The organism is Haloferax namakaokahaiae, assembly GCF_042663225.1.
Lineage (GTDB): Archaea > Halobacteriota > Halobacteria > Halobacteriales > Haloferacaceae > Haloferax > Haloferax namakaokahaiae.
Genome location: NZ_JBHTAA010000015.1, coordinates 55563 through 113082, shown reverse-complemented (window position 1 = coordinate 113082; position 57520 = coordinate 55563). Strand labels below are relative to the sequence as shown.

Genomic DNA, 57520 nt, shown 5'->3' with positions numbered 1-57520 from the left:
ATAGACAGAGTACTAGAAGCGACAGAATCGTGAGACAGACATTAAACCGCACCTCGTGGGACGTGAGCGGACTCTAACTACCGTTCTCGAAATTCACGTTCCGGCTCGAAAACAGGGGTAACCAAACGGGATACAGCGCGTTAGAACGTCACCATGCCCTTGATGACGTTCGGCTCTCTCGCCCGTTGGAACGCATCGTCGATGTCTTCGAGCGACGATTCGAACTCGACGATACCCGCGACATCGACGACGCCGTCGGCCAGAAGGTCGATAGCCACCGGATAGGTGTTCTTGTATCGGAACGACCCACGAACGTCGAGTTCGTTGTCGATGATGTCGAGCACGTCGAACGGCACCGTCGCCTCGCTGGCGAGTCCGACGAGAACGACCGTCCCGCCGCGGCGAACCACGTCGAGAGTCGATTCGATAGACGGTGTCGCACCAGATGCTTCGACGACCACGTCGGCACCGACGCCGTCGGTGAAGTCCTCGACGGCCGATTCGAGGTCCCCGTCTGCGACGTTGACCGCGAGGTCAGCGCCGCGCTCGCGCGCGAACGAAAGCTTCTCGTCCACGACATCGGTGACGATGATGTCGCCGGCACCGGCCGCGCGAGCGGCCTCCATAATCATCAACCCAATCGGACCAGCACCGGTCACGAGGACGGTATCGCCAGTTCCGACGTCGCCACGGCGACAGGCGTGGATGCCGACCGAGAGCGGTTCGCACAGTGCTCCTTCGGTGGTCGAGACAGTGTCGGGAAGTTTGTAGGCGAAGTCCGCCGGCCACGAGACGTACTCCGTGAACGCGCCGTCGTGCGGCGGTGTCGCCATGAATTCGACTTCCTCGCAGAGGTGGTAGTTCCCGTGCTTGCAGTGCGAGCAGCGGCGACACGGAACACCAGGTTCGAGCGCCACGCGGTCGCCGACCCCGAGCGAGGTGACGTTCTCGCCGACTTCGACGACTTCGCCCGCGCTCTCGTGGCCGAGGACGAGCGGGTTTTCGACGACGTAGTCGCCGATTCGCCCGTGCTCGTAGTAGTGAACGTCTGAGCCACAGATACCGACGTCTCTCACCGCGACGAGCACGTCGTTCGGACCCGCCGAAGGCCGGGGACGGTCTTGGAGTTCGAACGTCTCGGGTTCGAGGAGGACGGCGGTTTTCATAGGCGGTGATACACGTCGGAGCCACGTATAAGCGAGGACGGAGAGACGAAATCCGCTGGAGAATCCGTCACTCGAACAGCTGGCGTGCGTAGCGGTAGAGCGGCACGCCAAGCCAATCTCGACCTTCGGCCATCGTCTCGAAGGCGGTCTTGGCTTCCGCTTCGGTGAGCACGTCGCGTTTGACCAGCGCCCGAAGAACGATAGGCGAGAGCGCGACTTCGGCATCGACCAACTGGCGAAGTTCGGGGAGTGCGCGGAAGTCGTCGGTGACGAGAAAGACGGCGTCTGTCTCCCGAACCGCGGCGACACAACTCGCCTCACCAGCGTCGATACGGCTCGTCACGAACGAGTCGCTATCGACTTCGACGACATCGAATCGGCCCACAGAATCGAGGACTGCCGAGGCTCCCCGCCCGTGTCTGTCGTCGTACTCGGCGGTCTGTTCGAGTTCGTCGAGGACGATTTCGGTCGTGACGACGCTAAACTCGCTGAGCACCGGGTCGAGAACATCACCGACTGCGAGCGAGACGAAGGCACTCGTGTCGATAACGAGCATCTAGAGGTCGGCGAGTTTGTCAGCGAGTTCTTCGCCGCGGTCGAGCACCTGCTTCGAGGCGCGAACCGCCTCCGCGTCCTGCCGGCCGATAACCTCGGAAAGCTTGTCGAAGTCGATTTCGTCGTCGAGATACAGTTCGACCACCGCCTCTCGAAAGCTCTCTTCGGCTTCTATCTCTTCGAGATACCGCCGAAGCGCCTCGATGAGCAGTTCGGTGCGGTTCTTGTGGGTGACCGCCGCCGCGATATCGGCGTGGTCCACCAGTTCCTCGGGAAGCCGAAAGTTGACCCGCTTCGTACTCATTGTACATACGTTGTGTGTACAGTATCAAAGAGGTATCGCCAGTGTTCCCCCCGTAGGAATCCGAACGAACACCGAAAAATCGCGGGACCTATCCCCGACCACCCCCTCGAATCGGACAACGAATGCGAGAGGACGAGTTGGCGACTCGCGTCGTCGAGCACTTCCGGGCAGCCTTCGAAGACGTGACCGTCCACCTCGAAGAACCGTACGACCACTACGGTAATCGCGGGGTCGCCGACGTGTACGTCAGGGTTCGGACCCCGGAACCGGTCGATTACCTCATCGAGCTCAAGTCCGACGCGGCGATTCGTCACGCGACGGGGGCGAACGAGATTCTGCGCCAGTATCGTCGGATGGAGCGCTACTTCTACAAGGACGACGAGCATCGAATCGACCGCAAATTGGGTCGAGACGGGCCAGGTGTCCACGTGCTGTTACTGTTCGCGCCGACGGCGGCCTGTGTCCGACACGTCCGCGCGCATCAGGCGCTATACGAGTCAGTCGAGACGGATGCCACCGTCGAAGCCGTTCCCGCGTCCCGAAAAGTGGCGTTTCTCACGAAGTTGGACCGCGCTTCTGATGGTGAACTCGGCTTTCTCTCGGTGAACGGTGAGGTGTCGTTCGACTCCGAAGCGTTCCTTTCGGCGGTGCCTGACGGCAGTCGTTTGGCCGATGCGCTCGCAGACGTGTCGAACACGGAGTAGGGACCGGCGATAGTGTACTGGTACACTCTTGGCAATTGATATCGAGAATCGACGGTCACCGAAGCGAACACTATCATACACCCCCCGCTCGTAGGGGGTGGCATGGGAACGATTCGAAAGTCGGTTCGACTTCCGATTAGCGACCTCCGCCAGCAGGTCGCGGACGCCGTGGGCGTGGCACCGTCCCTGCTGGAGATTCAGGATATTCGAATCGAAGACGGGTCGCTCGAGGTGGACGTGAGCCACCCCGACGGGAGCGACGTGCCCGCTATCGAACTCTTCGTGACCGACCCCTCCGGAAAGACCGAATCCTACGTGACGGAACTCGACGGCGCGAAGACCCTGCTCATCGCCGGCGAGGACGTTCGCGTCGAACTCGTCGATTACAACCGCGACCGAAACGAGGTGTTCGTCTCGGCGAAGCACCGCCAGGGCCAAGAGTGGGTGACGGTCCTCGGGTGCGGCGAGCAGTGGGTCATCGAAGTCGAACGCGGCGGCGAGACAGCACACGTCCAGTGTCGAATCGAGAGCGCGATAGAGACCCCGCAAGAAGGGTAAGCGAACGAGAAATCGGGAACGCAGCGCGAAGCGAGGGTCGGTCAGTTCTTCGGTGAGATACGCGCGAGGCGCATCGCATTGCCCGTCACGCCGAGTGTCATCCCCGCGTCGCCCGCGAGCACCGCGAGCGCGACGCCGACGTAGCCGAGCGGAACGCCGACGGCGAGGACGGCCTTGACCGCCAACGACGCCCAGATGTTCTGTTTGATGACGTTCGTCGCCGAGTGCGAGAGGTCGTACAGGTAGGGGAGCTTCGACAGGTCGTCGCTCATGAGCGCGATATCGGCCGTTTCGAGCGCGGTGTCGGTCCCCGCGGCACCCATGGCGATTCCGACGGTTGCGGTGGCGAGCGCGGGCGCGTCGTTGATGCCGTCGCCGACCATGGCGACCGACCCGTACTCCGCTTGCAAGCCTTCGACGGCCGAGACCTTGTCCTCGGGGAGCAACCCGGCGCGGTAGTCGTCCACGCCGACGCCTTCAGCGATGGCAGCGGCCGTCCGTTCGTTGTCACCGGTGAGCATGACGACCGAGAGACCGAAGTCGCGGAGTCGCTGGACCGTCTCGCGGGCGTCGGGCCGGAGTTCGTCGGCGACCGCGACGAGACCCTCGATTTCGTCTTCCCTACCGACGAGGACGACGGTCTTCCCCTCGGACTGGAGGCGGGGAATCGTATCCGAGACGAGGTTGAGACAGCCCTGTCGGTCACAGAGCGAGCGGATGTCGCCTTCGAGTTCGTCGTCTGCTTCGACGACGTGGGCGTGTTCGAGGTCGAACCCGAGTTCTTCGAAGAACGTCGGGTTGCCCGCGTAGTGCGGGACGCCGTCGAGGTCGGCGCGAACGCCCTTGCCGGTGATGCTCTGGAAACTGGAGACCGAACGAGCGGACGCGCCGTTCGCGTCGGCGTGCGTGACGATGGCCTCGCCGATGGGGTGTTCGCTCCGCATTTCGAGGCCGCGAGCGCAACGAAGCACGTCCTCTTCGGAGTTGCCGTTGAGCGGCACCACGTCGGTGACGGTGAGTTCGCCCTTGGTGAGCGTCCCCGTCTTGTCGATAGCGAGTGATTCGACCGACCCCATCGCTTCGAGGTGCGACCCGCCCTTGATGAGCACGCCGTTCCGAGCGGCGGACGTAATGCCAGAGACGACCGACACGGGCGTCGAGATGACGAACGCGCAGGGGCACGCGAGGACGAGCATCGTGATGCCGTGGACGAACCACGTCACCCAGTCGGCACCGAAGGCGAGCGGTGGAATCAGGGCGACGCCGATGGCGACGAGGACCATGAACGGCGTGTAGTACGACGAGAATCGCTCGACGAACTGCTCGCGCTCGGTCTTGTTCGCCTGTGCGTCTTCGACCATCGAGACGATGCGCGAGAGCGTGTCGTCGCCGGCGGCGGACTCGACGCGGATATCCAGCGCCCCCGCTTTGTTGATGGTTCCGGCGTAGACTTCGTCGCCCTCGGTCTTATCGACGGGGACGGACTCGCCCGTGATGGGCGCTTGGTTCACCGCGCTCTCGCCGGTGACGACGGTTCCGTCCGCGGGAATCTTCTCACCCGGCGTGACGACGACAACGTCGCCGACGACGAGTTCCTCGACGGGGACGACGACTTCGTTCCCATCACGTTTGACCGTCGCCTCGTCGGGCGAGAGGTCCATGAGTTCCCGAAGCGAGTTTCGCGTCTGGTCCATCGAGTAGCGTTCGAGGAGTTCGGAGACGCTAAAGAGGAACGCGAGCGTCGCCGCCTCGAAGTAGAGACTCGTCGAGGCCGAGATGAGACTCGCGGTGACGGCGCTGACGATTGCCGCCGACATGAGGAAGTCGATGTCGAGACTGCGGTTCCGAGCGGAGTAGTAGCCGTTTCGCAGAATCGCCTGCCCGCCGATACCCGCGCCGACGAGGTAGAGCAGTTCGGGGAGCGTAATCGAGACGCCGAGAAGGGACGCGACGACGAGTTCGAGACCGAGTGCGTACTCGGTGAGGAGTCCCGCCGCGAGGAATCCACCGCTGACCCACGTCTTCTTCGCGCGCAGGCTTCGCCAGATGCTCTCGCGTTCGTCGCCAGTTCCAGCGTCGTGGCCGTGGCCCGCATCGTCGTCGTCGTCGCCATCGCCGTCGGTGCCGACGACTTCGTATCCAGCCCCTTCGACCGCATCGACGACCGAATCGACCGACGTGTCGGGGGAGAGTGAGACGACGACGGTACCAGTCATCGGGCGCGTCTCGTACTCGACGATACCGGGAACGGTCGTGAGGGCATTCTCGACCTTGCCAGCGCACGAAGCACAGTCCATGTCGGGGACAGAGAGGGTGAGTCGCCGGGAGTCGTCGGGCGACGATTCGACGGCGTAGCCCGCGCGCTCGATTCGGTCCGCGATGTCTGCGGGAGTCGTCGTCTGCGGGTCGTACGAGACGCGAAGTTCACCGCTCGTCACGCGCGGGTCGATGTCTTCGATGCCGTCGAGTGTGCGAACGCTCGATTCGACCTTGCCGGCACACGACGGACAGTCCATCTCGGGGACGCCAAAAGAGGCGTCAGCAAAGTCAGAAGAAGCGGCAGAAACGTCGCCAGCGTGTGCTCCGTCGGACGGCACACCATCCTGGGTGTCCACGGAACAGGTGTCATCGCACCCACAATCGTCCGTTTGCTGGCGTTCGGCCGTCTCAGAAGAAGACGAGATGCGGCCGTCATTTTCGCTCATACTCGGTACTAGTGAACCACGAGTTAATAACCCACCTGTTATAAAACCGGCTCTGAATACAATATGGTCATAATTTAGACCCCGTTGGTTAATAACTCAGAGATACGGCGGCGACGTCGTCGGCAGCGAGATGAGCCAGAGGCTCAGCATGGTGTAGAGAATCATCACCGCGACGAAGGGGAACTGGCTTCGAACCGCCTGCAACCGACTCGGGAAGGTCCGATACGCCTGCGAGTGTGCCACCCACACTGCGAGGAGGTGGCCCACCAGGACGAACGCGACGTTGAGACCGCCGAACCACGCCGGGAGCGTGAGGACGACGGGATTCGACGGCGGCGACAGCGGCGACGAGAGCGCGCCGACGAGCATCGGCGACAGGGAGACGAAGAAGCCGAAGTAGTGGGCGAGGTGGTAGCCGGCGGCGATAGCGACGAGCGACGGTGCGAAGGTAATCGCCAGCGAGCGCGGCGTCTCGAACGTCTCGATTCGGTCGGCCGTCACGCGTGCGGCGAGCAAGAAGAGTCCGAGGAACGCCGCGTAGCCACCGAGATAAAAGAACGCGTAGACGAGAAGCGGCGGCACACCGGTCTCGACGATGGTCGTGATGACGGCCGCCCCTTGCTGCGTCGTGACGAACCCGCTGAACGTGAGTTCCCAGACGAGGACGACGGCGACCGCCACGTCCGAGACGTCGGCCACGTAGTCGTCGGTGACGAGTCGCATCCCCGGAAGTCGGACCGAGAGACCGTCGTCCGTCCATCTGAGCGGTGCGACTCGGCCGTAGAAGTGCAGAAACACAGACACCGGGTCGATGCGGTCGAACCACGTCTCGACACCGAGGAGAATGGCCCCGGCGACGGTGACCACGGAATACCCGGCGAGCGCGAGCGCGAGCAGTTCCGGTTGGCGCGTGACGCCCGCAGCGGTTTCGACCCAGACGAGCGCGAGAATGCCGGCGACGGCGGGCCATCGGCCGAATCTCTCGGGATACTCGACGAAGCCGTTCGGAACCGCAGAAGCGAGGGTTCGCCACGGGTTGAGCGCGCGCCACGTGTCGCCGACGAGGTAGGTGAACATCGTGTAGCCCGCGCGAAAGCCCGCGAAGACGACGATGACCGCGAAGTTGACGGTCGGTACTTGCGGACCGGTGTAGCCGAGATAGACGAGGAGGACGAGCAGCACGAGTCCAATCGCGTGGCCGACCAAGACGAGTCCGCGGCGAATCGCGCCATCGACGGCGACCGACTCGCGCCACAGGTGAATCCGGTCGATGAATCGCCGGTCGGTGACGAAACTGGCGAGCAGGGCGGACGCGCCGACCGTCGCGCCGCCGGTTGCGAGATAGAGCCATCGCGGGACAGCGAGGTTCTCCTGCGATGCGCCGGCGAGTCCGACGGCGGCGTTACTCGCCGCGACAGGGTCAGACAAGAGTGCGAGGAGACTGGTGACGAGCATTCCGACACCGAACCGACGGAGCAGTTTCGACCGAGTCATGATGCGAAGAGGATAAACAGGATGAGAAAGCCGAAGTACAGGACGACGAGGGCACCGAGGGCGCGAATTCTGAACGATTTCAGCTCGCGCTCTTCCTCGTAGTACGCCTCGCGGTACGCTTCGATTTCGCTCGCGTCGAGGATGTCCGGGTGCCGTGCCCCGCGGTGGAGGACCAGCAACGTCTCCGTTGGGTACGCATCACCGCAGGTCGAACAGACGTGGCGAACGGAGTTCGTGTCGGTTGTCATCCCACTTGCCTCACTCTACGGCCGCACCGGGTGCTGAACGTTTCTGTCTCACGTCACACCTCGAAGGACATCGGTTCGAACTCGAAGAAGGCGGTTTCGTAGCCGTCGTGGCGGGCGATTTGCGGCGGCACGTCCACGGAGAGTTCGATGGCGTCTCCCGATTCGAGGGGTTCGACCGGTAATCCGTAGTGATAGCTGAGTTCAGGGTCGAGCGTCCGTCGGAGTTGTGCGGTATCGACCAGTGTCTCGCCGTCGCGTTCGACCGAGGCTCGAACGCCCATCATCGGGAGGACGAACTCGTTGTGCGGCGTCCGCGCGGAGACGTAAAGGTACGATTGCTCCGCGTCGAACCGGTCGCCGTCGGCGACGACGAAACAGTCGAAGAGGGCGTCGGCGCTCGTCCGTCGGCCGAGGTGGGTTCCCGGGAGGTCAGAAATCGACGGTGCGACGCCCGTCGGCACGTCCATCATCTCCATCGGTGGGACGGCACCGCGTTGGCCCGCGTTGTCACCCAACCTCGTGAGTTCGACGTCGTACAGTTCGTCGGTGTCGAACTCGAACGTGAACGAAGCCGTCTCTGCCGTCTCGAATCGGCCCGCAAAGGACCCAGTTCGGTGGAGCGTCGTTCCGCCGACGTGGACGCGGGCTTCGTACTCGCCTTCACCGTCGAGGACGTAGTTGGAGCCGTAGTGGACCCCCATCTGTTGTGAGAGCATGGGGTAGGCGACTTCCTCGCTCACGAGCGAGCCGTCTCGGAGAATTTCGATAGAGACACCCGAGTCGAGGGGGAGAATCGTTCCCGTTTCGGCGTCCCACACCGACGCCATGAGGTGCAGCGTATCGTCCGCCTCGACGACGGTCTTCTGGAGTTCTCCACCGGCGACGGACCAGAATCGATGCGGGTAGGAGTACGTGAGTGCGACGCCGTAGGGACCGGCAGTCGTCATGCCGTACATCTTCATTCCCTCGGTAATCGCCGGAAGATAGACCGCATCGGGTCGGTTTTCGACAAGCGGCGGGTCTCGCCACGCGGACTGGCGTTCGAATCCGCCCAGACAACCAGCAGTCGTCGCCAGCGCGCCGAGACCGAGCGTCTTGAGGACGTCTCGTCGTTTCATTGTGTGGAGTGGGCCCGAAGTCACATCGGGGCTATTGCTGGATTTTACGAGCGAATGCGTATGGCGGTTGCGCTTCGGGTGTGGCATTCGAGGGAAAGACGCACGCCAGACCGTGCATCCTATACCTACCGAGCGATGGCTTTCGAGTACGATGAACGCGATGCGAACGGCGCGAGGAGGTAGCCAATGAGCGAGACACTCGTCGAGTCGCTTCCACCGCGAGCAGTTCCCGAACAGTTCGTCACGGAGTTGGAGGCAACCGACGCGATTCAACAGGCAATCGCCGTGCGCGGGTACAACGTCGAACGCGATGGCGAGACGATCGCGCTCGCCACGCAACTGCTCGTGAACGTCCGCGGAAAGTACATCCTCGGGCTACACCTCTCGAACGGGGAGTGGCGCGTCGTCTTCGACACCCGAGATAACCTCGAATTGGCCCAAGAGGGAGCGCGAGCGGCCTACAAAGCCGCCCACGATGCACTGTACGAACGGGCACCCTCCGACGCCGAAATCGACTGGGAGACGACGCCTCGGTTCTGGAACCCACCACAGTAACTCGAATTCGAGCCTCCTGTTCCCGACACCGGTGTGTCCGCAGTAATCTGGGAACGAATGGCGGTGACTGTACAGTTCTAGCGGCTTCAGTCAGCTAAGTTGGTCGCATTTTATCACACGTCTGTCGTACGTAGCTACGCACCCCATGAGTATCGCCGACGCGGCGACGCGAACGAAATGGCGCACGACGACTGCGTGGTGCGTGACGACTGCGTGGCGCGTGACGACTGCGTGGCGCGTGACGACTGCGCGGGTATCGAACTGTTCACGCGAAAAACCGAGTGCGGCAGTAACTACATGGTACCTACGGAGCACTCAGTGAGAGTGTAAAATCATCCATTTAACAATCCTCTGCTGGCCAAAACACGTGTATTCGATGTCGCTCGACCGAAACTGCGTTAGAGTCACGTGAAATCACGAATTCAGAGGTTAGAAGCCATATAACGGCGTGCTTGGACAAGTAAGGCATTGCGAAATTAAGTATATCCAGAACATACGGATTGTCAACAGGAACCGGACATACAGCCTCTCAGATGCCTCAGTTAGGTGGGCAGGGTGTGGGGGTGGCCGTTCCTGGGGTAAAACAATGCATCTCAAGAAATTCCTTACAGAATCACGCGCAGTATCGCCCGTTATCGGTGTCATCCTGATGGTGGCCATCACGGTCATCCTCGCGGCCGTCATCGGGACGTTCGTCCTCGGTCTCGGCGACCAGGTGGGCGACACCGCACCACAGGCGAGCTTCAGCTTCGAGTACAACGAAACGAGCGAAATGATGACGATCACTCACGAGAGCGGTGAAGCAATCGCCACCGAAAATCTGAACGTGTCGGTCTCGTCGAATCCCGGCGTGACTCCCACTATCAACGATGGCGGTGACGGCCAACTGTCGGCCGGTGAGACCATCGTCGTAGACACCGACGGACTCGCCGACGGCGACACCGTTCGCGTCATCTGGACCTCCGAATCCGGAGCGAACTCTGCGACCCTCCAGAAGTACACGCGATAACCAATACCGCATAGATTGGATCGAATAGGCGGCATGGGTTGACCGCGAAGGGTAGAAACGACGCTGTTCCAACAATCGACCCGCCTTCCAACGCGCCAATTTTTTCGAACCAGTACCCGAGTAGTCGCACGGTCGTGCGACAAACGTTCTTATCAGATGAGGAATAACCCGTGTCCATGCATCCCACGGCACGGCAGTTTGCCGACGAGTTCCGCGAAACACACGGATTCGAAATCGCAGTCAGTGAGTTTCCAGAAGGGACGAAGACCGCACAGGACGCCGCAGACGCGGTCGGTTGTGACCTCGCACAAATCGTCAAGAGCATCGTGATGCGCGTCGGCGACGAAACCGCCGTCGTCCTCACGAGCGGTGACCACCGAGTCGATGAAGCGGCACTCGCCGACGAGTTCGAACTCGAAGTGAGCGACGTTCGAAGCGCGAACCCCTCAGAAGTCAAAGACGCAACCGGATGGAGCATCGGTGGTGTCCCGCCGACATGCTACGACACACCGATTCCCGTGCTTGCAGACCCGGTTTTCGAGACGTTCGAGGAAGTGTGGGCCGCCGCCGGAACGCCGAAGGCGGTGTTTCGAATCACTCCATCCGAACTTCACTCGGTTGCGGACCCGCGCGTTGTCGATGTCTTCGAGTGAACGAACTCGAAGCGAGACAACCGAGACCAGCCCCCCGAGACCAACTAAACACCACTTTGTCCGCTGTTCAGTTGAGAGCGACGTGGGGGCGATGTGTTCGTTCCGACCAGCACTCGGAACGAGGTTCGCAAGCGGTCGAGCTTCGTCGTCCGTCGAGGCGCGCAGCAGGTTTTGCCAGTGATTGTCGAGACGCCTCGTCTCAACACCAGCGTGTCCGCTGTTTTTATCTGAGTCGTGAATTGAGACAATTTTCTCGTCACAATCTCGACAGACGTCTCCACGTTCGCAATCCAGCCCCAACCGAACGACTGACCACCGAGAACAGTGTTTCCTCCACCGAAGTTCGACTAATTCGGCGTCAGGAGACGTGAGAATGTCGAAAACAGCGGACATTCCGGTGTTGGTATCTGTTTCGTATAGGTCGGTAATCTACCACGAATGACGTTTTCGAACACGTAGGATTCGGAATCTGTGCAACGCCGTACAACCCTGCGCTGGCCGGCGTTTCACGACGAGCGTTCTTACACCAGTTTGTCCGCTGTAACCCCCCGTTTCGAAGGCGTTATTCATTACTTACAGACAATCAGAGTTTTTGACACTGTTCAAGAACGGACTCCTCCCCGAGAACAGAGAGCCGAGGTCAGAAATCCGATTCGAGAGGCGTACGTCCGGTAGACGACAGTTCAGGCGAAGTCGTCGAGAGTCCGCTTCGACTCGGTGTTGACGTGCGAGTCAATCGTCTCGTGGACACCAACCAAGTCGATCGTATCGCGCATCGCCGAGATGATGAGTTCGACGTCCATATCGAGGGCGTACTCACGATAGGTACCACCACGCCGGCCTTCGTTTCGCTCGGTCACCGAGACGATACCGAGCATCGCAAGTTCGCTGAGGTGGTCACGCATTCGTCGAGGGACGAGCGGGTCGCGGTTGGCAAGTTCGGCAAACCGCGTGTATCGAGGGCGAACGTCGCGCGAACGAATCGGTGTTTCACCTTCGAGGTCGAGTGTCAACAACGAGTAGAGAACGAGGTGACCGTGCTCGGTGAGTCCGTTGATTCCCTCTTTAATCCGACCGCGTTCGAGGGCGCGACGGCCTCGTTTTACGTGTTCTTCGGTGACGCGGTCGGTCTCTTCGTCGCGGGCTAAGTCACCTGCTTTCATCAACAAGTCGATAGACTGGCGGGCGTCACCCGCGTCCTTCGCGCCGTACGCCGCACAGAGGGGGATGACCTCGTCGGCGAGCACTTCTTCACGGAACGCAACCTCCGCACGCTGTTCGAGAATCGCCTGGAGATTTTTCGCGTTGTACGCGGGGAAGTGAATCTCCTGTTCACACAGCGAACTCTTGACTTTGGGAGAGAGGTCGTCTCGAAACGAGAAATCGTTCGAAATGCCGATAAGACCAACCTTTGCGTTGTCTAGATTTCCATTCGCGCGTGCGCGCGGGAGTTGGTAGAGGATGCTGTCGTCGTTGACGTGGTCGATTTCGTCGAGGACGACGGTTATCGTCCCGCCGCACTCGTCCAGTCCCTCCCAGAGCATCCCGTACACCGAACCAAGCGGGTAGCCCGTCGTGCTAATCTGGTTCGACTCGCTGCGAAGTTCGTTGACGAGACGGGTAGCGATCTGATACGAACTCGTCAATCCGTCGCAGTTGAGAAAGATGACGGTGAGGTCGATATCGTCGTACCGTCGCGCATCTTCACGGAGGTGAGAGAGGAGATATCGACTCGCTGCAGTCTTTCCGACACCGGTTTTTCCGTAGAGAAAGATATTGTTCGGTTGCTCGCCGTTAATCACGGGTTGGAGCGCTGCCTGAAACGTTCGTAGTTCTTCGTCGCGTCCCACGAGTTCCTCGGGCTGGTAGTCCTCGCGGAGAGCATCCCGATCACGGTAGATCTCGGTGTCTCGCTCGAAGAGGGGCATGTGAACACGATTTGTTCACGTCATTTATAAAACCACCGCGTCCGCAGTGTCCGCTGTTCTGGTCATTTATAAACAACACGGTGAACACACCCCCTCCACTTTGTCCGCTGTTGTTGGTCTCGAAGGTGTGGGGGGTGGGTCGTTTGTTGGTTTAGTAATAAGAAAAGATTTAATACATTCACTGTTCAACCAAATCCGTAATAGAATTAATACAAGAGAATGAAAGGTGGTTTTGGTTGATGACTATCTTTGCTCTCCGTCGGTCGCGGCAATCGTTTCCGGCACACTGACACCCCCTACACTCTCACCGTGAGAACAGCGGACAAAGTGGTGTGAGTGTCCCCCCCATCTTCACCTCCCGAGCACTCGAGAGCGGTAGCAATTCTCCTCAGTTCGAACAGTCGCCAGCTATTCTCACACCGACGACCCTCTTTCGTGACGAGAACAGCGGACAATGTGGTGTCTGTGTCTCTCTCGTTCGAGTTGCGCAACACGACTCGTCGTAGCAGTTGACTCCGAGACAGATGGTCTCAGAATCATCCGAGCCTGTTGCGTACCTTCGAGAACGCTGTCTGCTCTTTCTCTTCACCGCTTCCTTTCACCGCTTTCTCTCCACAACTTTTCTTCCACCACTTTCTCTCCACCGCTTTCTTTCTACAACTTTTCTTCCACTGCTCTCTCGAGACAGCGACCACCGCTGTAGCCTAACACCATCCTGTCCGCTGTTCTACGCCGATTCGATTTCATTTTCTCCGGACATCGTGGTGTGTCTCGGTCCATTTGTACCTGGTGTGACGACCACAGCCGGCACTCCGACTACCATCTCTCAACTATACCGGCCACCAAAGTTGACAATAGAACTACGGACGCGGTGGTGTTCTCGATAGGTTCGTCCGTGCCGTGCGCCCCGAGCTACTCGTTTCTGGTTTCGAGGATTGCGCCAACTATCTCGTCGGGGTATTCGGTCGCAACTCGAACGAGTGCATCGTGGAACTCGCGTCCGGTCAGGTTTCGGATGTCGTGTTCTCTCCGGAGGAGCGACTCCACTTCGAACTCTGCATCGTCCAGTTGGTCGAGCGTCGCGCGGCGGACGTAGATACTCTTTGCAGTCGTCGCTTCGAACTCGAACGCTGGTCCTGGGACTTCGGATTCGTTCTCGTCCTTCGTTGTTCCGTCTGTCGTGGTTCCTTCGGGCGCTTGCTCTGTCCTGTCTGGGCCGCTCCCCGAGTCTTCGAGCTCTTTGTCGCTTTCGTCCGAACGGTCGGCTTCTTCATCGGCGACGCTTTCGGACTCTGACCTTGGTGCCTCGGGCTGATCTGCTTCGCCGTCGTCGATTGCATCACCGAGACCGGCAAACCGATTCTCCTTAGGCATCCTCGACACCTCCGCGTTCGACGATTGCCGCGAGTTCGTCGAGCCGTTCGAGCATATCGTTCTCGGGGTCGAACTCACGAAGCGTCTTCCCGTCGCGCCAGGCTCGACTGAAGGCGATTCGGTGTCGAATACCTGGACCTTTCGAGTTCGAATCGTCGAAGAGTTCCGACCGCGCGAACCTCGGAAGGAACGGTTCGAACGGTGAATCTTCGAGATTCTGGATGATTCGTCGCTCTTCGTTGTTGCCGGTGAGGTCGTTGGGGACGATAGCGAGGATGTCGAGGTCAACCTCGCGGCGGATTGGGTCGATCTGTTGTTCGTACATTCGCTCGAACCCGCTGACACTCGGTTCGCTCATGAGCAGCGGGACGACGACGTTGCCGGTCCCGATGAGCGCAGCATCTGAGAGTGGCCCGAGGCTCGGTGGCGAGTCGATGACGACGTAGTCGTACTCGTCGCCGAGTAGCGGTTCGATGATTCGCCGGCGGACCCACAGCACTCCGAACGTCGAGTTTCGGACCCGGTCTTCGATGTCGTCCAAATCGACGTGGGCGGGCAACACGTCGAAATCATCGCGCGTGTGAATGACCTCACGAACGTCAAGTGGGTCGTCGTCCGTGAGCACGTCGCCGATATGCTGGTCGGCCGATTCGTAGGCCGACTTGAGCCCGACACCTTCGGTCGCGTTCCCCTGTTGGTCGAGGTCGATGAGCAATACGTCGTTTTCGCGGGCTGCGAGCGCATCTGCGAGATTGATGGCGATAGTCGTCTTTCCGACGCCGCCCTTCTGGAGTGAAACGCTGACTGCTCGTGACACTTATCGACCCCCCTGTGTGGGGAACAGTGTGGAGTTTTTAAAAATTGTACAATTTTCACAGTGCTTGGACCATTCGGGATGTTCTCGATGGGTGGACTGTGTAGGCATGGGGGTCTAAACTGGCGTACTGCACCATACTACATAATATTGTTCACGACTTTTAGGCAGTTGAGACGTTGTGAAATTTGCCAACTTTCCAGAATTTGTGGAAATTTCGGAATTTGCAAACGGTCTCTGTGGTTGCGGTCCCAAACTACCGACAATCGCCCTCTTCTCGCTCTCTTTTCGCCCTCTTCTCGCTCACTCCCGCTTTTCTCCGAGGATTGGCGTCGTCCAAAACGCGCTATTTCTACAATTTTTACAATTTTCACACTTCTCGAACTGTGTTCGAATTTTCAATAGTGTGGACTGTGTTCGATTTCTTCGCTGTGTCTACCACGTCCGATGTTTTCACAGCGTGAGCTGTTTTCAATTCTTCCCGTCGAGCGACGTTTCGTTCGATTCACCGTTTCGAACTCGTACTGGACTCCGTACGCCGTCTCGAAAGCCCAGGTAGTGATTGTCCTCGTGTTCGCACAGCTGCCACAGTCCACAAATTCTACACTGTGTGAACACTGGTCGTGTAGAACGACACTGCTTGTATAGAAATTGTAGAATGTGTGGAATCTGTGGATGTCTAAAAAACGGCTCGAAGTTCGGTTCTCTCGCGCTTTTACTCCGGACAGAGTGGTGTTGGTTCGGTCACCACCCCTGCCACCTACTGGTTAGTTCGACGGCGAGGGTTTCGTCTTGTCGGCGAACTTCTCGCGCACTTTCTTTATTTTCGGTGTCACGTTGATGACGCAGTAGGGTTGGTTCGGGTTCTTCTCGAAGTAGTCTTGGTGGTAGTCTTCCGCCTCGTAGAAGGTTTCGAGCGGTTCGATTTCGGTGACGATAGGGCTGTCGAACGCACCCGCGGTCTCCAACGCTTCGACGAACGAGTCGGCTACCGCTTGCTGTTCGTCGTCGTGCGTGTAGACCGCCGACCGGTACTGACTCCCCACGTCTGGACCCTGACGGTCTACGGTGGTCGGGTCGTGGACGGTAAAGAACACTTCGAGCAGGTCTTCGTACTCGAGGACCGACGTGTCGAACTCGACTTGGACGACCTCCGCGTGGCCGGTCGTCCCGTTGCAGACTTCCTTGTAACTTGGATTCGGTACGTCGCCGCCCGCGTACCCCGAGGTGACCGCTGAGACACCGTCGAGTTCTTTGAACGCCGCCTCGATACACCAGAAACACCCACCGCCGAACGTCGCAGTTTCCGTACTCATACGTCACGTTACGTCGCCGAAGAGTAAAGCACCGCGGCGGGGGCAGTCCCGGCCGGTACGACGGACACGATACCCGGCCGGTACGACGGATACAGTTTGCCGGACCAGTTCCCCCGAAGAACAGACGCCCGCGACGACATCTCTCGCCGGAGTCGAGCGCGTTATTCGACGAACTCGGAGAGGCTATCGACGATTCCCGCGAGCGTCTGCGACTCGGCGTGGCCGTGGTGGACCGACAGCGGCGAGACGCTCACTTCGCCATCGACCATCGCCCTCCGGTCCGTCCCGACAGGATAGCGCTCGCGGTGCTCGTCGCGGGGCGGGAACGGGTTCTCGTAGCCGACCGTTTCGGGCCACGACACGTCACGAAGTCGCACGAGCGTCTCGTCGTCGTCCAGTTGCCGGTCGGTATCGCCGTCCGGGAGGAGTGTCGTGCTCTCGTGGTGGTCAACGTGCTGGTCGTAGTCGGCGAGCGGTTCGGTCACGCGCATTCGAGGTTGCGGAACGTCGATTGGTGCGTTGACGTTCAACAGACCGACGTCGCCGAAGACGCTGGTCCCGGCCACTCGTTCGAGGAGCGCACATGCGATTCGCGCGGGCCGCGAAAAGTCGTACTCTTCGGGCGGGTGGCAGAAGAAATCACGCGCGTGGTAACTGGAGACGGCAATCGCTGGCGTTCCGAGGAAGGCGGCTTCGATACCCGCGCCGACCGTTCCCGACCGACCGACGACGTAGTTTCCCGCGTTCGGGCCGTCGTTGATGCCGGAGACGACGATATCGAAGTCGGTGTCGAGTCCGCGAAGCCCGTAGGCGGTACAGTCCGCCGGCGTCCCGTCGAGTGCGTAGCCCCAGGGGTGTTCTCGGCGAACGGCGAACTCGTTTCGAGCGCGGCCGACGCCGCTCTGGTTTTCGGCGGGTGCGATGACGGTCACCTCGCCGACGGCGGTCAACTCTTCGCGCATCGCTGCGAGACCCGGAGCGTCGATGCCGTCGTCGTTCGTGAGGAGTATCTGGAGGGGCATGTCGCTCATCTCGTGGATGGTCCACTGCGGGGGTGGTAGTCGTTCCGGAACGAACGACATTCCGTTTCTTCGTTCACGACTAATTCGACATTGATTCATCATGATCGTCTACGGAAAATCGATAGTGTGATAGTTCCTCACACATATGTGCGTGGTATGGACGTGAATCGACCACAGGACCTCAGTCCAGAGTGGTGCCCTGATTGCGGCGAGGAATTACTGTTCAGCGGGATGCAACCCGCCGGAATCGCACAGTTCTTCTGCGAACACTGCCGGTATCGCCGCGATACATTCATCGGGGACGAGTAAACTTCTCACTCTTCGTTCGGTCTCCGACGGGATACTTGAGGGACGACGTTCGGTCTGAACGACCCGAGAGACGAGTCTCGACGCTCACGAAGCCACGTCGTTCACGAAGTCACGTCATTCACGATACTGTGATTTTCAGTAATCTCTGAACATATTTACAACGATGACTTTATGTAATTAACTTCGTACTAATGAATTGAATGAGCTACGGACGGATGTGGCCGAAGACCGGAATTCCTGTCATTTGGCCGGTTAATCTGCCGTTAAACCGATACCTATGGAACTCTTCGACACCCCCATGGGTTCGTACCCGGTTCGGTATCGCATCTGCCCCATTGGCTCGCTACCCTGCAGTTCGCGGGTTACGTCGAGCGCCGCATACCGGATTGCCGTTGCCCGCGCATCCGACCGATTGCGCAGTACATCCACTATCATGAATTTCGAACAGTCGTATAATGCACGTGGAGACACACCGTCAGTAGCGTTCGGACTGCCGACTGCACAGCCACCGACCGTACGCGAGGTGTCCCCCGTATGAGCACTAGCTATGGAATGACCGACGACGTCCCGTGGGACGAGGTCGGCTACATCATCAGTTCACAGTACCGCGTGACCGTCCTCGACCGATTGGTCCGCGGACCCGCGACACCGTCGCAAATCGCGGCCGATTCGAACAGCACCATCGCGCACGTCTCGCGCGCACTCCAGGAGCTTCGAAACCGCTCGCTCGTCACGCTCCTCGTCTCCGAGCAGCGGAAGAAAGGTCGCGTCTACGGCATCACCGGCGACGCCGAGAGCGTCTGGAAGATAATCGAAACGCAGGAGATGGCCTGACGTCCGCACTCGGCGTTTCCGCACTCGTTCGAACGTCTGAAACTCACGTACCTGCGGTCCCACCTACTCGCGGCCTCACGTACCCGCGGTCCCACCTACTCGCGGTCTGACGCACCAGCGGCTATCGCCGCCACCGACCCGCCACCCGCGACACTACTTTGGGAGCGGAATTTTCGAGCTGTTGAGCAGTTGGTAGGTGCGCTTGGCAATCGTCATGCTCGTCCCGGCCGACTCGGCCACGTAGTAGGGAACGAGGTCGCCGCCGAACTTCGACTTGTAGTCGCACAGACGCTCGGTGTTCGCGCCGACGAGGTCGTACTTCGTGACCGACTCGAGGTCCTCGTCGGTGGCGATGTCTTCGAGAATCGTCCAGTGGAGGAGGTTGTTGATACTCACGTTCTCGTAGACCGCTCGCGCGCCGCCGAGCCAGTAGTAAGCCGCCTCGTTCGAGAACGGCACGATGATGCCGCTCAGATAGTTGCCGTCGGGGTCGCGGGCGACGTACGTTCGGCACCTATCACCGAGGTTTTCGACCACCGTCTCGACGAACTCCCAGGGCATCGTGAAGGGTTCGTCCTGTTCGTCGTAGCGCGAGACGACGTCGTTGTACACGTCGTGTGCGCCCTCGATGCCTTCGACAGAGACGGTCACATCGAGGTCTCTCGCCTGCTTGATTTCGCGCCGCAAACTGCGGCTGAACCCGCTGTTCACGTCGTCGAGCGACGTGACGTTGATGCGGTACGTAAACGAGGGCTTGAGCGTCAACCCGGACCATTCGAGGGGGCGCGGGTCCGCGTAGTCGGGCGAACAGAGGAGTCGCACGAACGTTCTCGTATTCCGAACGTCGAGTTCGTCGATAATCTTCTCGGTGAAGTCCTTGTTTATCGATTCGTAGGCGCTCTGTTTCGGACTGTTCGGCATCACGATCGGGCCGATGAACGGAATCGACATCGAGGGGGGCGGCGAGACCACCATTCGACCGAGCGGCGTCTTTCGAACGAACGCCGGCATCAGTGCGACCGGGTGGTCGCCTTTGAACCCGCCGTAGAGGTGCATCTCTCCGTCGAAGTGCTGGTCGATTGCGTCGAGAAACGCCGCGGTGTGAAACACCTCGAAGCCGGTCTTCGGCAGTGCTGCGTCCCATTCGTCGAGGCTCATCCGTTCGATTCGTAAGTTTGTCATGTGTTGTGTGTCGGTAGTGTTCGTTCGGTGTGGGCTGTTCGGTGTGGGGAAGCGTCAGTGAAACCGCTTGTAGAGAGTCTCCATCGCCGCTATCGGCGGCGGTCGGTGTGTCGCTCCGTTGGGCGTGACGAGCGGCGTGAGCGTGCGCTTGTACACGTGGGCGGCGGCTTTGGCCAACATCGACCCGTGTTCGACTTGGTAGTGCATTGCGAGCGTCGGGTTGAACTTGCTCTTGTAGCCGTTGAGTCGCGGATTGTTGGCCCCCACGAGGTCGTACCACGACTTGCCGTTGGCTTTCGCGTCCACCATCACGCGCCAGTCGAGGTTGTCGTTTATCTGGCCGTCAACGTCGTTTTCCGTCTTGACGCCGCCTTGCCAGCGGTAGACTCTGTCGCCGTAGTCGAGGGCGATGATACCGCCGACGAACTCGTCGCCGTCCCGGAAGACGTAGGGCTTGATTTGCCCCTCCGGGAGACCCTCGTACAGGTCCACGACGAAGTTCGTGGGGATGCCGAAGTACTCGTCCTGTTCTTCGTATCGCCCCCGGACCTGCTCGACGATCGCGCGGAGCGCTTCGACGCCGCCGATACTGATGTTCTGTGCGAACTTGCGGCCGTCGCGGATGTTTCGGCGCGCGTTTCGGCTGAACGACATCAGCAGGTCGTCTTCGTCGGGGCGCAAATCGACGAGGTAGGTGTACTTCGGTTCGGCGTCACAGCCGCCCCAGATGAACGGCCGCATATCGTCGTAGGACCCGTTCGTCCGGATGTGTGTGTACTGCGGACTGAACGCCTGTTGGACCCACTCGTCGCAGCCTTCGATGAACTCCGTTCGGAGCTGTTCTACCTTGCGAGCTTTCATGTTCCCCATGTCCAGCATGGCCGGACCGAGGTACGTTACCCGGATGTCCGGAGGCGGCGAGAAGGCCGCTTTGAACGGTCCTTTTTCGACCTCGAAGATAGGAAACAGGCCAACCGGCTCGTTGCCGTTGAACCCAACGAGTGGGTGCAACACCGCGTTCGAGTACGTGGCCTGCACCGTGAGTGCGTGATACTGATGGAAGAGTCCAGCATCGGGAGAGCGTGCGACGTAGCTGTCCCACTCTTCGTGCTGGCTTGCATCTAGTTCTCTAATTTCTAATGTCATGGTTTCGAAGCGGAATCTCTCACTCCGTCGTCTCTCAGCCCGCGATTCATACGCGAAATCCTGAGAGTCATGTTCGAGTTATGAAATGCGACCGGGTGGATTTGTTATGCGGCGTCTATCCCCCGACAGGGTGTTCCTACATCCGACCATTCGAATGCTGGTTCTGGCTGTACGATGCCGAAATGACCGCTGATTCGGGAGCTTCGTCCAAAAGGAACTGCTCGTAGTAGTCTCCGACCGGACCGACCCAGGCGCCGTTGGCCAGCGCCCACTCGATGAGTTCACAGTAAAGCCGGCGGTAGCCGGGGAACTCGACTTCGTTAAAGTACCGCGGGTGCCAGAGCACCGTCATCACCGCGTCGTTCTCCTTGGCTTCGACGAGCAGCTCTTCGCACACCGCCCACGCGTCGTCGTAGTGCTCACCTGGGTCGGGGAGCGCCATCTCCATCAGCGTGAGGGGGAAGACCGTAAAGGAGTCGTCGAACGGGCGAATCGGTTGGTAGCCGTGTTCGAAGCCGTAGGTCCGACTCGACCCGAGACTGGCGTCGTAGCGCAGTCCGATGTCGCGGTGGTACTCCCACGTCCGCGGGCCGAGTTTCATGTGGTGTTGTCGGCCGCCGAGGATGTCGTGGCCGAGGACGTCTTCGAGGGCCGCCTTCTCGGCTTTGAGCTTCCGGTAGTCGTCGCTCGACCGGAACGACCCGTGCATCCCGACTTCCCAGCCGTCGTCGTCGAGGTCGCGGATGACGTCCACGAGTTGCTCGTCGGTGATATCGTATCGGCCGAAGTGTTCGAGCCAGTTTTTCGGCTTCGTCCACGCTTCGAGGCCGCCGGTTCGGAGCAGACTCGGTTCGTTCAGGAAGTAGAACGACGAGCGAACGCCGAGTTCGCGTTCGAGTTGCACGATTTCTTCGAACTGCCAGTAGGGGTTCTGCCGGAGCAAGAACGTCTTGAGGTGGTACGGCGACCGCTCTTTCAGGCCGTAGTAGAGACCCTGATACGTCTTGTACGGGCGGTCCACGTCGTGCGTGAGGAGGACGGCGAAATCACTCATCTTCGAACTCCGCGATTGCTTGGACGATTCGTGTTGCTGCGGTTCCGTCGCCGTAGAGTGAGGGTTTCTCCGGGAGCGAGTCGGTCGATTGGAGCGCGCGCTCCATCGCCAGCGGGTCGGCACCGACGAGGGTGTTCCACCCCGCATCGACGGTTTCGACCCATTCGGTCTCGTCGCGGAGGGTCACACATCGCTTGTCGAGGTAGAACGCCTCCTTTTGGACGCCGCCGGAGTCGGTTGCGACTCGCTCTGCGCCGTCGAGGAGGCGCACGAAGTCGAGGTAGCCGACGGGTTCGACGACCAACAGGTGTTCGTCTTCGACCACGCGCGTCCAGAGGTCGGCGTCTTTGAGCGCCTTCTCGGTCCGCGGGTGGATCGGGAAGACGACCGGCTTGCCGGCCGACGAGAGTCCCGAGACGATGTTTTCGAGTCGTTCTCGGTCGTCGGTGTTGTTTGCGCGGTGGACCGTCGCAAGGACGTACTCGCCGTCTCGCAGGCCGAGGTCTTCGAGGACCGTCGAGTGCTCGCGTGCCGTCGCGCGACTCTTGAGAATCGCGTCGTACTGCACGTCGCCGGTCACGTAGACGCCGTCGGTGACGCCTTCGGATTCGAGGGTGAGCGCGGCCGATTCCGACGGCGCGAACAGCATGTCCGAGCAGTGGTCGGTGAGGACGCGATTCACCTCTTCGGGCATCTCCCAGTTGTAACTACGGAGACCAGCCTCGACGTGGGCGACGAGCGGTCGCCGCTTCGACGCCACGAGTGCACCGGCGAGCGTGGAGTTCGTATCGCCGTAGACGAGCACGATATCCGGGTCTTCGTCTTCCATGACCGCGTCGAGTTTCTGCATCATCTCGGCGGTCTGGAGCGCGTGCGGGCCGGACCCCACCCCGAGGTTGTAGTCGGGTTTCGGGATGTCGAGTTCGTCGAAGAAGACGCCCGACATGGACTCGTCGTAGTGCTGGCCGGTGTGGACGAGCACTTCCTCGTGCTGCTCGCGGAGCGCCGCGGAGACGGGAAAGGCCTTGATGAACTGCGGGCGCGCGCCGACGACCGAGAGAATCTTGCTCATCGGTCACCCCCGTCGGGCGCGACCGTTTGGTGACTCACCGTCTCGGTCGGGCCGCTGCCAATCGTGTAGACGCGGTGACCGATATCGCCGAGCGTGCCGCGCCCATCGACGACGACGAGGTCGTCGAACGCCGCCCAGTCGATGTCGTCGAACTCCTCGTGCGGCGTGACGAGCACCATCCCGTCTACGTCGTACGTCGCCAGTTCGTCGAGCGCGACGGGCGTCGCACCGAAGGAGGCGACTACGTCGTCGTCGAGCAGTGGGTCCACCGCGAGGACGTTCGCGCCGAGTTCCGAGAGCGTCTCGATGACGCCCGCGGCGGGCGTTGCGCGGATTTCTGCGACGCCGGGGCGGTAGGTGACGCCGAGGACGGCGACGGTCGCGCCCTCGATATCTCGACCCGCTCGGCCGAGTTCGTCGCCGAGTTTCTGGGCCGTAAACGTGGGCATGCCGTCGTTGACCTCACGTGCGGTGAGAATCAGCGGCGTCTCCGTCTCGACGCGACTCGTGACGAAGTACGGGTACCACGGGATGCAGTGGCCGCCGACGCCGGGTCCGGGTTCGTGGATGTTGCAGAACGGTTGGGTGTTCGCGGCGTCGATTGCCTCGCGCACGTCGATGCCGAGGTCGTCGCGGATGCGCCCGAGTTCGTTCGCCAGCGCGATGTTCACGTCGCGGTAGAGTCCTTCGAACAGTTTCACCGACTCCGCGGTGGTCGAATCGCTCATCTCGATAATCTCGTTCGAGGTTATCTCGCCGTAGATGAGCGCGGCCACGCGGGTGGATTCGTCGTCCACGCCACCGACGATTTTCGGGTACGCACCAGTGATGTCTTCGAGCGCTCGCCCCGAGGCGGTTCGCTCCGGACAGAAGGCGACGCCGAACTCTTCGTGGGAGAGTCCGCTCGCGGCCTCGATGTACGGGGCCACGAGGTCGCGGCTGGTTCCCGGCGGGACCGTACACTCGACGATGACCATATCGCCCGGCGCGATGCCGGTGGCGATGGTGTCGAGGACGGACTGGAAGATGGCGAGGTCGGGTTCCTTGTCGTCCGACAGCGGCGTGGGCACGATGATGACGTGGACGGCGGCGCTGTCGGCGGCTTCGCTCCCGTCTGCCGTCGCGCGGAGTGCGCCGCGTTCGACCTGTTCGGCGACGAGTTCCGGGAGTCCCGGTTCCTTGCCGACGTGGCACTCGCCGGCGTTCAGTTGCCGGACGACGTCCTCGTCGATGTCCATCCCGGTGACGTTGCCGGTGGCTTTGGCGTAGACCGCCGCGAGGGGGAGACCCATCTTTCCGAGACCGTAGACCGCCACCGGGACGTCCCCGCGGCGAAGGGCCTGTTGCTGTTCTGTAGACGAGAGTGTGGTATTGTAGAGTCCTATCATTGTGTCACCGGGTCGGGGGACCCTCCTTCGGCTTGTGTTTCGATGCGTCTGGCCATCTCGATGGCGCGGAGACCATCTTCGGCCGAGACCAGCGGCGGTTCGCCCGTCATCGCACTCTCGATGAACGACTCGAGTTCGAGTTTCAGGGGTTCGCCGGTCTCCAGCATCGGCTGCTCCATGACTACTTCGTGACGATAGCGGATGTTTCCGTTGTCACGCAGGTAATCAGGTCTCGATTGACGGAATATCTGCACCGATTGGTTGAGATAATCGACGCGGATGAGTCGGTCGCGCGTCGTGATATCGAGCGTTCGGGTCTTCTGTTGGGTCATGCGACTCGCGGTCAGCGAGCCGATCATGCCGTTCTCGAAGGTCAACTGGGCCGTCGCGTACTGTTCGTCGGCGGCGCTCGCGGCGGCGACCGACCGGACCTCGGAATCCACGAGCGAGAGGAGGATGTCGATATCGTGAATCATGAGGTCCATCACGACGCCGTCGCCCATCTGCCGGTCGAGCGGCGGGCCGAGACGGTTCGCCGTAAAGGCGATTGGCTCGACCTCGTCGAGCAACTTTGCGAGCGAGCGCACGGCCGGATTGAACCGTTCGATGTGGCCGACTTGGAGCGTCACTTCGCGCTCTCTGGCGAAGTCGGCCAGCGCGCGGCCCTCTTCGAGGTCGGCGACGAACGGCTTTTCGACGAGGACGTGAACGCCCTTCTCGATGCACGTTCGCGCCACGTCGGCGTGATACGGCGTCGGAACGGCGACGCTCACCACGTCAACGTGGTCGAGCAAGTCGTCGATGGTGTACGCGTCGGTGCCGAAGTCCTCGGCGACCGATTTCGCGCGGTTCAAGTCGGCATCCGCGACGCCGACGAGTTCGACGTCGCGGAGTTCGGAGTAGACGCGGGCGTGGTTCGTTCCCATCGACCCGACGCCGATGACGCCGGCCTTGACGATTCGGTTGGCGTCTCTGCTCACGTCACCACCTCCGCGTAGCGGGCGACGGCACGGCCGATGCGCTTTACGTCGTCACCGTCGAGTCCGGGGTGAACCGGCAGCGAGAGCACCCGACCAGCGACTTCCTCCGCGACCGGTGCGGAGACGTCGAGGTGTCGGTACGGTTCCTGGTGGTGGACCGGAACGGGGTAGTAGACGCCCGTATCGATGCCCTGCGAGTCGAGGTACGATTTGAGCGCGTCGCGCTCGACGCGGTCACACTGGACCGTGTACTGGTGGAAGACGTGCTCGCTTCCCTCGGGGACGTACGGCGTGGTGACCGGCGCGTCTTCGAGGAGTTCGTCGAGCATCCTCGCGTTGGCTTGTCGGACCGTCGTGAACACCGGGAGGCGTTTGAGTTGCGCGCGCCCGATCGCCGCGGCGATGCTCGTCATCCGGAAGTTGTGACCGACTTCCGAGTGTTCGTAGCCGGTGACGCGGCCGTGGTCGATGAACCGCGCGGCGCGCTCGGCCACGTCGGCGTCGTTGGTGGTAATCATCCCACCTTCGCCCGTGGTCATGTTCTTCGTCGGGTAGAACGAGAAACACGCGGCGTCGCCGAACGACCCGACGCGTTTGCCGTCGATGGCCGCTCCGTGGGCCTGTGCGGCGTCTTCGATGAGCGCGAAGTCGTACTCTTCTGCGAGTTCGACGAATCGCTCCATGTCTGCCGGAAGCCCGTAGAGGTGGACGACGATGACGGCGTCCACCTGCTCGCCGGCTTCGAGACGCGCTTCGAGCGCGTCGGGGTCGAGGTTGTACGTCTGCGGGTCGATATCGACGAAATCGACCTCGGCACCCGCGAGCGCGACCGCGTTGGCCGTGGCGATGAACGTAAAGGGCGTCGTCAGGACGCGGTCGCCCGGCCCGATTCCGAGCGCGTGGAGCGCGGCGTGAAGGGCCGTGGTTCCGTTCGAGGTTGCGACGCCGTGAGCGGCATCGCAGTAGTCTGCAAATTCGCGTTCGAAGCCCCGGACTTCGGGACCGTCTGCGATCATTCCGCTTTCCATGACCGCCTTCACGCGCTCGAATTCGTCCGCATCGAGCTGCGGTGAGGCGATTGATATTCGCTTGTCAGTCATCATCGGTGAATCGTGTTGTCTCCTTGGAGGGGTGCAGGCAGTTCGCGGTACGTCGCGGGCGCGCCCACCGCGAGCACGCGTGGCGGCACGTCTTCGACGACGACTGCGCCCGCGGCGACGAACGCGCCCTCGCCGATGGTGACACCGGGGAGGATTGTCGCGTTCGCGCCGACCGAGGCGTTGTCTTCGATAGTCGGCCCGGTGAGTTCGTACTCCGACCGGACCGGGTACATGTCGTTGGTCATCACGACGCCGGGTCCGACGAACACGTCGTTCCCGATGTGGGTGTTCGTCGGGATGTAGACGTTCGTCTGAATGCTGACGTGTGACCCAATCGTGGTGTTGCCATCGACGACCGAGTTGGTCCCGATGAGGACCTTGTCGCCGATGGTCGTGTGCTCGCGGACCAGCACGTTGTGGCCGGTGATGAAGTCGTCACCAATCTCGACGTCGTGATAGATAATCGAGCCGGCGCGAATCCGCGCGCGCTCGCCGATAGTGGGTTCGGAGCCGTCTCCGTACCCGACCGTGACTCCCTCGTCGATGAGCGAGCCAGCTTCGGATTCGGCGCTCATCGGGTCTCTCCGTCGTGTTCGCGGCGATTCGATAGCCGAGCACTCTCGGCGCGTCGCCGAGTCGAGGGTAAAATCATTGGTTTCATTTTCATTTCGGCGAGGGCGTGCCTGCCTCAGCGAAATTCAGTCTCGGTAACGGCTTTGTTATGGAGTGATTGCTACCCTCGCAACAGTGTTACAGGTCGATTTTTTGAGAGAAGGACGCCGTTTACGACTGACCGCCCGACGGCGCGACGTTGCTACCGGGAGGCGCTTCGACGGATTTCGGTCAAGGAACGCTTGAGGAGTTCGATTCCGGGCTTCCCGTCCGTTAGCCAGAGCAGGAACGCACTCCCCATCAGCACGAGTTCGAACAGGAGGTAGGCGATTGCTTCCGGGCGTTGCACGTAGTAGAGGAACCGGCTCAGATAGTACCACACCTGCCCGAAGAAGCCGTTCGTCGCGGTCTCGCCGCTGTGAGAGAGCGGCCAGAGGAACGAGTCGAGTGCGCCGTAGTTTCCGAAGAAGAACCCGCTGTAGAACAGGTCGGCGGGGATGTGTGAGAGGTAACCGAGTGCGAACGCGACACCGACGGTAGCGACGCCGTATCGTCTGGAGACGAGGACGACGAGGAGCGCGACGGGAATCGAGACGAACAGCGAGTGAGCGACCGAAATCCCGCTCGGGAAGACGTTGAACGACCACGCCAGCGGTTTGTCGATGAGGTCCGGGAACTGCGTTCCGAAGGCGACGGCGATGACGGCGAAGCCGTCGAGGGGCCGATTCGTCGCCCGCGCCCACATCGAGACGGCGATATAGCCGACTGCGAGGTGTTCCCACGGCCACATCAGCGGTGCTCCGGGGTGTTCGCGTGGGTGCTATGCGGTTCGGCCGCCGCGTTCGAAAGTGGACACATCGTTGGTCGGAGAGAGGACGCCGAGTATCGTGCCACTTTCGCCGATTGGGTCGGCCGACTGGGGCACGAATCTCGGGCCGCTTTCGCTGGGCACCTGTGGGGCGTTTGTCGTTTTGTTATGCTGGGTGTAATCCGGTATTGACGGGTGATTCAATCGGGTGGGAACTCCGCTCTCGGCCGGGTAGACGCTGAATAACTACTCCTACTGGCGCCTTCTTCTCGGATAGAACTTATGCGATACGTGTTCTTCACAAACACTCCCGCCCACGTCCACCTCTACAAGTACGCGGTGCGAGAACTGCAACGGCAGGGCCACGACGTCCTCGTTCTCGGCCGAGACTACGGCTGTACCAAGGACCTGCTCGAATACTACGACCTCCCGCACGTCATCTACGGCAAGTGCGAGACGACGAAGAACTCCCTGTTCAAGGAACTTCCCTTCCACTACTGGAACATCTTCCGCGAGGTTCGGAAGTTCGACCCGGACCTCATCTTCGGCATGGGCGGCTACTCGGCTCACGCCGGCGCTCTCTCACGCACGCCGACCGTGCTCGTCCTCGACTCCGAACCGACCTCTCTCGACCACATCGTCTCGAAACCGTTCGCCAAGGCCATCCTCACGCCACACACCTTCGGGAAGGAACTGGCGAAGAACCACTACCAGTTCCGCGGGTTCAAAGAGACGGCGTATCTCCACCCCGACGTGTTCGAGCCATCGGTCGATATCCGCGAGGAACTCGGACTCGACCCGGACGAGAAGTTCGTCGTCGTCCGTTTCAACGCCTTCGGCTCGCACCACGACGTCGGGCACAAGGGCTTCACCCCCGAACGCCGCCGCAAACTCATCGAGACACTGAGCGAGTACGCGACGGTGTTCGTCCTCGACGAGAGCGAAGAACGCCACGACGGCGACATAGACACCCGCCCCTTCGACTTCCACCCCGCGCTCATCCACGACGTGCTCTCGGAAGCGAGTCTGCTCGTCGCCGATACGCAGACGATGGTGACGGAAGCCGCGCTGCTCGGTACGCCCGCCATTCGCTCCAACTCCTTCGTCGGCGAGGACGACATGGGGAACTTCAAAGCGCTCGAACGCGAGGGCCTCATCTACAACGTGCGGGAGTTCGACGAGGTCATCAAGCTCTCCGAAGAGATTCTCGCCGACGACGAGTCGAAGGCGAAGTGGGCGGAGAAACGCGAGGCCTTCCTCGCCGACAAGGTGAACCTCACCGACGTTATCGTCCAGGTCGCGCTGAACTACGGGACCGTCGAACGGGTGCCGTCGCTCTCGAAGCACTCCGTGACGACGTAGTCCGAGCGAACTCCGGTGGGTCTCTTTTGTGCGAAAATGAGGTCGTTCAGGACGTGTTGACGGCGCTTTCTACGGTCGCAACTCGTTCTTCGGCCGACTTTGGTTGGCGGTCGATGTAGCGTTGGACCCAGAGTTCGACCGTGACGATACCGGAGAGCGCGTTCATGTTCGATTCGTCCCTCGTCAGGTGATTCCACTGTAACCGCCGAATCGCCTCGGCGTCGAAGTACGGGCGCTCGCACGCCGAATCCAGCACCGAATCGACGAACGCCGCGAAGTCGTCGTCCTCGTGGTACCACTCGGCGAGAATCGACTGCCCATCGAAGGACTGCGCGTTGCCGGTGAGGCGCTCACGGAGCGTCTCGATGGAACTGCCGATGGCCGTTCCGACGACTTGCTGCCACAGCGGGCGCGACGGTGCAACCTTGGTTCGTTCGTCGGGAATCGCCGCCAGTCGCTCGTCGAGACGCCGCATCAGTTCGAGTTTGGGAACCGACGTCCCCGCGGGGACGGTCCCGTTCGTGAACGGGAGCGTTCGCACTCGGTGTTCGAGCGGCATCGCCGCGAGGGCCGTCAGGAATTCGCCGGTACTGAACGGGATTCGCGTCCCGGCTTGACTCTCCAAGAGCGGCGTGCTCCCGAAGTCACACCGAGAGAGGTGGTTTCGGTAGTAACAGTCCAACGTCGAACCGTAGAAATCAGAGTGGCTGCTCTCTTGGACCGCCTCGCGGTAGGAGGTCATCGGGTCGAACGACGTGTTCAGGAGGTGGCGAACGACGCCGACATCGACCCGCCGGTCGGCGCGATAAAGCGCCTCTTCGGGCGAATTACTCCGCGTGAGGACGCGCCGACTCAGTTCGGTCGCCAACGCGCTTCCCTGTCGCCCTCCCTCGACGAACTGCCCCGGTGTCTCCGAGACGTCGAACACGGACGCAGGGCTGATGAGCGACCCCAGTTCGACCATCCCACTCGTGAGTTGGACTGCTGCGTCGATGGACTCGACGAACCGGTCGGGTGCGGTTAGAACGGACTTCGTGTCGATACCGAGTTCCTCGGTGACCGCTGACGCGAGGTCGTTCGACGACGCCGTACTGGCGGTCTCTGGGGAGAACGCAGTCACACGCCGGTGACGGCCGAGCGCTGCGGCCAGCAACCGGTCGTCTAAGCCCCCCGAGAGCCACGTGCCGACGGTCTCGTCTGTCGTCGCCGCGGCGTCTTCGACGGCGGTTCGATAGGCGTCGGCGAGGGTAGACAGATACGAATCGCCCCGCTGGTGTCGAAACTCCGGTTCCCAGTAGCGGCGACGTTCGTAGCCCGAGGTGCGGTCGTATTCGAGGACCGTCCCCGGTTGGAGATAGTTCACGCCCTCGACCAGCGTTTTGTCGCCCCAGACGTGGCCGCTCATGACCACGTCACTGACCGCTCGCTCGTTCACCTGCGAGTCGTCGAGGAGGGCGGTGAGCGCGCCGACTTCCGTCGCAAAAGCGAACGGGTCGTCGTCGATGTAGAATAGCTGTCGCGTCCCGAGTTTGTCGCTTGCGAGGACGACGCGCTCGGCTTCGCTGTCGATGGCGGCGACGAGGAACGAGCCATCTAACTCGGCGAGGAGCGCGTCCGGGTCGTCCAGCAGTCGGGTGAACAACGCCTCCGTGCTCATCTCGTCGCGGTTCGTAATCACGCCGTAGAGCACGCCCATCCGCCATCTGTCTCGCCACGTCGTGCATCCGCGGGGGTCTTTCGACCCGTGGTGAGACACCGTCAGACCGAACCCCGCGAGGTGGTAGCCGTCGGTTTCGTACCACGGTTCACGATAGAGTTCGGCCGTGCTCTGTTCGAGCGACGTATCCGTGAGGTGGCCGCCGACGAATCCCGTCATCAGAGCCTCTCGCCGCGAATCGATTGTCGGTCAGCACACGAATGAGTATCGTTGAATGTCATTTTCGATTGACATTCTTCCACGAATTGGTTTTGTTATCATGTGCCTATCGAAGTTTCAAGTACGTGAGAAACAGGGGCTACAGTGGATGAATCCGCCATACTGACCGGCGGTAGTGCGTTTTCGTTACGACGTAGATACCAGACTAGTTCGACGATTGGTTCGACGATTCGGTCGGCGAGAAGTCGGCGGGAGTTCACGAAGCCGATACTTTGGGGGCACTTTCGATGCCCGGTCCGTGCGTGGTTCCGTCTGCGATGGTCTCGACGGCGTCCAGCGGGAACTCTGACGGTGCTCGGACCGTCATGAGGAACCCACGGCAGAACCCGTACCACGAGATTCCGTTTCGAATCCAGCGTTCTGCGGCGAACGATGGCCCTTCCCAGAGCGAGTCGGCGAGGAACAGACTGGTCGCCATGAGGACCCACCCGACGAAGAGGATTCTGCTCACGACGAACGTTGCGACTCCGACCGAGAACAACAGCAAGAATAGCACGAACATGAGGTTTCGAATCAGCAGGAGCTTCAAAATCTTCGGAGAGGTCAGCGACTTACGGACGACCTGCCCGAGTCCGTACATGTAGCCGTTGTTCCAGCGCCGCTTCAACTGCGAAATCTCGTAGGGTCTGGCGTGAGTCGCCGAGACGATAGGGAGGCGAAGCAAGTCGTAGCCCGCCGCTCGCAACTGAAACCCGAGGATGATGTCCTCGTACCCCTGCAAAAACGGGTCGAACGTTTCGACTTCGTCGAGGACCGCGGCGTCGTACAACATCACGCCGTTAATCGCGTTGACCGATTCACGTTCCGCGGACGTCGCTCTGTCGAGATAGCCATCCACGCCGGAGACGTTCGGCTCGCTCTCGATGGTGTCGTGGGCGTCTCGCACCCAGTCGCCGGTAAGTTGCATATCGCCATCGACGAAGAGTAGCAGGTCGCCATTGGCGACTTTCCACCCCACGTATCGCCCGGCACCGGGCGTCGTCAGGTCGTCTTCCGTAATCTGCAGTACCGTAATCGGATACTGTCGGGCGCGTTCGACGGTCGAATCCTCGGAGTTCGAGTCCACCAGTATGACTTCGAACGATGGGCCGTCCTGTAGCGCGTCGAACACCGAATCGAGGCACGTTTCGATGTTCTCTTCTTCGTTCAGCGTCGGAATGACGACCGAAATCGTCGGGTCCGTTGCCTCACCGGTCGCTCGGTTCTGACCGTCTGCAGATGGCGACATTTCACTCATTCTGTCACTCCATTGTCGAGTGTGTGTTCAACTGGTGGGAGTATCAATGTTTCAGTACTGTCAGTATCGGCGCTCTGCTGCCCAACGTCGATGGATATCCGAAGTACGCGGTCTGCCGTTTCGACGTCTGCTTCTTGGGGTGCAGTCCCGTGGTAGAGCAGGAACCGGAGTGTGAGATTCTCACCTCGCTGGGTCGGCTCGACGGGGTATCGAACGGTCGCCGTCTCGTTGGGTTGGACCGTCGTCGTCGTCCGTCCGAGTTCGGTCGTCGCCGCCGAGTCGCCGGACCCTGTGGTGAGCAGTGCGACGACTTCGTACTGCCGTGAGTCGTCGTCGTTGGACCGAATCTTCAGGTGGTACGGTTTCTCCTCGCCGACGGCGAACGACTGGGGGTAATCGCTTGCGACGAACGTCCCGTTCGCGCTTGTGTTCCCGACGTAGAACTCGGTCATGTCGGTGGGTTCCTCGCTTCCCGGGAGTGAGACGGCGGCGCTCGTCCCGACCAGCAGGAGGGCGAGTACGAGTGCGCCGACCGTGAGGCGGTCGGTCGGTACGGCCTCCCAGATGGAACTGGACGAACTCCCCCACGCGTGTGTTCCCGTCGTCGGGCGTCGATGTATCGCGGCCGCTGTGGCACCGACCGTCACGAGTGACACGCCGGCGAGAATCAGTCCGATGTCGATTCCGGCGACGACGTTGACCCCGAGTGTGACCAGCGGAACGAGTGCGATAGAGACGACGACTGCGAGGGTCACACGCTCGAACACGCCGAGTCCCTCCGGGAGGTAGGCGCTCGTCGAGGAAACGTCGTCATCCGGTTGTTCGGGTGCGCTTGCGGACGTCGGAACGAGTGCCGTGACGACTGCGAACCCGGGCGTCAACAGCAGTATCGGGAGTGCGAGTGGAATCCGAACGAACGTCGGGAGCCACTCGACCAACCAGAGCAGGCCCGCGGCGACCACCGTGTAGCCGCTGAGCAGCACGAGAATCGTGGTGAACTGTCGTTCGAACGCCGAATCAACGCGTCGAGAGGTAGTATCTGGAATCATTGTCGTCTCTAGCGGCAGTATTCGACCGACCCAATCGTGTACACCGTATCCCGCGCCGGGCCACAGACGGAGTCGTGCGGGAGTTGGACCCGGAGCAGTTCGCCGTTGTAGGTCGCCTTCGGTGCGCCCTCAGTTTGGTAGGGGCGATAGACCGCTGCATCCGCGGCTATCGTTCCCCTGTCCGTCAGTTCGAACTGCTTCATCCTGTCGTCCTGCTGCCGCCGTTCGTAGACGGTCCAGTACGGGTGGTCGGTCTGAAGCGTCTCGCCGCTCGGGTGGATGCTCGATATCGTCTCGGCTGCCTGGAGTTCCGATTCCGTGTAGCTGAACTCCGGATAGATGTCGTTGAACACCGGGTCGTCGGGCGTTCCTTTGTGACCAATCATCGTCGCGCCGGGGAAGACGACGGCGAAGATGAGGATGCCAACGACGATGGCTTTCGAGGGGTGATGCGCGGTGAGATACCGCAGTCCGAAGGCCGCCGCGAGCGCCATCGGGACGAACAGGAACGCGAACCACCGGTTCGGAACGAAGGTGTAGATACCGAATATCGGCATTCCGAGGGCGACGAACAGCATGATTCCGGCCGAGATGAGCCACGTCATGTGGAGCATCTTCAGGCGGTTCTGCCGGAGGAGCGTGAACGAACCGATGAGGGTGACGAGTAGCAACAACAGGAATCCAAGCGTGTCGATGAGACCGACCGTCACCGGAATCGTGGTGATGAGCGACTCGATGGTGCTGCTGGTCACCGAGGTGTTACTGACGATGTTGAGGAAGCCAGCGTAGGCCTCGAACTGTCGTCTGAACAGGTCGATCATGCCGGTGAGGAACGACTCGCTCGACAGCGGCGTGTACATCCAATCGACGAACGTCACGACCATCGTGAACGCGAACAGCCCCACGAAGTTCACTTGCTTGCGACTGTCGTACAGGTGGTGTGCGATTCGTTCGGGGAGGGCGTAGCGGTAGCCCAGTTGGGTGACCATGCCCGCCCCGAGGAAGACGAGTGCGACGAACGAGGAAATCTGGTGCGTGAGGACGATTGCGAGACAGAAGAACAGCACGAGCGCGTACAGGGGGCGGCGATTCTCGCTGACGTATATCTTCGCGGCACCGTAGAATATCGCCAGGAAGAACGCCACGCCCATGCTCGTCGGGATGATTTCGAGACCCCAGCGGACGACGTGGTCGCTGACGCTGTACATCGCCAGTGCGAGCAGCGACCACCGAACCGAGAGAAAGTACCGCGAGGTGAAGTATATCAACAGCGTCGAGAAGGGAATCGCAAAGCCCAGCGACACGTACAGCGCCGTTCTGAGCGACGAGTGGAACAGTTCGCCAGCGACGGCGAGAAACAGGTGATAGAGCGGCGCGGCGAAGTACTTCGACTCGGACATCCCCGAGAGTTCTCCCGCCTCTCGAATCGCCCCGGCGAATTCGAACACGTGCGTCCACGTATCGACGCCAATCAGCCCGGGCGTCGTGAGTAACGCGATTCCTCTCAGTATCAGGGCGAACGCCAACAGTTCGCCGATGATGACCGACGGTTGCAGTGCGGACTCCTCCGAGAAGAGAATTTGGACGAAGATGAGCGTGCCGACGACCGAAGCGACCATGAAGAACGGGACGGTTCGACCGTCGGTGAGGAGACCAACTGACACCATCCCGCCGAGACCGACGATGGTCGCGGCACGCAAGACGTGAATCGTCTCTTCTGACAGTTGCCAGTTTGCGAACGACGCATCCTCGTGCCCGTAGTACTTGACGGCGAGAAAGACGACGCTGGCACCACCGAGAACGATGGGGACCGTCTCGATGAGGATTTGAGAGGCGAAGAACCGAAGCGGGAAGAGCACGATTGCGAGCACGAGAACGGCAGTCGCCACGAAGGTGTCCAACTGCCGCGTTCCGAATGGGCTGTTGTTAATCAAGCTCGTCCCTCGTGATTGCTGTCACGGCGACATCTGAGCTCGATTCGTTCAGATATCTCACAATGTGCGGGTCGTGTGACTGTATCATATGACGATTGATTGAGTAGTTCCGATATTGGTTGTTTACTGCCTAATTGGGTAAGGGTACGCTCCTGCCGGTCAGTCCTCAGACCGTGGGGTTTCGACGCGGCGTCTCTCATCGTGAGACCCTCTCCACGGGGACTGGAATCGCCGAGAGACCCACTCGAACTTCTCTTCTATCGATGGCACCGGTCGTGAGGGCGACCGCCCAGAACAACAGGAAGCCGACCGGCGGCACGAGTACCAGTGCGACGATGTCGTTGACGATGACCGACTCGACGCCGAGGACGAGTGGAGCACTCACGAGCGCGGTGACGACCACCCGAATCGGACGGACGCCGGTCAGCGGCCGATATCCGAGGTAGTACCCGCAGACGACGTGCAGGACGAACATCGACCCGTAGCTGATGCTCGTGGCGATTGCGGCACCGATCATTCCGTATCGGGGGATGAGCAGGCTGTTCAAGACGATGTTCCCCACCGCCGCCAGTGCCGTCGCCCCGATGAGGGGCCGGAGTCGCCCCGTCGCCGTGTTGATTCCCGATAGCGGGATTGCGAGTGCGAAGCCGAACGCCCCGAGGAGCAGGTACGAGAGCGGCTGATAGACGACGGCGAACTCGGTACCGTAGTAGATGGGGATGAACCGGTCTGCGAGCGCGAACACGCCGATGACGAGCAGCGAGGTGATGAGAAAGACGTAGCGAGTGACTTTCCCCGCCAGTGCGCTGACACGTTCGTGCTCCCCGCGCGACCACATCTTCGACGTCGAGTGGAGCATGAGCGTCTGGAACGCCGTCGGAATCAGCCAGATGTACTCGGCGAGTTCCAGCGCCGCCTTGTAAAATCCGGTCTGCTCGCCGCTGACGAGCAGGCGTAGCATCATGATATCGACGTGAAAGAGCGAGGTCATCAGCAACACGAGCACGATGTTCAGGCCGTTGAACGACAGCAACTCACGATACGGGAGCGCAACCATGGGTTTTCGAACCATCGCTCGAAGCGAGAGACGACGGGACAACACGGCCACGCCGACGACGAACACGACTGCCGACCCGATGGCCTGTGCGACGAGGAAGCCGGCGACTCCGAATCCGATAAATGCTAACCCGAGACCGATTCCCACCAAGATGAGTTTCTCGACGACGATGAGCGACTCAGAGTAGGGTTCGAGTCCGAGTCCGAGCAACGCCCGACGAACGAAGGACCGAAGTTGGACGGTGATGACGAGCACCGCGAGCAGGTAGAAGTACACCTCGAACTCCCTCTCCAGCACCTGTTGGAGGACGCCCGAGGCGGTGAGTAACGCGAGCGTGGCGCTCCCGACGACGGCGAGCACGACGGCGAGTTTCAGGTAGAATCCGACGACACCGCTTTGCCACCTGTCGATGTCGTCGCGTTCTTCGGCGACGAACTTCTGGGTCCCTTCGGTCACGCCTGAGCTAACCAGAATCATGAGCAGCGAAAACGTGGACAAGAGAAACGCGTAGTTTCCGTACCCGGTTGGCCCGAGCACGCGGACGATGAGTGGGAGCGAGAGGATGCCGATGACCGAGGTCAGCACCTTCCCGTTCAAAATTGAGAGAAAGCCACTCGTGAGGTCTCGACTCATTGTGGACCGATTCGACGGTATTGGTCATTGTAATGGAGAGTCTAGTTCACCGATGACTCCGACGAATCGAGCGACGCTCTTCGCTCTGTTCGACGGCGAATCACACCCGCTTCGAATCGCAAGCTAACGTGACAACAAATCACCACCATTCGCCTCGTAACGTTCTGTCGTATTGAAATGACAATATCACATACACTCACTCTCGAACGTATCGAATAATTGAGTGTTAATCCGTACTATCGACTGATACGCCCGTTTTCGATAGACGTGGCTCTATTGTACCACTCGAAAATGTTGTTCGAGAGAAAGATTAATCGTTCACAAGATGGTGAATTTCTGGGTTAATAGTCTACTAATCGTATGCGTAGTTGGTGACCATCTGGTTAAAATATGCAAACGATTCGTAGCTAAAATAATATCATCTGCGAGGAGCTGGTAAAATGGCTTAATGAGCCGCATTAGTGGGGGATTAGTATGTCAGAGGACAGCCGTCAGGAAGAACGGCCAAACGAATTTGATCGGAGATCATATCTGAAATTAGCGGGTGGGGCACTCCTCGCGGGTGCAGTCGGAACGAGTAGCATGGGAACTGCGGCAGCCGCCGAGTACGACGAAATCACGGTCGGAAGAGGCGAGACGTTCACGGTACGCGTGAACTCCGGTGAGACGTTCGAGAACAAGCTCATCGACATCTCGGCACCCGGCGCGACGTTCGATATCGAAGCCAGCGGGAGCGACTGGGTCGTTCGAAACATCGGCATCAAGGGCGTCTGGGACCAGTACGAGAAGGCAGAGCCGTTCCGCGCTCGCGTCGATGCCGGTGGTACCGGTCTCATCGAGAACTACTACTTCGCGGATGGATGCCCTGACGACACCTACGCTGGCGTCACCGGCATCTACGTCTACCGCACCCACGCGGGGGACCTGACCATCAATCGGACGAACATTCAGGACCTGCCCGACAACGCGATTTACGCGAGTACGCCGGGCTACCCCGAAGAGACCGTCGGGAACCGCTACCCGGGTAACCAAGGCACCGTCGTCATCAAGAACTCCTACGCGGAGGGCTGTCGCGCGTCTCACTTCCGTGTCGGGACGACGGGTTCGCGCATCGAGAACTGCGTCGCCGTCGGCGGCGACCAGGGCGACCGCGGTGTCTGGGCGCGCTTCAACGACATCGAAGTCGTCGGGTGCAGTCTGACCGGTCACGCACAGGGGGACATCGCCTGCGGGACCTACGAGTGGCCCGACGGTGCCGATGCGACTGTCACGCCCACAGACACCTACTTCGAGACGACCGACGACACGCTCACCTACCGCGGAACCGTCCGCGCTGGCTCGTCCGGGTCGCCGACCAAGGCGCTTCCCGACGGCGCGCCCACCAGTGCGGAAGAAGCGGCGAGTGGCGGCCCGACAATTGACTCGACGACCGACAGTAGTGACACCACCACCGACGTGACCGACGCCCCCGATTTGGCGAACACGCTCACCGTCGAGACGGTCGAAGGTGGCCCGCTCGTCGAGTACGAGTTCACCGTCGATGGCCAAGTCGCCAAGGGGTCGGACGCGGAGAGTTCCGACACGCTCGCATCGAGTGACGGCACGACGACGGTCACGGGCAAGACCGGCAACGGGTACGCCGACGACTACGAGTTCGACGGCGAACTCACGGCGTTCAGTGCGAACGTCGATGCCGACAACTACACGGTCCTCGTCAACGGCGAGGAACTCTCGTTCGAGCAGACGAGCATGCTCACCGTCGAGACGGCCGAGGGCGGCCCGCTCGTCGAGTACCGTTTCACCGTCGATGGTGAGGTGACGAGAGGGGCTGACGCGGAGAGTTCCGACTCGGTTTCCTCGAACGACGACGGGACGACGACGGTCACGGGCAAGACGGGCAACGGCTACGCCGACGACTACGAGTTCGAGGGCGAACTGCTCGACTTCAGTGCGAACGTCGCCGCCGACGACTACACCGTCCTCGTCGATGGCGAGGAAATCGAGGTACAGTCCACGAACACGCTCACCGTCGAGACGACCGAGGGCGGCCCGCTCGTGCGCTACGAGTTCACCGTCAACGGCACCGCCACGCGCGGGCCCGAGTCCGAAGGCTCGGAGAAGGTCACCTCGAACGGTGACGGCACGACGACGGTCACCGGGAAGACTGGAAACGGCTACGTCGATGATTTCGAATTCGTCGGCTGGCTCACTGACTTCAGTGCCGATGTTGCCGCCGACAACTACCGCGTCCTCGTCAACGGCGAGGAGGTGGACACGGCCTAGGCGCACCGCACAGCAGTCAATCACACCTTCTGCAGCCACTGACGTGGCTATCGGCACGGTGCAGTCGCTCGTGCCGCGGTTCGACGGGAACGCATCGTTCCCCTCCCGGACCAAACATTCATTCTTCAATCCACTGTCTTGTTAGACAAGACAATGGAGGCCGACGACGAGCGAGAGACATCGGTACGCGAGGGCTCGTCCTTCGCGGTGCGCGATTTCCTTCCGCTCGGTGTTCTAGACGAGGATACTGGTGTCGGTGGCGACAGTCCCGACGACCGAGACGAGAGTACTGCTGCAGCGACCGACAGTCCCGACGGAGGCGACGAGGGTGTATCTCGACTCACGCTCGACCGTCGCTCCCTGCTCAAAGCAACCGGGGCCGTCTCGGTCGCGGCCGTGGCCGGAATTGCGAGTCTCTGGGCCGCTGACAGTGCTACGCCTGAGTACGAGGAAATCACGGTCGGTGCCGGCGAGACGTACACTGCCCGCGTACACTCCGGCGAGACGTTCGAGAACAAGCTCATCGACATCTCTGCATCGGGTGCCACCTTCGACATCGAGGCCAACGGGGCCGACTGGGTCGTCCGTAACGTCGGCATCAAAGGCGTCTGGGACCAGTACCAGAAAGCAGAGCCGTTCCGCGCTCGCGTCGATGCCGGCGGTACCGGTCTCATCGAGAACTTCTACTTCGCCGATGGCTGTCCCGACGACGAGTACGACGGGGTCACCGGCATCTACGTCTACCGGACTCACGGTGGCGACTTGACCATCAACCAGACGAACATTCAGGACCTGCCCGACAACGCGATTTACGCGAGCACACCGGGCTATCCGCGAGAGACGGTGGCAAATCGACTCCCCGGAAAGGGTGGGACGGTCACGATTAAGAACTCCTACGCGGAGGGCTGTTGCGCGTCTCACTTCCGCGTCGGGACGACGGGCTCGCGCGTCGAGAACTGCGTCGCCGTCGGCGGCGACCAGGGCGACCGTGGCATCTGGGCGCGCTTCAACGACATCGAAGTCGCCAACTGCCACCTGACTGGCCACGCCCGGGGGGACGTCGCCTGCGGGACCTTCGAGTGGCCCGCGGGCCTCGACGCGAGGGTCAGCGTCGTGGATACGTACTTCGAGACGACGGATTTGGGGCTGTTCTACCGCGGTACCGTGTTGGGATTGCCGACCGGGTCACCAGAGCCTACCATGCCACCGATTCCGACTAGCGCCGAAGCCGCGGCACAGGGAATCGCCACGCGACCGAGAACGGGGACCACCGATAGCTGAGTTGACCACCGACGCTCGAGTCCGGCGAGTGTGCCCCTCGCTCGGACTGGTCGGTCCGTCTGGCACAACGACGCATTGACTCGATTTGGTGCTGAAAAACTGTGGTCAACCGACCCATAACTATCCACCACGCACGCAACGGTTCGCGTACGGATACACACTCTTCGCACGTGATACTATGACACACTCGCAGAAACTCCTCATCGTCGGCCCGAAAGGGACCGGCGGCATCGACCGGTACATCACGGAACAACAGCGACATCTCAGCAACCGAATGGACGTCCGTGTCTACACGAAATACTCCTCACCGGAGGGTGAGGGCCTCGAACGCGGCGTTCGAATGGTGTTGTCGTCGCTGTGGGCGATACTCTTGTTCCCGTTCCAATCCCGACCCGACGTCGTTCACGTCCACACCTCTCATACGTACTCGTTCTACCGCTCGGCGTTCTTCGTCTTGTTCTCGGCGTACGTGTGGGACGCCCCCGTCGTACTCCACATCCACGGGTCGTCGTTCGACGAGTTCCTCAACACGCGTTCACCCATCGTCAAGCGTCTCCAATCGATGGTCTTCAGAACCGTTGACGACGTCGTCGTCCTCTCTGAGTACTGGCGTGGCGTCGTCTCGCCGCTCGCCGACGAGGAGAAGATACACGTCCTCGCCAACGCGGTGGACCCGAGCGAGTACAGTCCGAGGTACGATGCCGACCCGGTGCATCTGGTCTTCGTCTCGAACCTCATCGAGCGCAAGGGCGTGCTCGAACTCCTCGACGCAATCGAGCGTCTCGAAGCGATGCCTGATCTCTCGTTCCAGGTGACCATCGGCGGTGGCGGCCCGCTCGCGGACCGTGTCGAGGCAGTCGCACGCGAGTACGACAACGTCGAGTACCTCGGATTCGTCACCGAAGCCGAGAAGTGCGACCTGCTGAGTCGCGGGTCGATTTTCGTCCTCCCGACCTACGCGGAAGGACTCCCCATCGCCATGCTCGAAGGGATGTCGGGCGGCAACGCCATCGTCTCGACGCCCGTCGGAAGCATCCCGGAAGTCATCACCAACGAGCGCGGTCTCCTCGTGGAACCCGGCAACGCGGCGGGGTTGACCACCGCACTCGAACAGCTCATCCGCGACCCGCAACTCGTCTCGGAGATGGGGCGTGGAAACCGACAGGCCATCGAAGACCAGTACTCGTGGCAGGCGACGGCGAACGAACTCGTCGAAATGTACGCGAAAGCGGACTAGTACGAAGGTAAGAGGCTCCTGATTTCCGTACTTTCTCGGCTATTTTCCTCGATTTTCACGTTAGAATGGGCCTTACTACCCCGCTCTCGCGTGAACACAGTGCTGATACGCATGGCACATCCGACGATCTGCCGTCCTGATTCGGTGGGGTGTATTCGCTCCCACCCAGCAGGAGGGGCACGCTGATGGTCGCAAACCGGGTTCTCGTCCTCGATACGAATCTCAGACAGGGAATCGTGACACTCCGGAACTTAGGTCGCCACGGCATCGAAGTCACCGCCGGTGCGACGACGAAACTCAACCCCGGCGCGTACTCGAAGTACGCGACCCACTCGATTCGGTATCCCTCTCCAGACGGTGACGCGACGGCGTTCGCCGACGCAATCGAGGCCGAACTCCGCGAACGCGACTACGACATGGTCGTCGGTCTCGGCAACGCGACCATCCCCGCACTCACCAAACACCGCGACCGATTCGAACGGTACACGGCCGTTCCCTATCCGCCACACGACCTGCTGATGGTCGGCTTCGACAAGTGGTACAGCTATCAGGCCGCCTGCGACGCGGGAATTCCGGTTCCGAAAACGGTCCTCCCGGATGCAATCGAGTTCGACGACGTGGAAGCCGAGGTTGGCTATCCGGTCGTCTTGAAACCCCGCCGCAGCCACAGTCGCCACGGCGTCGTCGTCTGCCACTCGCAGGCCGAACTCGAAGCGGCCTATCGAAACCGGGACCAGTCGCTCGGTTCGTACCTCGTCCAAGAGTACATCCCGAGCGAGGGCGAGATGGGCGTCTACACGCTCTACGACTGGTCGTCGAACCTCGTCGGACTCACCGTGCAGCGACGACTCCGAACGAACCCGCCGGAAGGCGGCATCAGCACCCTCCGCGAGACGATTGTCCACCCAGAGGCGGTCCAGTACGCCAAACAACTGCTCGGTTCGATCGACTGGGTCGGCGCGGGCATGATCGAATACCGCATCGACAGTCGTGACGGGGTGCCGAAGATGCTCGAATTCAACCCTCGGTTCTGGGGCAGTATGGCGCTCTCCGTCTTCGCGGGCGTCGAGTTCCCGTACCTCCTCTACCAACTCGTGACGACCGGGACCTGCGACGCACAAAAATCCTACAGAGTGGGGGTTCAGGCACAGCACTTCGCGGGAGAAGTCGGACAGTTGCTCAGTCGCCCGGACAAGCTGACCGCCGCCCGCGAACTCCTCAGACGACCCGATTCGCCGCGAACGTACGACGTGCTCAGCCGCGACGACCCGCTCGCAGCGGTCGCGTACGTCGCGCTGAACGTCCAGCAACTGACGACGCCGCTTACCGAGCGACTCCTCCGAAGAATCAGGTTTCGAAGGTCGCGGCGGATGAAACCCGTCGTGGACATGGTGGGCCGCTTGCGTTGAGGTGTTAAGGGTCGAATCTGCAGTCCATATTCACGTCTATTTGTTCGGTGAATAAACACTTATCAACGGTTTTCATTTTGATACGTGTATGCGTAGGCCGAACGCAGCCGCCCGAAAATCCCCGACGTGGCCGACCCCCACACCGGAACAGGTCGAAGTCGTCCTTCTCGGAACCTACCACATGGATAACCCCGGGTTAGATGCGGGAAACGTCGATGCCGACGACGCCCTCAGCGACGACCGACAGCGGGAACTCCAAACTCTCGTCTCGAATCTCGAAGCAATCGACCCAGATTTCGTCGCTATCGAACGCCCAGCGTCTGCGGCGGACGCGGTACAGGACGCCTATTCTCGATACCGAGACGGCGAGTTCTCGTACGACGAAGAACACGCACTCGATTCGATGCATCCGGAGCGTGACGATGCGACCCAACGAAGTCGGAGTGAAGTCGTGCAAGTCGGGTTCAGGCTGGCCGACCGCCTCGGCCACGACCGCGTTGTCCCGGTTGACGTACCAGAGACGCTCGGCGACGACCCCGACTTCGAGACGCTAGAGGAGCGCGGGTCCGACCACTCACCGAAGATAGACGTTCCTCGATTCGACCCGGGAGCGCTGGAAGAGTCTCTCTCGGAGCGTCTCGAAACCTCGTCGATTCCAGCATATCACCGCTATCTCAACGAAGAGGCTGCACTCCACTACAATGAGGGGATGTTCGACCACTATCTTCGCATGGGTGACGGTGAGAACTACGCCGGTCCCGACGCGCTTGCAAGGTGGTATCGTCGGAACCTCCGTATGGTCCACAACATCTGGCGCGCCGTGGACGACGACACCGAGCGCGTTCTCTTCTTGGTCGGGTCCGGTCACGTCCACATCCTTCGACATCTCCTCACCGAATTTCCGCAGTTCTGTCCGGTGAGTCCGCTTCCGTACCTGCCGCGAGACAACTAATATCGGTGTAGCTGGTCGGAAATTCGGTGAATCGGCATAGTGTACGCGTCTGTAGAAAATGTGTTCGCCGTTCGTCGGCAGTCTCGACCGGCTATCGTCGGAATTTTCGCCGCCCGGAACTCGACAGTTCGTCGCTGTTCTTCTTGTCTCCCATCATCGCACTGAGGAGCGACGCGACGCCGAGAAGCGACATCTGCATCGACCGTTCGGTCTCACCGCGTCTCGTGAGCACCCGCCAACCGGTCTGGAGGACGCCGATGAGCGTTGCGAGCGCGCCGATGACGTAGAGCACTACGACCGGGTGGACGCCGGATTTCGTGTACTTCACCCAGAGACGCCACACGAAGTTGCGAAGGAGGAGCGCCGAGAGTTTGGGGATGAACGTCGAGTAGCGAATCCCGCTTTCTTCGTCGCCGTAGCGGGAGGGCATCGGCACGCTCGCCACGCGCTTGCCGTGGACGTTGAGTTTGACGAGCATGTCGTTGAGGAAGCCGTACTGGTCGTAGAGGCTCTCCATGTCGATATCGCGGAGCGTGTCCGCCGAGACTGCCGTGTAACCGTTTTGCGGGTCTCGAATGTGCCAGTAGCCGCTGGAGATTCGCGTCAGGCCCATGAGGAGGACGTTGCCGAACAGGCGGAAGGGTGGCATCCCGACGAGGTGTCTCGTATTGCTGAGTCGATTGCCGACCGAGTAGTCGGCCTCGCCGGCGACGACGGGGTCGAGAATTTGGTCGAGAATGTCCGGGTCCATCTGTCCGTCGCCGTCCATGACGGCGATAACGTCCATCTCGTCGGCGAGCGCCTGGCGGTAGCCCGTCTTCACTGCTGCGCCGCGACCCTGCTGGGTCTCGTGTCGAATCGGGACGATTCGTGAATCGAGTTCTTGGCCGCCGTCGCTGGCGAACGGGGCGACTCGGCGCGCAGTGGCCTGTTCGGTGTGTTCGAGAATCTCGTCCCACGTTCCGTCGCGCGAGCAGTCGTCTACGATGTACGCCCGGTCAACGAAGGATGGCATCGTATCGATGACCGGTCCGATGAACGATTCTTCGTTGTGGGCGGGAACGACCACGCCGATTGCCTTACCGCGATACATTTCGCCCTCCGTGCCCAGTTGCGGCCGACTGAGCGGGCCATACGTGAGTGGACTCCTCCGATACCGTCTGCGTGGAGGATTCCGAGAACATTAGACACATTTTCTAGTTCGAGTCCAGATTGTGTCAGAAACATCTTTGTTAATCGCCACCGACCAGCATCTCCAATCGGTCAGCCACTCAACAACCGAAACCAATCGCCTCCGTGGCTGAAATGGATGGACAAGAATCGAGGCGAATCGAGATTGGGTCGGAATAGTGGGGCGGCGGCCACCCAACGTATCTGAAAAATATCATACTAATCGTGTCTATCTCGAATTACTGATAGTCGTGAATCGAGACACGTTTTCGCACGCTGTAGTTTCGCTGGTCTCTTCGGCCCCGTACGGCGGTTGTGTCGCGTTCGAAGTCTCTGTTCAGTAGCGATTCACGCTCCACCGACCGATGAACAGAGGAACCCCTGTGGGGGAGTCTTGGCGTTGACTAAAAGTTGGGAGGGCGGTGTACACCACCACCTAACTACGGCCGCTAGAGGATGTCGTCGTCGATGCCACCGGGGTCACCGGCAGTATCGAACAGGTTGTTCTGTGCGCTCTCGACGAAGTCCGACCGAATCGCGATCTCTTCTTCGACGGGGGCGCCGTAGGCGTCCATCCCCATCGACAGCAGTTCTTCGACTGCCTGTTCTTCGCTAATGAATTCCTCGTCCACCAACTGTTCGAACTCCACGAGCAGTTCGTCGGGCAGGGTCACTTCAACGACGGGCATTATCCGCGCTTCGTGCTCAACGTACTTGAGCAACCGGGTGTGACAGAGCGGAATAACCGGGTCGCTTATCACCGTTCATTCTGACTGTCACGACAACGAGACGGTCTAGATTCGGCGACGGGAACGAACGACACCACTCGGAGGACGACCACATGACACACGACTCTGATTCTCAACCCGACGGTGTCGGTGGTGGGCCTGGTTCGGACGACCTCGATTGGCTTCCCGAGCGCATCTCGCTTCCGAGCGACGAGTGGGTCATCTACCCGCCGGGTGAGCCTCGGCCGGCCAACTTCGCACTCCGGTTCGAGAAGTCGGTTCCCACTGCACTCGTCGGAACCGAGTCGGGTGATTCGCCCGGGGTCCACGTGCTTCCACATCCCGGTGGGTTGTCGGTCTCTGCTCGTCTCGGCGGCCTGCTCGACGAGTCTATTCGAGAGTTTCAGCCACCGACGGCCGAAACAGACAGGGTCGAAATCGCATCGTGGGTCCAGACGTGGGTCGAGACCCTCGACGACCGGACCGAATTAGAGCGGATTCGGTCTGCGTGCCGTCCGGTTCCCAACGCGGGAGACACGGTCGCTCGCGCGCTCTTCGACCACTTCGACCGGGCTGACCTCGTCGCCGCACACATCCTGGACCGAGACACGCGTGCGCTGTGCGCCGTTTCCGGCATCGCCGAGCAGACGGCAGAAGAGCTGGTCGTCCACTACGGAACCGACACCGAGTGGGACTACTACCGAAGTCGCCAATCGGGGTCGCGTGAGTCGCTCGACGACTGAGACGAATGCAGCGTCGGTGAGTAAAACGGGATTTTGACTCTCACGTAGGGTTATGCGCTCGACGCGTGAGATATAGCTATGTCCCCGACACGTCGCACGATGCTTCGCTCGCTCGGACTCGTCTCTCTGTCCGCGCTCGCAGGCTGTCTCGGCGGCAACGCCCAACCAGACGACGGACTCACGGACACTCCCGGTGATTCGACGATGACTGAAAATCCAGGCGGTACGCGACCGACAGGAACCGGTGGCCCAGGTATCTCACTCAGGGGCGTCGATGCCGCCCCCGACATCCCAATCGAACCCGCCGTCGAGGTGAGCGAGGATACGGCGACTGACGACCACCCGCCACAGATTCGCATCACGCTGACGAACACGAGTGACGCGGAGGTGCTCGTCGGCGAAGGCCGAGCTATCTTCTTCGAGTACGTCGCCGACGACACGCGAGAACTCATGTTCCTCCCTCCCAACCAAGAGTGGCCGGCCGAAGCCGGCTGTTGGCGACTGTCTGACGGCATCGCCGTCACCGAAGAGTATCGCATGGAGACGTTCGAACCCGGCGAGTCGAAGACGAAGTCGGTTGACCTCTACGGCGTGATGAACGAGGAAGACAGCTGTCTCCCGGTCGGCGAGTTCCGATTCGAGACGCAGATTGCCGTCCAAGGTGAGATGGGAAGTGACAGTGACGCCCAATCTGCGACGTGGGGTTTCTCCCTCGTTCTGGAATAGCTGACTGTCAGGCTATCTCGCCAACTAATCTGGACATTCCGTATTTCCGAGGCCGAAGAGTTGATAACGACTGATTCCCTCTCGTGGGCAAGCGTGTACGAGAGACTGTTCGCGGTTCGAGACCGCATCCGAACAGGAATAATCGCCGCGTTCGAAGCCCAGCACACGCCCCACGAGATTGCGCTGAGTTTCGCGTTCGGCGTGTTCGTGACGGTTCTTCCGACCGCCGGAACCGCGCTCGCACTGTTCGTATTGGTCTCGTACTACGTCGAGCGCGCGAGCAAACTCGCCCTCGGCGCGACGGTCGTTATCTTCAACCCGCCGGTCAAGTGGGCGCTCTACGGTGCGAGCTTTTGGCTCGGTTCGTTCCTCCTCGGGCCGGTCGGAACGGCACCGGTAGACCCGACACAGTTCACGCTCGACGCCGGTTACGACATCATCGTTCGACAACTCCTCGGCAACGCCATCTTCGCGGTCGGGCTTGCGGTACTCGGCTACGTGCTCGCCTACGCAGTCGCTCAGGTGTACTACCAGCGAGAGACGACGACCACCGCATTCGACTTCTCCTAGCGTTCGTACTGTGCGCTCGGTACCGACGTTCGATACCGGTTTCATACACCACTATGTCCGGAGTTATCGGCTCCGTCAGTGGATTTACTGCCCGGGATAGTGCGTTGCGAACTCCACGCCCTGCCGCTTCTCCTCGTCGAACACGTCGGCGAGTCGTGTCCGCATGGCTTCCCGTCGGAACTCACGTCGGCGAGTCTCCGAGAGGTAGTTGGACATGACGACGTCGGCACTCTTCGACCCTTGGTCGGCGGCGATGCCCTCTAACTGTGTGACCATCGTCTCGACGGCCGATTGGTAAGTCGTATACCAGAAGCGACGACAGAGTTTCGCCGTCGGCGTCTCGCCATCGACTCGAACGTCGGCGCGTTCGGCGAGGCGCTTGAATCGCCGGTTGACCGTCTCGCGCGCGATGTACCCCGTCTCGGACCGCCCGGAGGGGAATATCGCCCCCGTCCAGTCGTCGTTCGCGGCGAGCGTGTCGATTCGGTGGCGGACTGCCTCTGTCCCGTAGAGGAGCGCCACGGTACCCGGCCCGTTCTTTCGCTCGTCGAAGGCGATGTGCGGGTCGTCCTCGGTCAGGGTGAACTGCGACGCATCGAGCGTTGCGAGTTCGTTCGGTCGAAGCCCCCACCCCGCGAGTCCGAGCACGAGCAACCGCTCTTCGAGGGTTTCGGCTGCCTGGTACACGGCTCTGACCTGTTCGACGTTCATCGTTCGATTGTCGGGTTGGTCTTGTTCCCACCGGAACTGCTTGGCCGCGTTGGCGACCGGGTTGTACCGCGCGCGCCGGAAATCGACCAGATACTCGTAAAACGCGCGGACCGTTCGGAGGTACGCGAGTTTCGTTCCGTCGGATGCCAACTGGTCGTCGAACTCGTCGAGCACGCGCAGACAGCGGTCGATTTCGTCCGGTTCGGCGTCTCTGTCGTCCAGGTGGGCCAGCAGATTCGCCTCGCCGTGGAGTCGCCGGTAGAGGCGCGCGAACCGCGCGAGGTGCGTTCGACGGGTCGGGAGCGTCGTCGCCGCGAGACCACGCCGCGAGTCGAGCATCTCGAGGTACGATTCGAAGGCGTCGATAGTGCGCTCGTTTTCGATTCTCCACTCGTACCCGTTCGACTTCCCATCGTCGAGCCCGACGATATCCGTGAAAAACTCCTTCGGCGTCACGTCGTGTTTCTCGCGCAGGGCGTACGCGATACCCGACCATCCCTGTTCGGTCAACCACGCGTAGGTCGGAACGTCGCTCGTGGGGTCCATCCCCGCTCTGTCCATCTCCGGCGCGATGGACTCCCAGTAGAACGATTCGAGTTCGTCGAGCGACTTCCGCGACCAGTTCATTCGTGGCTCTCCCGGAGGTGTGTCCGTCCTCGACGACTGCGCGATACCATCGTCTCAGTTCACCGTTCGTTGGAGACAAAGTATTTTCTCTCGAGACGGCCCCATCCTCTCGCTTCGGACCCGAGTTCTGCTGACTGCAACGGACCCATCAGCTACCATTCGAGGGGAGGTAGAATTTCAATAAAAACACAATACTATCTCTGGTGTGTTCATAATATGTGGTCGAGCTGCTGGTCGAAACACAGTATACAATGTTCACAAATTGTAGAATGTCTTCCGTTGGTGCACGTATGGTGCCTCTGGGCGTTCGCCAACATTCACCGCGAGCCGACTATTTGGGTCATTGTTGTTAACCGGGGTAGTCGTTCTTTGTACTCTCCTCCGGAAATCTTCAACTGTGATGCACTATTGGAACGCGCTCACGCGGTGTCGGCGCAGGCGCACGACCCCTGTTCGATGAGTTCGTCGAATCCGTACTGACGGCCACACTCGGTACAGAGCACCTGGATATCGACGAGTACGTCGGGGGTGCCGATTTCGAGTTTCTCGCGGTGTTCCAGCGAATCGAGTGCGCTTTCGGTGACGGCGACGAGTCGGCCGCGAAGTCGCTGTACGCGTTCTGTGGGGTCGCTCTGTCGCCGTTCTTTCGACGCCCCTCGGTACGAGGTCAGGTAGGTATGAATCGCCTGGTGGGAGACGAAGTTCTTCTGGAGTTGTTCGACGTCGAGCCCCGCGCGCTCTAATCGACCACGGGCGCGGGTTCGCTCGGCACCGGTCGCATCGTCACCCGTCAGGGCGTCGTACAGCGATTCGACTTCGCCGTCCAAGAGGTCGAGACCGGCGTCGTCGGTCGCGTGCTGCAGCAGTTCGAGGTTGAATGCTCGCGCGAGCGTTCGAAGGCTGTCCGCGTCTTCGTCCGCGGTCCACCGTGCTTCGAGTTCGTCTCCGAATCCGTTGAATTCATACGTCTCTATGAGCCGGCCCACTTTGGAGTTCGTGGGGTCCGGACGCTCAGTTGCCATTACGGAGTACAGCTACTCCGACAAAATAAACGTATCCATTACACCTGTACCTTTGTAATCTAATACGAAGTGTTATCTGTAATCACTTTGTAGGTAGCCCAATGACCTTGACCAAAAGCGCTTCAGAGGTCTCCGTTGAGGCGCAGAATATCGGCGGTATCGAACACGCATCTGTCGCGTTCGAACCAGGCATCACGATTCTCGTCGGCCGAAACGCCACCAACCGAACGTCGTTCTTACAGGCGCTCATGGCGGCACTCGGCAGCGACCGAGCATCGCTGAAGGCCGACGCCGACGAGGGGAGTGTCACCCTCTCCGTCAACGACGAAACCTACACGCGAACGCTTCGCCGTGAAGGGTCGAACGTCGTCACCGACGGCGCGCCGTATCTCGACGACCCGACGCTTCCAGACCTCTTCGCGTTCCTCTTGGAGTCCAACGAAGTCCGCCGCGCGGTCGAACGCGGTGACGACCTTCGGGAACTCATCATGCGGCCGGTCGATACGACGGCCATCGAGTCGAAAATCACCCAACTCGAAGCAGAGCGACGGTCTGTCAGCCAGCGTCTCAAAGAGGCGGACAACATCGAACAATCGATTCATTCGCTCGAACAGCGCGAGGCCGAACTCGAAGCGAAAATCGAAGACGCCAGAGAGCAGTGCGAGGAACTCGAAGCGAAAATCGAGGCCGAAGAAGCGGCCGAGTCGCGCAGCGGTGACGAACTCTTCGAGCGACTGAGCGACCTGCGTTCGTCGCTCGAAAACGTCCGGTTCCGCCTCGAAACCGAGCGGCAGAGTCTCGAAGCGCTCACCGACGACGAATCCGACATCCGCGAGGCACTCGACGAACTCCCCGACGAGAGCCACGATTCGCCCGAAGACCTCGAATCGGAACTCTCGAAGCGCCGCGAGCGAGTTCGACAGATCGAATCGCAGATGAACGAACTTCAAAACATCATCCGCGTCAACGAGTCCATGCTCTCGGGGACGAACCGAGACATCGCAAACGTCCTCCGCGGCGAAGAAGAACGAGACGTGACGAAGGGACTCCTCGAAGACGAGCAAATCGTCTGTTGGACGTGTGGGTCCGAAGTCGATGCCGACACCATCGAAGCGACCATCGACAATCTCCAGTCCTACCGCGCGGACCTCGCCTCGGAGCGACGAAACGCCAGACAGGCCATCGACGACCTCGCGGACCGCCTCGACACCATCGAATCGCGGCAGGGTCGCCGGCGCCAACTCAACACCCGTCTCGAACAGACGATTGCCGAACGCGAGGAGACGACAGAGCGCATCGACGACCTCGAAGCGCGACAGGAGGAACTCCACGAGGAGATTGCGGCCGCCGAAGAAGAAGTCGAAGACGTGGACGACGAACGCGACGAGTTGGTCGAACTCCACTCGCAGGCCAACCGCGCCGAACTCGAACGCGACCGCCTCGAAACCGAGCGCGAACGCGTCCGCGAACGACTCGACGAAGCCCGGATGCGCAAGGACGAACTCGCGGAGTTGCGCGCGCGCCGCGAGGAAATCGACGACGAGATACAGGAGCTTCGCGGCCGCATCGACCGCATCGAAGCGAACGCGGTCGAAGCCTTCAACGACCACATGGAGCGCGTGCTCGACATCCTCGACTACGGCAACGTCGAACGCGTCTGGATCGAACGCATCCAGCGCGAATCCCGCGGGCGTTCGGACGACACCCGCGAGTTCGTGCTCCACATCGTCCGCGAGACGGAGACGGGAACGGTGTACGAGGACACCATCGACCACCTGAGCGAGAGTGAGCGCGAGGTCATCGGACTGGTGTTCGCCCTCGCGGGCTACCTCGTCCACGACGTGGCCGACCAACTCCCGTTCCTCTTGCTCGACTCGCTCGAAGCAATCGACTCACAGCGCATCTCTGCGCTCGTCGAGTACATCCACGAACACGCCGAGTTCGTGGTCGTCGCACTCCTCCCCGAAGACGCGGCGGCACTCGACGACGAACACGCGCGAGTCACCGAAATCTAAGGTCACACCCGACCGACCTTCTTCGACTCCTGCCGTTCTCCGTGTGAGAACTGTCGTCGAATCGGACGCGAACGGCGAGTCGGTTCGAAAAGAGATTAGCTGAACGTCGGGAACTCGTCGTCGGACTCTTCCATGTTGACGTTGACCTCGATGACGTTCGCCGTGTTGACGACGCTCTCGATGATGCGCTCGTGGTAGTCCGGTTGCTTCATCCGACGGACCGGTCCCGAGACGCTAATCGACCCGAGCACCCGCCCGTGGCGGTTGGTGACGGGCGCGCCGATTGCCTGGAGGCCCGTAATCTCCTCCTCGTCGTTGAGCGAGTAGCCGCGGTCACGAATCGTCTCTAACTCCTCGAAGAGGTGTTCGCGGTCGGTGATGGTTCGGTCTGTCTTCGCCGGGAGGCCGTACTGGTCCACGATCCAGTTCACGCGCTCGCGGGGGAGGTGCGCGAGAATCGCCTTCCCCGTCGCCGAGAAGTGGAGATAATCGGCCTGCTGAAGCTTGTTCACCTGGTAGTCTGCACCGACCGCTTTCTCGCCGCGAACTTTGTAGAGGTTGATGCCCAACCCGTGCTGTTCGGTAGCGAGGTGGGCGTACTCGCCGGTCTTCGCGGCGAGTTCTTCCAATTCTGATTTACCGATTCGGTAGAGGATGTTCTGATATCGAACGTACTCGCCGACGAGCAAGAACTGCAGCGAGAGGCGGTAGGTGTCCTCTTCTTTCACCACGAACCGCTCGCTTCTGAGCGTGCTGAGGTAGTTGTAGACGACGCTCTTCGAGAGGTCGAGGTGGGTGGCTAACTCTGTCACGCGCGCGCCGTCTAACTCTTCGAGCGCACGGATGACATCGAACGCACGAGACACCGTCTTCAGCGTCCGCGGCGAGCCGGTCGTGGGTTCGTCTGCCATAGGATACATCCCGGATGCATCCTCATAGGTGTTTGTATTTCACGAACTAATGGAAATAGTGAATCTGCCTTTTACTGGACAACTGGCCAATTTGCACGAAATAGTTCATCATCGAACAGTGTGAATTCTTGGCACGTGGGTTCTCCACAGTACTATTTCGAAGGATTCGGTTCTGTGTTCACATATGGTGTACGATGTCTGACCTGCGTCGGACTCTCCACGCCGGACTCTCCACGTCGGACTCTCCGCGTCGGGTCGGTTCGCGCGCTGTCGCCACCAGTCGCTCTCGATGGTGGAGTAACGAGAGAAAACAGCCAGCTACCGGTCGATTCTCCGTGTGAGGGTCGAACTACTCGGTCGCCAACGACGCGATTGCTCCCGCGAGGACTCGCGTCGCTTCGGCACAGTCGTCCCAGTCGGTCCATTCGAGCGGGTTGTGCGAGATGCCGTCTCTGGACGGCGCGAACAGGAGGGCGGCGTCGGTCACTTCGGCGATGTGCATCGTGTCGTGGCCGGCCCCGGAGTGTAGGTCGAGTGTGTCCAGTCCGGCGTCCTCGCCTGCTTCGTGCAGCGCGGCTCGGCAGCGCTCGCTCATCTCGATAGGCTGGCGGTTCCACGGGTGTTCCAGCGAGGTTTCGACGGGTCGTTCGTCCTCGATTTCGGCGAGACTCGCTCGCGCCTCGTCGATGATGTACTCGATAGAGTCGTAGTCCACGTCGCGCACGTCGATGGTCAGCGACACCGTACCGGGAATGACGTTCGGCGCGTTCGGCGAGACTTCGAGTTTGCCGACGGTTCCGACGGCCGTCTCCGAGACGGCACCGCGCTCGTTCGTCGCCCGCTCCACGTCGAGGATGAACTCGCTGGCCGCGGTGAGCGCGTCCGAGCGCTCGTCCATGAGCGTCGAACCGGCGTGATTCGCTTCGCCCGTGATTTCGACGTTGCAGCGCGAGAGACCGACGATACTGGTGACGACGCCGGCAGGGACGTTCGCGTCTTCGAGGCGTTCGGACTGCTCGATGTGGAGTTCTATCCACGAGTCCCAGCGCGAGGCGTCCAGTTGTGCCTCGCCTCGATAGCCGATATCGGCGAGGGCGTCGCCGAGCGGGATGCCGTCTTCGTCCTCGATTTGGAGGGCCTCCTCGACGCTCATCTCCCCGACGGCGACGGCAGAACCGATGAGTCCGCCGCCGAATCGCTGGCCCTCCTCTTCGGTGAAGTTGACGACTTCGACGGGGCGGACGGGTTCGACGCCCGCGTCCTGCATCGCTCGAACGCTCTCCAAGGCGGCGTAGACGCCGAGTGGTCCGTCGAAGATGCCACCTTCGGGGACCGAATCGAGGTGGCTCCCGGTGGCGACGGAGGCGGCGTCGGGGTCGGCGCTCTCGGGGACCCATCGCCCGACGATGTTGCCGACTTCGTCGATGGTGATTTCGAGACCCGCGTCTCTGAGTCGCTCACAGAAGAACTCCCGCGCTCGTCGGTCTGGTTCGCTCCCGGTCAGGACCGTCCGCCCGCGACCTTCCTCGGTCGGGACGGCACCGAACTCCGCATTCGACTCGATGTCACTACGGAGTCGCTGCTGGTTGATGTGCATGGTGCTTACTGCCGGGTTTCGTGACTCTCACTATTTTATTGTTTGGAATTAACACACACGACTGACATAATTGGAACATCACCGATTCTACCGTGCGTCGGTGTCTCACGTGATTTCGTTCTAAATTGCGATACTGTTCGCATCGACAATTTATCTATGAACAGTTCTCGATGCGTTCGTGATACAGATTTCCAGCGACGGGACGTGATACTGAGTAGATATGTATGTGAAGATATCCCACATAACCACAATTTTTATCACAACGTAATGGATTTGAGCGAATGTATGCAAGGTAATGGCAAGGGAACCGACTCTCCCGACAGCTCTGCTGACGAGTCACGTCGCGGCCGTCTCGGACGCCGCACGTTCCTCGGTGCCGCCGCGACGACCGGCGCTGCTGCGTTAGCCGGTTGTACTGGTGGCTCCGACGGCGGAAACGAAGGCGGCGACTCCGGAGGCGACTCCGGCGGTGATTCTGGTGGCGACTCCGGCGACACTGAAACCGAAGAAACGACCGAGGCGATGGGCAAGCAAGGCGGCACGCTCCAGTGGGGCGGCGCAGTTCCCGTGCAGGGACTCGACCCCCACCTCGACACCTCCGCGGCGTCGAAGCGCGTCCTCGAAAACATCTACGAAGAGGTCGTCGCGCTGCAAGACGACTACTCCATCAAGCCGCACCTCGCGGAGTCGATGGAGCAGTCCGACGACAACACGGTCCTGACGTTCAACCTCCGTCAGGGTGTCACGTTCCACAACGGCAAGGAGATGACCTCCGAAGACGTGCTTGCGACGTACGAGCGCGTCCAGAACGGTGACTACCTCGCCACTGGCTTCTTCGAGTTCGTCGAAGAACTCCGCGCACCCGACGAGTACACCTTCGAAATCGAGCTGACCGAACCGTTCGCACCGTTCCTCGCCAAGATGGCGACGGCCGAACTCTCGGTCATGCCCGCCGAGAACGCCGAGAAGGACATCGTCGAAGAGCCAATCGGTACCGGCCCGTACAAGTTCGAGAGCCGCGAAATCGAGACCTCGTTCACGATGACGCGCAACGAGGACTACTGGGGTGCCTCCGACGAGGACGGTCCCTTCATCGACACTATCGTCAAGAGCGAGATTCCGGACCCGAGCGTCCGTCTCCAGTCGTTCCTCGCCGGCGAGTACGACTTCATCAACGGCATCGCACCGAAAGACGTCTCCCGTGTCGAACAGGCACCGGACGTCCGCTTCGAGTCGCAGTTCCCCAAGTCGCTCGTCTACCTCGGACTGAACTGTGACGTCGAACCGTTCGACAACAAGGACGCCCGTCTCGCCCTCGACTTCGCAATCGACAAAGAGCAAGTCGCCGAGGCGGCGCTGTACGGAACCGGCCAGACCACGGCCTCCCCGGCAGCGCCCGGCAGTCCGTGGGTCAACCCGGACATCGAGCCTCGCCCGCGCGACCTCGACAAGGCACAAGAACACCTCGACGCCGCCGGCATGTCCGACGGCTACACGGCGACGTTCAAGATTCCGCAGTCCTACCCGACGCAGGTGCAGGCCGCGGAGGTCATCTCCGACATGGCATCCGACGTCGGCATCAACCTCGAAATCCAGCAGATCACGTGGAGTACGTGGCTCTCGGACGTCTACTCGAAGCGTGACTTCCAGGCGACGACGAGCTCCTACCTCGCGCTCTGGTACCCCGACGTGTCGTTCTACAAGTTCCTGCACCCCGACGGTGCGTTCTTCTTCACCAACTGGACCAACGACGAGTACAACTCGCTCGTCGAGGAAGCACGTACCATCTACGACGAAGACGAGCGTGCGGACCTCTACCACCAAGCGACCGAGATTCTGCACGAAGAGCGCGCGGGCCACCTGTTCCTGTGGTGGCAACCGAGCCTCTACGGTGCCACCTCGCAGTACAAGGGCGACATCGGTGCCCCGGATGGCTCGACGCTCCAATTCAGCGACAACTGGCTCGACCGCTAACTTCCGATAGCCAACCATGTCGATGTACAACTACATTGCACGTCGCGTCGGCTTCATGGTGGTGACGCTGTTTTTCATCACGCTCATCGCCTTCGCAGTCACCAATATCCTTCCCGGTGACGTCGCGCTCCTCATCTTGGGGCCGAACGCGACAGAGCAGTCGCTCGAAGCGCTCCAAACCCAACTGGGACTCAATCGCCCGTTGTACGTTCAGTACATCGACTGGGTCATCGGCCTGTTGCAAGGAAATATGGGTGAGTCGTTGCGGTTCGGCGAACCGGTCGTATCGCTCATCGCAGAGCGTCTGCCCCGTTCGCTCATGCTTGCGGTCGCCGCGACGCTCATCGC

Annotated in this window: 51 protein-coding genes (1 of these 51 running past the window's edge); 19 read left to right on the top strand and 32 right to left on the bottom strand. The window is 60.9% G+C overall.

Translation table 11 applies throughout. The annotated features are described in order from the left end of the window. Nucleotides 1-140 precede the first annotated feature (140 nt). The 3 genes from ACFQJC_RS18100 to ACFQJC_RS18090 form a co-directional block, all read right to left on the bottom strand. Nucleotides 141-1166, bottom strand: coding sequence for an NAD(P)-dependent alcohol dehydrogenase (locus tag ACFQJC_RS18100; RefSeq protein ID WP_390226116.1), 1026 nt, complete (start codon nt 1164-1166; stop codon nt 141-143). A gap of 67 nt (nt 1167-1233) precedes the next feature. Then, nucleotides 1234-1722: a PIN domain-containing protein gene (locus ACFQJC_RS18095; protein ID WP_390226114.1), complete on the bottom strand. Its 489-nt coding sequence runs from the start codon at nt 1720-1722 to the stop codon at nt 1234-1236. Then, nucleotides 1723-2025, bottom strand: a complete 303-nt coding sequence (locus ACFQJC_RS18090) for a ribbon-helix-helix protein, CopG family (protein WP_390226112.1) — start codon at nt 2023-2025, stop codon at nt 1723-1725. Between the two features lie 122 nt (nt 2026-2147). Here ACFQJC_RS18090 and ACFQJC_RS18085 point away from each other — a divergent pair, with 122 nt between their 5' ends. Beyond that, a complete protein-coding gene (locus tag ACFQJC_RS18085; RefSeq protein ID WP_390226110.1) occupies nt 2148-2729 on the top strand; it encodes an RNA-binding protein in 582 nt (193 codons plus the stop codon). A 102-nt stretch (nt 2730-2831) separates the two neighbouring features. Beyond that, complete coding sequence (locus tag ACFQJC_RS18080; RefSeq protein ID WP_390226109.1) at nt 2832-3287, top strand: hypothetical protein; 456 nt, start codon at nt 2832-2834, stop codon at nt 3285-3287. A 41-nt stretch (nt 3288-3328) separates the two neighbouring features. Here the strand turns inward: ACFQJC_RS18080 and ACFQJC_RS18075 are convergent, their stop codons facing one another. The 4 genes from ACFQJC_RS18075 to ACFQJC_RS18060 all read right to left on the bottom strand — a co-directional run bounded on the left by ACFQJC_RS18075 (nt 3329) and on the right by ACFQJC_RS18060 (nt 8852). Beyond that, nucleotides 3329-5992, bottom strand: a complete 2664-nt coding sequence (locus tag ACFQJC_RS18075; RefSeq protein ID WP_390226106.1) for a heavy metal translocating P-type ATPase — start codon at nt 5990-5992, stop codon at nt 3329-3331. Nucleotides 5993-6088: 96 nt separating this feature from the next. Continuing rightward, a complete protein-coding gene (locus ACFQJC_RS18070; protein WP_390226104.1) occupies nt 6089-7486 on the bottom strand; it encodes a hypothetical protein in 1398 nt (465 codons plus the stop codon). After that, entirely contained in the window at nt 7483-7734 is a 252-nt protein-coding gene (locus ACFQJC_RS18065; protein WP_390226102.1) for a DNA-binding protein, read from the bottom strand. The genes ACFQJC_RS18070 and ACFQJC_RS18065 overlap by 4 nt, the downstream gene beginning before the upstream one ends. 53 nt (nt 7735-7787) lie before the next feature. Next, nucleotides 7788-8852 (bottom strand): DUF7350 domain-containing protein, encoded by a 1065-nt coding sequence (locus tag ACFQJC_RS18060; protein ID WP_390226100.1) that lies wholly within the window; start codon nt 8850-8852, stop codon nt 7788-7790. 186 nt (nt 8853-9038) lie between these two features. Here ACFQJC_RS18060 and ACFQJC_RS18055 point away from each other — a divergent pair, with 186 nt between their 5' ends. The 3 genes from ACFQJC_RS18055 (at nt 9039) to ACFQJC_RS18045 (ending at nt 11069) form a co-directional block, all read left to right on the top strand. Further along, nucleotides 9039-9407: a DUF7964 domain-containing protein gene (locus ACFQJC_RS18055; RefSeq protein ID WP_390226098.1), complete on the top strand. Its 369-nt coding sequence runs from the start codon at nt 9039-9041 to the stop codon at nt 9405-9407. 586 nt (nt 9408-9993) lie between these two features. Continuing rightward, a complete protein-coding gene (locus ACFQJC_RS18050) occupies nt 9994-10416 on the top strand; it encodes a type IV pilin domain-containing protein (RefSeq protein WP_390226096.1) in 423 nt (140 codons plus the stop codon). 176 nt (nt 10417-10592) lie between these two features. Next, nucleotides 10593-11069 carry a YbaK/EbsC family protein gene (locus ACFQJC_RS18045; protein ID WP_390226093.1) on the top strand — a complete coding sequence of 159 codons (477 nt, stop codon included), beginning with the start codon at nt 10593-10595 and terminating at the stop codon, nt 11067-11069. A 683-nt stretch (nt 11070-11752) separates the two neighbouring features. Here ACFQJC_RS18045 and ACFQJC_RS18040 read toward each other — a convergent pair. The 5 genes from ACFQJC_RS18040 to surE form a co-directional block, all read right to left on the bottom strand. Further along, nucleotides 11753-12997 carry an orc1/cdc6 family replication initiation protein gene (locus tag ACFQJC_RS18040; protein WP_390226090.1) on the bottom strand — a complete coding sequence of 415 codons (1245 nt, stop codon included), beginning with the start codon at nt 12995-12997 and terminating at the stop codon, nt 11753-11755. 912 nt (nt 12998-13909) lie between these two features. Further along, nucleotides 13910-14371, bottom strand: coding sequence for a DUF7970 domain-containing protein (locus ACFQJC_RS18035; protein WP_390226088.1), 462 nt, complete (start codon nt 14369-14371; stop codon nt 13910-13912). Further along, nucleotides 14364-15188 (bottom strand): ParA family protein, encoded by an 825-nt coding sequence (locus ACFQJC_RS18030; RefSeq protein WP_390226086.1) that lies wholly within the window; start codon nt 15186-15188, stop codon nt 14364-14366. The genes ACFQJC_RS18035 and ACFQJC_RS18030 overlap by 8 nt, the downstream gene beginning before the upstream one ends. 764 nt (nt 15189-15952) lie before the next feature. Further along, nucleotides 15953-16501, bottom strand: a complete 549-nt coding sequence (gene msrA, locus ACFQJC_RS18025) for a peptide-methionine (S)-S-oxide reductase MsrA (protein WP_390226083.1) — start codon at nt 16499-16501, stop codon at nt 15953-15955. Nucleotides 16502-16662: 161 nt separating this feature from the next. Next, on the bottom strand, nt 16663-17532 hold the full coding sequence (surE, locus tag ACFQJC_RS18020) for a 5'/3'-nucleotidase SurE (RefSeq protein WP_390226081.1): 870 nt from the start codon (nt 17530-17532) through the stop codon (nt 16663-16665). A gap of 147 nt (nt 17533-17679) precedes the next feature. Between surE and ACFQJC_RS18015 the strand changes: the two genes are divergently transcribed. Together ACFQJC_RS18015 and ACFQJC_RS18010 are read left to right on the top strand one after the other, a co-directional pair. Beyond that, the gene (locus ACFQJC_RS18015) at nt 17680-17832 is read left to right on the top strand and encodes an HVO_2142 family zinc finger protein (RefSeq protein ID WP_390226080.1); all 153 of its coding nucleotides are present in this window, start codon (nt 17680-17682) and stop codon (nt 17830-17832) included. 552 nt (nt 17833-18384) lie between these two features. Next, nucleotides 18385-18666, top strand: a complete 282-nt coding sequence (locus ACFQJC_RS18010) for a winged helix-turn-helix domain-containing protein (protein WP_390226159.1) — start codon at nt 18385-18387, stop codon at nt 18664-18666. A 153-nt stretch (nt 18667-18819) separates the two neighbouring features. On the opposite strand, the gene ACFQJC_RS18005 is transcribed toward ACFQJC_RS18010, so the two are convergent. From ACFQJC_RS18005 to ACFQJC_RS17965, 9 genes are all read right to left on the bottom strand, one after another. After that, a complete protein-coding gene (locus tag ACFQJC_RS18005) occupies nt 18820-19848 on the bottom strand; it encodes a GNAT family N-acetyltransferase (RefSeq protein WP_390226078.1) in 1029 nt (342 codons plus the stop codon). A 54-nt stretch (nt 19849-19902) separates the two neighbouring features. Continuing rightward, nucleotides 19903-20994: a lipid II:glycine glycyltransferase FemX gene (locus ACFQJC_RS18000; protein WP_390226076.1), complete on the bottom strand. Its 1092-nt coding sequence runs from the start codon at nt 20992-20994 to the stop codon at nt 19903-19905. A gap of 136 nt (nt 20995-21130) precedes the next feature. Then, nucleotides 21131-22048: a polysaccharide deacetylase family protein gene (locus ACFQJC_RS17995; RefSeq protein ID WP_390226074.1), complete on the bottom strand. Its 918-nt coding sequence runs from the start codon at nt 22046-22048 to the stop codon at nt 21131-21133. After that, nucleotides 22041-23120 carry a non-hydrolyzing UDP-N-acetylglucosamine 2-epimerase gene (gene wecB / locus ACFQJC_RS17990; RefSeq protein WP_390226072.1) on the bottom strand — a complete coding sequence of 360 codons (1080 nt, stop codon included), beginning with the start codon at nt 23118-23120 and terminating at the stop codon, nt 22041-22043. Before wecB ends, ACFQJC_RS17995 begins: the two co-directional genes overlap by 8 nt. Beyond that, complete coding sequence (locus tag ACFQJC_RS17985; protein WP_390226070.1) at nt 23117-24508, bottom strand: nucleotide sugar dehydrogenase; 1392 nt, start codon at nt 24506-24508, stop codon at nt 23117-23119. The genes wecB and ACFQJC_RS17985 overlap by 4 nt, the downstream gene beginning before the upstream one ends. Next, nucleotides 24505-25488: a Gfo/Idh/MocA family oxidoreductase gene (locus tag ACFQJC_RS17980; RefSeq protein WP_390226068.1), complete on the bottom strand. Its 984-nt coding sequence runs from the start codon at nt 25486-25488 to the stop codon at nt 24505-24507. Before ACFQJC_RS17980 ends, ACFQJC_RS17985 begins: the two co-directional genes overlap by 4 nt. After that, nucleotides 25485-26588, bottom strand: a complete 1104-nt coding sequence (locus ACFQJC_RS17975; protein ID WP_390226066.1) for a DegT/DnrJ/EryC1/StrS family aminotransferase — start codon at nt 26586-26588, stop codon at nt 25485-25487. The genes ACFQJC_RS17980 and ACFQJC_RS17975 overlap by 4 nt, the downstream gene beginning before the upstream one ends. After that, nucleotides 26588-27163: an acyltransferase gene (locus tag ACFQJC_RS17970; protein WP_390226064.1), complete on the bottom strand. Its 576-nt coding sequence runs from the start codon at nt 27161-27163 to the stop codon at nt 26588-26590. Before ACFQJC_RS17970 ends, ACFQJC_RS17975 begins: the two co-directional genes overlap by 1 nt. Nucleotides 27164-27402: 239 nt before the next feature. Then, nucleotides 27403-27990, bottom strand: a complete 588-nt coding sequence (locus tag ACFQJC_RS17965) for a metal-dependent hydrolase (RefSeq protein WP_390226062.1) — start codon at nt 27988-27990, stop codon at nt 27403-27405. Between the two features lie 300 nt (nt 27991-28290). Here ACFQJC_RS17965 and ACFQJC_RS17960 point away from each other — a divergent pair, with 300 nt between their 5' ends. Continuing rightward, complete coding sequence (locus tag ACFQJC_RS17960) at nt 28291-29370, top strand: DUF354 domain-containing protein (RefSeq protein ID WP_390226061.1); 1080 nt, start codon at nt 28291-28293, stop codon at nt 29368-29370. Nucleotides 29371-29416: 46 nt separating this feature from the next. Here the strand turns inward: ACFQJC_RS17960 and ACFQJC_RS17955 are convergent, their stop codons facing one another. The 5 genes from ACFQJC_RS17955 to ACFQJC_RS17935 form a co-directional block, all read right to left on the bottom strand. Then, nucleotides 29417-31246, bottom strand: coding sequence for an asparagine synthase-related protein (locus tag ACFQJC_RS17955; protein WP_390226059.1), 1830 nt, complete (start codon nt 31244-31246; stop codon nt 29417-29419). 256 nt (nt 31247-31502) lie between these two features. Then, nucleotides 31503-32543 (bottom strand): glycosyltransferase family 2 protein, encoded by a 1041-nt coding sequence (locus ACFQJC_RS17950; protein ID WP_390226057.1) that lies wholly within the window; start codon nt 32541-32543, stop codon nt 31503-31505. Next, nucleotides 32540-33592 (bottom strand): DUF1616 domain-containing protein, encoded by a 1053-nt coding sequence (locus tag ACFQJC_RS17945; RefSeq protein WP_390226055.1) that lies wholly within the window; start codon nt 33590-33592, stop codon nt 32540-32542. The genes ACFQJC_RS17950 and ACFQJC_RS17945 overlap by 4 nt, the downstream gene beginning before the upstream one ends. A gap of 8 nt (nt 33593-33600) precedes the next feature. Continuing rightward, the gene (locus ACFQJC_RS17940; protein ID WP_390226053.1) at nt 33601-35526 is read right to left on the bottom strand and encodes an ArnT family glycosyltransferase; all 1926 of its coding nucleotides are present in this window, start codon (nt 35524-35526) and stop codon (nt 33601-33603) included. A 196-nt stretch (nt 35527-35722) separates the two neighbouring features. Further along, complete coding sequence (locus ACFQJC_RS17935) at nt 35723-37216, bottom strand: flippase (protein WP_390226051.1); 1494 nt, start codon at nt 37214-37216, stop codon at nt 35723-35725. Between the two features lie 582 nt (nt 37217-37798). Between ACFQJC_RS17935 and ACFQJC_RS17930 the strand changes: the two genes are divergently transcribed. The 5 genes from ACFQJC_RS17930 (at nt 37799) to ACFQJC_RS17910 (ending at nt 44378) form a co-directional block, all read left to right on the top strand. After that, complete coding sequence (locus ACFQJC_RS17930) at nt 37799-39499, top strand: hypothetical protein (RefSeq protein WP_390226049.1); 1701 nt, start codon at nt 37799-37801, stop codon at nt 39497-39499. 153 nt (nt 39500-39652) lie between these two features. After that, the gene (locus tag ACFQJC_RS17925; RefSeq protein ID WP_390226047.1) at nt 39653-40780 is read left to right on the top strand and encodes a hypothetical protein; all 1128 of its coding nucleotides are present in this window, start codon (nt 39653-39655) and stop codon (nt 40778-40780) included. Between the two features lie 178 nt (nt 40781-40958). Continuing rightward, the gene (locus tag ACFQJC_RS17920) at nt 40959-42017 is read left to right on the top strand and encodes a glycosyltransferase family 4 protein (protein ID WP_390226045.1); all 1059 of its coding nucleotides are present in this window, start codon (nt 40959-40961) and stop codon (nt 42015-42017) included. A gap of 185 nt (nt 42018-42202) precedes the next feature. Beyond that, nucleotides 42203-43426 carry a carboxylate--amine ligase gene (locus ACFQJC_RS17915; protein WP_390226043.1) on the top strand — a complete coding sequence of 408 codons (1224 nt, stop codon included), beginning with the start codon at nt 42203-42205 and terminating at the stop codon, nt 43424-43426. An 88-nt stretch (nt 43427-43514) separates the two neighbouring features. Continuing rightward, nucleotides 43515-44378: a DUF5694 domain-containing protein gene (locus ACFQJC_RS17910; RefSeq protein WP_390226041.1), complete on the top strand. Its 864-nt coding sequence runs from the start codon at nt 43515-43517 to the stop codon at nt 44376-44378. 91 nt (nt 44379-44469) lie between these two features. Here the strand turns inward: ACFQJC_RS17910 and ACFQJC_RS17905 are convergent, their stop codons facing one another. Together ACFQJC_RS17905 and ACFQJC_RS17900 are read right to left on the bottom strand one after the other, a co-directional pair. Further along, complete coding sequence (locus tag ACFQJC_RS17905) at nt 44470-45471, bottom strand: glycosyltransferase family 2 protein (RefSeq protein WP_390226040.1); 1002 nt, start codon at nt 45469-45471, stop codon at nt 44470-44472. 526 nt (nt 45472-45997) lie between these two features. Then, nucleotides 45998-46237, bottom strand: coding sequence for a DUF7120 family protein (locus tag ACFQJC_RS17900; RefSeq protein WP_390226039.1), 240 nt, complete (start codon nt 46235-46237; stop codon nt 45998-46000). A 152-nt stretch (nt 46238-46389) separates the two neighbouring features. Here ACFQJC_RS17900 and ACFQJC_RS17895 point away from each other — a divergent pair, with 152 nt between their 5' ends. From ACFQJC_RS17895 to ACFQJC_RS17885, 3 genes are all read left to right on the top strand, one after another. Continuing rightward, a complete protein-coding gene (locus tag ACFQJC_RS17895) occupies nt 46390-47019 on the top strand; it encodes a hypothetical protein (protein ID WP_390226037.1) in 630 nt (209 codons plus the stop codon). A 78-nt stretch (nt 47020-47097) separates the two neighbouring features. Next, nucleotides 47098-47745, top strand: a complete 648-nt coding sequence (locus ACFQJC_RS17890; RefSeq protein WP_390226035.1) for a hypothetical protein — start codon at nt 47098-47100, stop codon at nt 47743-47745. 93 nt (nt 47746-47838) lie between these two features. Further along, nucleotides 47839-48315, top strand: a complete 477-nt coding sequence (locus ACFQJC_RS17885; RefSeq protein ID WP_390226033.1) for a DUF2062 domain-containing protein — start codon at nt 47839-47841, stop codon at nt 48313-48315. A gap of 84 nt (nt 48316-48399) precedes the next feature. On the opposite strand, the gene ACFQJC_RS17880 is transcribed toward ACFQJC_RS17885, so the two are convergent. Beyond that, a complete protein-coding gene (locus ACFQJC_RS17880) occupies nt 48400-49653 on the bottom strand; it encodes a tyrosine-type recombinase/integrase (protein ID WP_390226031.1) in 1254 nt (417 codons plus the stop codon). Nucleotides 49654-50072: 419 nt separating this feature from the next. Then, complete coding sequence (rdfA, locus tag ACFQJC_RS17875; RefSeq protein WP_390226029.1) at nt 50073-50675, bottom strand: rod-determining factor RdfA; 603 nt, start codon at nt 50673-50675, stop codon at nt 50073-50075. Nucleotides 50676-50776: 101 nt separating this feature from the next. On the opposite strand from rdfA, the gene ACFQJC_RS17870 reads away from it, so the two are divergent. Then, nucleotides 50777-52690, top strand: a complete 1914-nt coding sequence (locus ACFQJC_RS17870; protein ID WP_390226028.1) for an archaea-specific SMC-related protein — start codon at nt 50777-50779, stop codon at nt 52688-52690. Nucleotides 52691-52785: 95 nt separating this feature from the next. On the opposite strand, the gene ACFQJC_RS17865 is transcribed toward ACFQJC_RS17870, so the two are convergent. After that, on the bottom strand, nt 52786-53601 hold the full coding sequence (locus tag ACFQJC_RS17865; protein WP_390226026.1) for an IclR family transcriptional regulator: 816 nt from the start codon (nt 53599-53601) through the stop codon (nt 52786-52788). A 349-nt stretch (nt 53602-53950) separates the two neighbouring features. Further along, nucleotides 53951-55198: a Zn-dependent hydrolase gene (locus tag ACFQJC_RS17860; protein WP_390226024.1), complete on the bottom strand. Its 1248-nt coding sequence runs from the start codon at nt 55196-55198 to the stop codon at nt 53951-53953. 285 nt (nt 55199-55483) lie between these two features. Here ACFQJC_RS17860 and ACFQJC_RS17855 point away from each other — a divergent pair, with 285 nt between their 5' ends. Next, a complete protein-coding gene (locus ACFQJC_RS17855; RefSeq protein ID WP_390226022.1) occupies nt 55484-57172 on the top strand; it encodes an ABC transporter substrate-binding protein in 1689 nt (562 codons plus the stop codon). Nucleotides 57173-57188: 16 nt separating this feature from the next. Next, nucleotides 57189-57520, top strand: partial view of an ABC transporter permease gene (locus ACFQJC_RS17850; RefSeq protein ID WP_390226020.1) — the beginning only. Its footprint extends 628 nt past the window's final position; the window shows 332 of its 960 coding nt (coding positions 1-332); it begins with the start codon at nt 57189-57191; the stop codon falls past the right edge of the window.

Bases quoted from the DNA above. Each gene is read 5' to 3' on its own strand.
- msrA (WP_390226083.1), bottom strand. From the start codon at position 16,501: ATGAGTACGGAAACTGCGACGTTCGGCGGTGGGTGTTTCTGGTGTATC.
- ACFQJC_RS18075 (WP_390226106.1), bottom strand. From the start codon at position 5,992: ATGAGCGAAAATGACGGCCGCATCTCGTCTTCTTCTGAGACGGCCGAA.
- ACFQJC_RS18040 (WP_390226090.1), bottom strand. From the start codon at position 12,997: ATGCCCCTCTTCGAGCGAGACACCGAGATCTACCGTGATCGGGATGCT.
- rdfA (WP_390226029.1), bottom strand. From the start codon at position 50,675: ATGGCAACTGAGCGTCCGGACCCCACGAACTCCAAAGTGGGCCGGCTC.
- ACFQJC_RS17950 (WP_390226057.1), bottom strand. From the start codon at position 32,543: ATGAGTGAAATGTCGCCATCTGCAGACGGTCAGAACCGAGCGACCGGT.
- ACFQJC_RS18045 (WP_390226093.1), top strand. From the start codon at position 10,593: ATGCATCCCACGGCACGGCAGTTTGCCGACGAGTTCCGCGAAACACAC.
- ACFQJC_RS17925 (WP_390226047.1), top strand. From the start codon at position 39,653: ATGGAGGCCGACGACGAGCGAGAGACATCGGTACGCGAGGGCTCGTCC.
- ACFQJC_RS17900 (WP_390226039.1), bottom strand. From the start codon at position 46,237: ATGCCCGTCGTTGAAGTGACCCTGCCCGACGAACTGCTCGTGGAGTTC.
- ACFQJC_RS17945 (WP_390226055.1), bottom strand. From the start codon at position 33,592: ATGATTCCAGATACTACCTCTCGACGCGTTGATTCGGCGTTCGAACGA.
- ACFQJC_RS18070 (WP_390226104.1), bottom strand. From the start codon at position 7,486: ATGACTCGGTCGAAACTGCTCCGTCGGTTCGGTGTCGGAATGCTCGTC.
- ACFQJC_RS18010 (WP_390226159.1), top strand. From the start codon at position 18,385: ATGACCGACGACGTCCCGTGGGACGAGGTCGGCTACATCATCAGTTCA.
- ACFQJC_RS17905 (WP_390226040.1), bottom strand. From the start codon at position 45,471: ATGTATCGCGGTAAGGCAATCGGCGTGGTCGTTCCCGCCCACAACGAA.
- ACFQJC_RS17895 (WP_390226037.1), top strand. From the start codon at position 46,390: ATGACACACGACTCTGATTCTCAACCCGACGGTGTCGGTGGTGGGCCT.
- ACFQJC_RS17860 (WP_390226024.1), bottom strand. From the start codon at position 55,198: ATGCACATCAACCAGCAGCGACTCCGTAGTGACATCGAGTCGAATGCG.
- ACFQJC_RS18080 (WP_390226109.1), top strand. From the start codon at position 2,832: ATGGGAACGATTCGAAAGTCGGTTCGACTTCCGATTAGCGACCTCCGC.
- ACFQJC_RS17865 (WP_390226026.1), bottom strand. From the start codon at position 53,601: ATGGCAGACGAACCCACGACCGGCTCGCCGCGGACGCTGAAGACGGTG.
- ACFQJC_RS18005 (WP_390226078.1), bottom strand. From the start codon at position 19,848: ATGACAAACTTACGAATCGAACGGATGAGCCTCGACGAATGGGACGCA.
- ACFQJC_RS17935 (WP_390226051.1), bottom strand. From the start codon at position 37,216: ATGAGTCGAGACCTCACGAGTGGCTTTCTCTCAATTTTGAACGGGAAG.
- ACFQJC_RS17855 (WP_390226022.1), top strand. From the start codon at position 55,484: ATGCAAGGTAATGGCAAGGGAACCGACTCTCCCGACAGCTCTGCTGAC.
- ACFQJC_RS18055 (WP_390226098.1), top strand. From the start codon at position 9,039: ATGAGCGAGACACTCGTCGAGTCGCTTCCACCGCGAGCAGTTCCCGAA.
- ACFQJC_RS17870 (WP_390226028.1), top strand. From the start codon at position 50,777: ATGACCTTGACCAAAAGCGCTTCAGAGGTCTCCGTTGAGGCGCAGAAT.
- ACFQJC_RS18000 (WP_390226076.1), bottom strand. From the start codon at position 20,994: ATGACATTAGAAATTAGAGAACTAGATGCAAGCCAGCACGAAGAGTGG.
- ACFQJC_RS17965 (WP_390226062.1), bottom strand. From the start codon at position 27,990: ATGTGGCCGTGGGAACACCTCGCAGTCGGCTATATCGCCGTCTCGATG.
- ACFQJC_RS17955 (WP_390226059.1), bottom strand. From the start codon at position 31,246: ATGACGGGATTCGTCGGCGGCCACCTCACGGATACGTCGCTCGAACAG.
- ACFQJC_RS18060 (WP_390226100.1), bottom strand. From the start codon at position 8,852: ATGAAACGACGAGACGTCCTCAAGACGCTCGGTCTCGGCGCGCTGGCG.
- ACFQJC_RS17915 (WP_390226043.1), top strand. From the start codon at position 42,203: ATGGTCGCAAACCGGGTTCTCGTCCTCGATACGAATCTCAGACAGGGA.
- ACFQJC_RS17975 (WP_390226066.1), bottom strand. From the start codon at position 26,588: ATGACTGACAAGCGAATATCAATCGCCTCACCGCAGCTCGATGCGGAC.
- ACFQJC_RS18015 (WP_390226080.1), top strand. From the start codon at position 17,680: ATGGACGTGAATCGACCACAGGACCTCAGTCCAGAGTGGTGCCCTGAT.
- ACFQJC_RS18050 (WP_390226096.1), top strand. From the start codon at position 9,994: ATGCATCTCAAGAAATTCCTTACAGAATCACGCGCAGTATCGCCCGTT.
- wecB (WP_390226072.1), bottom strand. From the start codon at position 23,120: ATGAGCAAGATTCTCTCGGTCGTCGGCGCGCGCCCGCAGTTCATCAAG.
- ACFQJC_RS17910 (WP_390226041.1), top strand. From the start codon at position 43,515: ATGCGTAGGCCGAACGCAGCCGCCCGAAAATCCCCGACGTGGCCGACC.
- ACFQJC_RS17970 (WP_390226064.1), bottom strand. From the start codon at position 27,163: ATGAGCGCCGAATCCGAAGCTGGCTCGCTCATCGACGAGGGAGTCACG.
- ACFQJC_RS18090 (WP_390226112.1), bottom strand. From the start codon at position 2,025: ATGAGTACGAAGCGGGTCAACTTTCGGCTTCCCGAGGAACTGGTGGAC.
- ACFQJC_RS17995 (WP_390226074.1), bottom strand. From the start codon at position 22,048: ATGAGTGATTTCGCCGTCCTCCTCACGCACGACGTGGACCGCCCGTAC.
- ACFQJC_RS17930 (WP_390226049.1), top strand. From the start codon at position 37,799: ATGGGAACTGCGGCAGCCGCCGAGTACGACGAAATCACGGTCGGAAGA.
- surE (WP_390226081.1), bottom strand. From the start codon at position 17,532: ATGAGCGACATGCCCCTCCAGATACTCCTCACGAACGACGACGGCATC.
- ACFQJC_RS18100 (WP_390226116.1), bottom strand. From the start codon at position 1,166: ATGAAAACCGCCGTCCTCCTCGAACCCGAGACGTTCGAACTCCAAGAC.
- ACFQJC_RS17985 (WP_390226070.1), bottom strand. From the start codon at position 24,508: ATGATAGGACTCTACAATACCACACTCTCGTCTACAGAACAGCAACAG.
- ACFQJC_RS18035 (WP_390226088.1), bottom strand. From the start codon at position 14,371: ATGCCTAAGGAGAATCGGTTTGCCGGTCTCGGTGATGCAATCGACGAC.
- ACFQJC_RS17960 (WP_390226061.1), top strand. From the start codon at position 28,291: ATGCGATACGTGTTCTTCACAAACACTCCCGCCCACGTCCACCTCTAC.
- ACFQJC_RS18085 (WP_390226110.1), top strand. From the start codon at position 2,148: ATGCGAGAGGACGAGTTGGCGACTCGCGTCGTCGAGCACTTCCGGGCA.
- ACFQJC_RS18065 (WP_390226102.1), bottom strand. From the start codon at position 7,734: ATGACAACCGACACGAACTCCGTTCGCCACGTCTGTTCGACCTGCGGT.
- ACFQJC_RS17920 (WP_390226045.1), top strand. From the start codon at position 40,959: ATGACACACTCGCAGAAACTCCTCATCGTCGGCCCGAAAGGGACCGGC.
- ACFQJC_RS18095 (WP_390226114.1), bottom strand. From the start codon at position 1,722: ATGCTCGTTATCGACACGAGTGCCTTCGTCTCGCTCGCAGTCGGTGAT.
- ACFQJC_RS17880 (WP_390226031.1), bottom strand. From the start codon at position 49,653: ATGAACTGGTCGCGGAAGTCGCTCGACGAACTCGAATCGTTCTACTGG.
- ACFQJC_RS17890 (WP_390226035.1), top strand. From the start codon at position 47,098: ATGTCCCCGACACGTCGCACGATGCTTCGCTCGCTCGGACTCGTCTCT.